Annotated in this window: 48 protein-coding genes and 1 tRNA gene (2 of these 49 running past the window's edge); 26 read left to right on the forward strand and 23 right to left on the reverse strand. The window is 68.2% G+C overall.

Annotation, left to right across the window (positions count from 1 at the left end; genetic code table 11):
* The 3 genes from HDC34_RS05395 to HDC34_RS05405 form a co-directional block, all read right to left on the reverse strand.
* Window positions 1-223, reverse strand: partial view of a hypothetical protein gene (locus tag HDC34_RS05395; RefSeq protein ID WP_179556163.1) — the 5' end (the start) only. Its footprint begins 1379 nt before the window's first position; the window shows 223 of its 1602 coding nt (coding positions 1-223); it begins with the start codon at window positions 221-223; the stop codon falls past the left edge of the window.
* A 301-nt stretch (window positions 224-524) separates the two neighbouring features.
* Complete coding sequence (locus tag HDC34_RS05400; RefSeq protein ID WP_179556164.1) at window positions 525-2300, reverse strand: BCCT family transporter; 1776 nt, start codon at window positions 2298-2300, stop codon at window positions 525-527.
* A 69-nt stretch (window positions 2301-2369) separates the two neighbouring features.
* Window positions 2370-3149: an HAD-IIA family hydrolase gene (locus tag HDC34_RS05405; RefSeq protein WP_179556165.1), complete on the reverse strand. Its 780-nt coding sequence runs from the start codon at window positions 3147-3149 to the stop codon at window positions 2370-2372.
* An 89-nt stretch (window positions 3150-3238) separates the two neighbouring features.
* On the opposite strand from HDC34_RS05405, the gene HDC34_RS05410 reads away from it, so the two are divergent.
* The 6 genes from HDC34_RS05410 (at window position 3239) to HDC34_RS05435 (ending at window position 12454) form a co-directional block, all read left to right on the forward strand.
* The gene (locus HDC34_RS05410) at window positions 3239-3418 is read left to right on the forward strand and encodes a hypothetical protein (protein ID WP_104251852.1); all 180 of its coding nucleotides are present in this window, start codon (window positions 3239-3241) and stop codon (window positions 3416-3418) included.
* Between the two features lie 72 nt (window positions 3419-3490).
* Complete coding sequence (locus tag HDC34_RS05415) at window positions 3491-4780, forward strand: MFS transporter (RefSeq protein WP_104311015.1); 1290 nt, start codon at window positions 3491-3493, stop codon at window positions 4778-4780.
* A 43-nt stretch (window positions 4781-4823) separates the two neighbouring features.
* Window positions 4824-6059, forward strand: coding sequence for a hypothetical protein (locus HDC34_RS05420; protein ID WP_179556166.1), 1236 nt, complete (start codon window positions 4824-4826; stop codon window positions 6057-6059).
* Window positions 6060-6241: 182 nt separating this feature from the next.
* The gene (locus HDC34_RS05425) at window positions 6242-8809 is read left to right on the forward strand and encodes a LuxR C-terminal-related transcriptional regulator (RefSeq protein ID WP_179556167.1); all 2568 of its coding nucleotides are present in this window, start codon (window positions 6242-6244) and stop codon (window positions 8807-8809) included.
* Between the two features lie 252 nt (window positions 8810-9061).
* A complete protein-coding gene (locus tag HDC34_RS05430; RefSeq protein WP_179556168.1) occupies window positions 9062-9721 on the forward strand; it encodes a hypothetical protein in 660 nt (219 codons plus the stop codon).
* Between the two features lie 201 nt (window positions 9722-9922).
* A complete protein-coding gene (locus HDC34_RS05435) occupies window positions 9923-12454 on the forward strand; it encodes an ATP-dependent Clp protease ATP-binding subunit (protein ID WP_104311019.1) in 2532 nt (843 codons plus the stop codon).
* A gap of 176 nt (window positions 12455-12630) precedes the next feature.
* Here the strand turns inward: HDC34_RS05435 and HDC34_RS05440 are convergent, their stop codons facing one another.
* The gene (locus HDC34_RS05440; RefSeq protein WP_179556169.1) at window positions 12631-13581 is read right to left on the reverse strand and encodes a permease prefix domain 1-containing protein; all 951 of its coding nucleotides are present in this window, start codon (window positions 13579-13581) and stop codon (window positions 12631-12633) included.
* A 1-nt stretch (window position 13582) separates the two neighbouring features.
* Window positions 13583-13918, reverse strand: coding sequence for a PadR family transcriptional regulator (locus HDC34_RS05445; protein ID WP_104311021.1), 336 nt, complete (start codon window positions 13916-13918; stop codon window positions 13583-13585).
* A gap of 124 nt (window positions 13919-14042) precedes the next feature.
* Between HDC34_RS05445 and HDC34_RS05450 the strand changes: the two genes are divergently transcribed.
* A complete protein-coding gene (locus HDC34_RS05450; protein ID WP_179556170.1) occupies window positions 14043-15332 on the forward strand; it encodes an MFS transporter in 1290 nt (429 codons plus the stop codon).
* 171 nt (window positions 15333-15503) lie between these two features.
* Here the strand turns inward: HDC34_RS05450 and HDC34_RS05455 are convergent, their stop codons facing one another.
* Window positions 15504-16430 (reverse strand): Ppx/GppA phosphatase family protein, encoded by a 927-nt coding sequence (locus HDC34_RS05455; protein WP_104311023.1) that lies wholly within the window; start codon window positions 16428-16430, stop codon window positions 15504-15506.
* A gap of 67 nt (window positions 16431-16497) precedes the next feature.
* On the opposite strand from HDC34_RS05455, the gene HDC34_RS05460 reads away from it, so the two are divergent.
* The 3 genes from HDC34_RS05460 (at window position 16498) to HDC34_RS05470 (ending at window position 20156) form a co-directional block, all read left to right on the forward strand.
* Window positions 16498-17001: an amino-acid N-acetyltransferase gene (locus HDC34_RS05460; RefSeq protein WP_104311024.1), complete on the forward strand. Its 504-nt coding sequence runs from the start codon at window positions 16498-16500 to the stop codon at window positions 16999-17001.
* Window positions 17002-17091: 90 nt separating this feature from the next.
* Window positions 17092-17739, forward strand: a complete 648-nt coding sequence (locus tag HDC34_RS05465; RefSeq protein WP_104311025.1) for a hypothetical protein — start codon at window positions 17092-17094, stop codon at window positions 17737-17739.
* A gap of 122 nt (window positions 17740-17861) precedes the next feature.
* The gene (locus HDC34_RS05470) at window positions 17862-20156 is read left to right on the forward strand and encodes a bifunctional UDP-sugar hydrolase/5'-nucleotidase (RefSeq protein WP_179556171.1); all 2295 of its coding nucleotides are present in this window, start codon (window positions 17862-17864) and stop codon (window positions 20154-20156) included.
* Between the two features lie 159 nt (window positions 20157-20315).
* On the opposite strand, the gene radA is transcribed toward HDC34_RS05470, so the two are convergent.
* Window positions 20316-21644: a DNA repair protein RadA gene (radA, locus tag HDC34_RS05475; protein ID WP_179556172.1), complete on the reverse strand. Its 1329-nt coding sequence runs from the start codon at window positions 21642-21644 to the stop codon at window positions 20316-20318.
* A gap of 140 nt (window positions 21645-21784) precedes the next feature.
* Here radA and HDC34_RS05480 point away from each other — a divergent pair, with 140 nt between their 5' ends.
* The 6 genes from HDC34_RS05480 to HDC34_RS05505 all read left to right on the forward strand — a co-directional run bounded on the left by HDC34_RS05480 (window position 21785) and on the right by HDC34_RS05505 (window position 26104).
* A complete protein-coding gene (locus HDC34_RS05480) occupies window positions 21785-22666 on the forward strand; it encodes an ABC transporter substrate-binding protein (RefSeq protein ID WP_179556173.1) in 882 nt (293 codons plus the stop codon).
* 84 nt (window positions 22667-22750) lie between these two features.
* The gene (locus HDC34_RS05485) at window positions 22751-23113 is read left to right on the forward strand and encodes a hypothetical protein (RefSeq protein WP_179556174.1); all 363 of its coding nucleotides are present in this window, start codon (window positions 22751-22753) and stop codon (window positions 23111-23113) included.
* The gene (locus HDC34_RS05490; RefSeq protein ID WP_308807273.1) at window positions 23110-24072 is read left to right on the forward strand and encodes a sugar ABC transporter permease; all 963 of its coding nucleotides are present in this window, start codon (window positions 23110-23112) and stop codon (window positions 24070-24072) included. Before HDC34_RS05485 ends, HDC34_RS05490 begins: the two co-directional genes overlap by 4 nt.
* Window positions 24069-24965, forward strand: coding sequence for a carbohydrate ABC transporter permease (locus tag HDC34_RS05495; protein ID WP_179556175.1), 897 nt, complete (start codon window positions 24069-24071; stop codon window positions 24963-24965). Before HDC34_RS05490 ends, HDC34_RS05495 begins: the two co-directional genes overlap by 4 nt.
* A 32-nt stretch (window positions 24966-24997) precedes the next feature.
* Window positions 24998-25954 (forward strand): diacylglycerol kinase family protein, encoded by a 957-nt coding sequence (locus HDC34_RS18170; RefSeq protein ID WP_179556176.1) that lies wholly within the window; start codon window positions 24998-25000, stop codon window positions 25952-25954.
* Between the two features lie 60 nt (window positions 25955-26014).
* Window positions 26015-26104: transfer RNA gene (locus tag HDC34_RS05505), tRNA-Ser, on the forward strand.
* 57 nt (window positions 26105-26161) lie between these two features.
* Here HDC34_RS05505 and HDC34_RS05510 read toward each other — a convergent pair.
* Entirely contained in the window at window positions 26162-27013 is an 852-nt protein-coding gene (locus HDC34_RS05510; protein WP_179556177.1) for a CPBP family intramembrane glutamic endopeptidase, read from the reverse strand.
* Between the two features lie 99 nt (window positions 27014-27112).
* The gene (locus HDC34_RS17710) at window positions 27113-27475 is read right to left on the reverse strand and encodes a hypothetical protein (protein ID WP_257023080.1); all 363 of its coding nucleotides are present in this window, start codon (window positions 27473-27475) and stop codon (window positions 27113-27115) included.
* Window positions 27476-27657: 182 nt separating this feature from the next.
* On the opposite strand from HDC34_RS17710, the gene HDC34_RS05520 reads away from it, so the two are divergent.
* Window positions 27658-28167, forward strand: a complete 510-nt coding sequence (locus HDC34_RS05520) for a hypothetical protein (RefSeq protein WP_179556178.1) — start codon at window positions 27658-27660, stop codon at window positions 28165-28167.
* A gap of 133 nt (window positions 28168-28300) precedes the next feature.
* Window positions 28301-29239 carry a DUF808 domain-containing protein gene (locus tag HDC34_RS05525; protein ID WP_179556179.1) on the forward strand — a complete coding sequence of 313 codons (939 nt, stop codon included), beginning with the start codon at window positions 28301-28303 and terminating at the stop codon, window positions 29237-29239.
* A 32-nt stretch (window positions 29240-29271) separates the two neighbouring features.
* On the opposite strand, the gene HDC34_RS05530 is transcribed toward HDC34_RS05525, so the two are convergent.
* The 5 genes from HDC34_RS05530 to HDC34_RS05550 all read right to left on the reverse strand — a co-directional run bounded on the left by HDC34_RS05530 (window position 29272) and on the right by HDC34_RS05550 (window position 36071).
* On the reverse strand, window positions 29272-30747 hold the full coding sequence (locus tag HDC34_RS05530) for a lipopolysaccharide biosynthesis protein (protein WP_179556180.1): 1476 nt from the start codon (window positions 30745-30747) through the stop codon (window positions 29272-29274).
* The gene (locus tag HDC34_RS05535; RefSeq protein ID WP_179556181.1) at window positions 30744-31730 is read right to left on the reverse strand and encodes a glycosyltransferase family 2 protein; all 987 of its coding nucleotides are present in this window, start codon (window positions 31728-31730) and stop codon (window positions 30744-30746) included. The genes HDC34_RS05530 and HDC34_RS05535 overlap by 4 nt, the downstream gene beginning before the upstream one ends.
* Before the next feature lie 56 nt (window positions 31731-31786).
* Window positions 31787-32545 carry a glycosyltransferase family 2 protein gene (locus HDC34_RS05540; protein WP_179556182.1) on the reverse strand — a complete coding sequence of 253 codons (759 nt, stop codon included), beginning with the start codon at window positions 32543-32545 and terminating at the stop codon, window positions 31787-31789.
* A gap of 101 nt (window positions 32546-32646) precedes the next feature.
* Window positions 32647-34827: a hypothetical protein gene (locus HDC34_RS05545; protein WP_179556183.1), complete on the reverse strand. Its 2181-nt coding sequence runs from the start codon at window positions 34825-34827 to the stop codon at window positions 32647-32649.
* Window positions 34824-36071, reverse strand: a complete 1248-nt coding sequence (locus HDC34_RS05550) for a glycosyltransferase family 2 protein (protein ID WP_179556184.1) — start codon at window positions 36069-36071, stop codon at window positions 34824-34826. Before HDC34_RS05550 ends, HDC34_RS05545 begins: the two co-directional genes overlap by 4 nt.
* An 86-nt stretch (window positions 36072-36157) precedes the next feature.
* On the opposite strand from HDC34_RS05550, the gene HDC34_RS05555 reads away from it, so the two are divergent.
* On the forward strand, window positions 36158-37312 hold the full coding sequence (locus tag HDC34_RS05555; protein WP_179556185.1) for a glycosyltransferase: 1155 nt from the start codon (window positions 36158-36160) through the stop codon (window positions 37310-37312).
* Window positions 37313-37321: 9 nt separating this feature from the next.
* Here HDC34_RS05555 and HDC34_RS05560 read toward each other — a convergent pair whose 3' ends face one another.
* Window positions 37322-38851, reverse strand: a complete 1530-nt coding sequence (locus HDC34_RS05560) for an aminoglycoside phosphotransferase family protein (protein ID WP_179556186.1) — start codon at window positions 38849-38851, stop codon at window positions 37322-37324.
* Complete coding sequence (locus tag HDC34_RS05565; protein WP_179556187.1) at window positions 38848-39363, reverse strand: hypothetical protein; 516 nt, start codon at window positions 39361-39363, stop codon at window positions 38848-38850. The genes HDC34_RS05560 and HDC34_RS05565 overlap by 4 nt, the downstream gene beginning before the upstream one ends.
* Window positions 39364-39581: 218 nt before the next feature.
* Between HDC34_RS05565 and putP the strand changes: the two genes are divergently transcribed.
* Window positions 39582-41099: a sodium/proline symporter PutP gene (putP, locus tag HDC34_RS05570; RefSeq protein ID WP_179556188.1), complete on the forward strand. Its 1518-nt coding sequence runs from the start codon at window positions 39582-39584 to the stop codon at window positions 41097-41099.
* A 30-nt stretch (window positions 41100-41129) separates the two neighbouring features.
* Here the strand turns inward: putP and HDC34_RS05575 are convergent, their stop codons facing one another.
* Together HDC34_RS05575 and HDC34_RS05580 are read right to left on the reverse strand one after the other, a co-directional pair.
* Window positions 41130-42845 (reverse strand): amidase, encoded by a 1716-nt coding sequence (locus HDC34_RS05575; RefSeq protein WP_179556189.1) that lies wholly within the window; start codon window positions 42843-42845, stop codon window positions 41130-41132.
* Window positions 42842-43900, reverse strand: a complete 1059-nt coding sequence (locus tag HDC34_RS05580; RefSeq protein ID WP_179556190.1) for an agmatine/peptidylarginine deiminase — start codon at window positions 43898-43900, stop codon at window positions 42842-42844. The genes HDC34_RS05575 and HDC34_RS05580 overlap by 4 nt, the downstream gene beginning before the upstream one ends.
* A gap of 83 nt (window positions 43901-43983) precedes the next feature.
* Here HDC34_RS05580 and HDC34_RS05585 point away from each other — a divergent pair, with 83 nt between their 5' ends.
* From HDC34_RS05585 to HDC34_RS05600, 4 genes are all read left to right on the forward strand, one after another.
* Window positions 43984-44619 carry a TetR/AcrR family transcriptional regulator gene (locus HDC34_RS05585; protein WP_179556191.1) on the forward strand — a complete coding sequence of 212 codons (636 nt, stop codon included), beginning with the start codon at window positions 43984-43986 and terminating at the stop codon, window positions 44617-44619.
* Entirely contained in the window at window positions 44609-46426 is a 1818-nt protein-coding gene (locus HDC34_RS05590; RefSeq protein ID WP_179556192.1) for a DEAD/DEAH box helicase, read from the forward strand. Before HDC34_RS05585 ends, HDC34_RS05590 begins: the two co-directional genes overlap by 11 nt.
* A gap of 148 nt (window positions 46427-46574) precedes the next feature.
* Window positions 46575-48011 (forward strand): GH1 family beta-glucosidase, encoded by a 1437-nt coding sequence (locus HDC34_RS05595; protein WP_179556193.1) that lies wholly within the window; start codon window positions 46575-46577, stop codon window positions 48009-48011.
* The gene (locus tag HDC34_RS05600; protein WP_179556194.1) at window positions 48008-48679 is read left to right on the forward strand and encodes an HAD family phosphatase; all 672 of its coding nucleotides are present in this window, start codon (window positions 48008-48010) and stop codon (window positions 48677-48679) included. The genes HDC34_RS05595 and HDC34_RS05600 overlap by 4 nt, the downstream gene beginning before the upstream one ends.
* 76 nt (window positions 48680-48755) lie before the next feature.
* Here the strand turns inward: HDC34_RS05600 and HDC34_RS05605 are convergent, their stop codons facing one another.
* Genes HDC34_RS05605 through HDC34_RS05615 form a run of 3 tightly spaced genes read right to left on the reverse strand, consistent with a single transcriptional unit; the run spans window position 48756 to window position 51939 of the window.
* Window positions 48756-49652, reverse strand: a complete 897-nt coding sequence (locus HDC34_RS05605; protein ID WP_179556195.1) for a glycine betaine ABC transporter substrate-binding protein — start codon at window positions 49650-49652, stop codon at window positions 48756-48758.
* A gap of 47 nt (window positions 49653-49699) precedes the next feature.
* Window positions 49700-50674, reverse strand: coding sequence for a proline/glycine betaine ABC transporter permease (locus tag HDC34_RS05610; RefSeq protein ID WP_179556196.1), 975 nt, complete (start codon window positions 50672-50674; stop codon window positions 49700-49702).
* A complete protein-coding gene (locus HDC34_RS05615; protein ID WP_179556197.1) occupies window positions 50671-51939 on the reverse strand; it encodes a glycine betaine/L-proline ABC transporter ATP-binding protein in 1269 nt (422 codons plus the stop codon). Before HDC34_RS05615 ends, HDC34_RS05610 begins: the two co-directional genes overlap by 4 nt.
* A gap of 461 nt (window positions 51940-52400) precedes the next feature.
* On the opposite strand from HDC34_RS05615, the gene HDC34_RS05620 reads away from it, so the two are divergent.
* Window positions 52401-53243 carry a CPBP family intramembrane glutamic endopeptidase gene (locus tag HDC34_RS05620; protein ID WP_257023081.1) on the forward strand — a complete coding sequence of 281 codons (843 nt, stop codon included), beginning with the start codon at window positions 52401-52403 and terminating at the stop codon, window positions 53241-53243.
* A 360-nt stretch (window positions 53244-53603) separates the two neighbouring features.
* Complete coding sequence (locus HDC34_RS05625) at window positions 53604-54542, forward strand: endonuclease domain-containing protein (protein ID WP_179556198.1); 939 nt, start codon at window positions 53604-53606, stop codon at window positions 54540-54542.
* Between the two features lie 217 nt (window positions 54543-54759).
* On the opposite strand, the gene HDC34_RS05630 is transcribed toward HDC34_RS05625, so the two are convergent.
* Both HDC34_RS05630 and HDC34_RS05635 read right to left on the reverse strand, forming a co-directional pair.
* Complete coding sequence (locus HDC34_RS05630) at window positions 54760-57261, reverse strand: glycoside hydrolase family 65 protein (protein ID WP_179556199.1); 2502 nt, start codon at window positions 57259-57261, stop codon at window positions 54760-54762.
* Window positions 57258-57671, reverse strand: partial view of a beta-phosphoglucomutase family hydrolase gene (locus HDC34_RS05635; protein WP_308807274.1) — the 3' portion only. It continues 381 nt past the right edge of the window; only the last 414 of its 795 coding nucleotides appear in the window; its start codon lies beyond the right edge, outside the window; the stop codon is at window positions 57258-57260. Before HDC34_RS05635 ends, HDC34_RS05630 begins: the two co-directional genes overlap by 4 nt.

Consider the following 57671-nt stretch of genomic DNA (forward strand, 5'->3'; position numbering starts at 1 on the left):
CCGGCTTGTCCCCAACGGTGGCCTCGAAGCGGACCTGCCCGGCGTCGACGGTGCCGCATCGGGTGGCGCCGAACCCGGTGAGTCCGACGATGAGCGGTTCGATGGAGGCTGCGGCGAGCGGTGCGCTGGCGACCGCGGCGAGCACGGGTGTGGTCCAGGCTGCGGTCGCGATGACCGTCCGGCGCGAGAGGCGGCTTCTAGGGTCGGATACTGCGTGGGTCACTGGGGCTCCTGGGCTGGATCGTGTCCAAGGTTGATGCGCGCGACGGCGGCGTCCGTGCGCCTTGATGCCCAGGCAGATGACTTCTGGAGGCGAGGACGGACGTGATGGCCGTGCGGATGTGGGTGCCGTGCGAGAGGGCACCTACCACTTGGTTGGGTACGGCTCCAGATTGCCAGAAGTGAACGACGTTCACAATTTCTTGGAGGACTAAATCAGTGGCCTATGCGGGAAGGGGGCCAACGACGAAGGCGGGGCGGATGCATCCGCATCCGCCCCGCCTTCGGTCCTGATTCGGCCGAGATCAGCGCTCGGTCTGCGTGCTCGCGTTCGTGTCTGCGTCCGACGTGGACGAGCCGACGACCGGCATCTGGTTCGTCTGCGGCCCGGCGACGGGCACGTTCATGACGTTCGTCTTCCGCAGCCACGGGAACATGCTCGCGGGCTTGCGCTCGACGGGCTCGTCGACCTCGAGACCATAGAAGTCGCCGATGTGATCGAGCAGCGCCGCCCGCTGCGCTCGCTCGTAGGCTCGCTTCTCCCTGCCGAAAGCGACCGCCGTCGCCCAGCACGTGAGCAGCAGGATGATCGAGAACGGCAGCGCGATGCTGATCGCCGCCGTCTGCAGCGCGTTGAGTCCGCCCGCGAGGAGCAGCGCGGTGGCCAGCACCGAGGTGATGACAGCGAAGAAGGCGCGCACCCAGTTCTTGGGTTCGGCCTGTCCACCGGTCGCCAGCATGCCCATGACAAGGGCGCCGGAGTCGGCGGACGTGATGAAGAAGATGGCGATGAGGATGATCGCGCCGATCGTGAGGATCGCGCCGCCAGGAAGCTCGGCGAGCATCTGGAAGAGGGCGCTCTCGACGTCCACGGAACCGTCAGACTGCACGAAGTCGGTGATGCCGTTCAGCTGCATGTACAGCGCCGTGCCGCCGAGCACCGAGAACCAGAGGAACGTCACGAGTGTGGGCACGAGCATGACGCCGGTCACGAACTGGCGAACCGTGCGGCCACGCGAGATGCGGGCGATGAAGACGCCGACGAAGGGCGCCCACGACATCCACCAGCCCCAGTAGAAGGTGGTCCACGCCGACTGCCAGTCGACGCCGTCCTCGCCGGAGAACGCGCTGGTCGAGAATGTGAGGCTGACGAAGTTCTGCAGGTAGTTCCCGAGCGACTGCACGAAGTCGCGCAGCAGGAACTGTGTCGGCCCGACGATGAGAATGAAGACGAGCAGTGCGCCCGCGAGGATGAGGTTCGTGTTCGAGAGCCACTTCATGCCCTTGCCGACGCCCGAGATCACCGAGAACAGCACGAATGCGGTGATGACGGCGATGATGGCGATGGATGAGGTGGTGGAGGACTCGAGGATCCCTGCCGCTTCGAGTCCCGAGCCGATCTGCAGGACACCGAGCCCGAGCGACGTCGCGACGCCGAAGATCGTGCCGACGAGCGCGATGACGTCGATGAGGTTGCCCCAACCGCCGCGGACGCGGCGGCCGAGGAGCGGCTCGAGGGCCCAGCGGACGCTCACCGGGCGGCCCCGGCGGTGGATCGCGTAGGCGAGCGCCAACCCGAGCACGATGTAGATCGACCACGCGTGCACGCCCCAGTGCAGGTAGGTCTGGGAGAGGGCCTGCTGCGCGAGCTGGCTGTCGGTGCCCGTGACCCCAGGCTTCGGATCGATGAAGTGGCTGAGCGGTTCGCTCACGCCGTAGAAGACGAGTCCGATGCCCATGCCGGCGGCGAACAGCAGGGAGAGCCAGCTGAGGTTCGAGAACTCAGGCTTGTCGTCGTCCTTGCCGAGCTTGATGTCGCCGTACTTGCCGAAGCCCATCCACAGGCTGAAGATCACGAAGAAGGCCGCGATGAGCACGTAGTACCAGTTGAAGTTGCGCACGATCGACGACTGCACCGCACCGAAGGCCGTGTCCGCGGCTGTCGGAGCGAGGATCGCGAACCCGGCGAAGCCCAGGACGATGATCGCTGCGGGCCAGAAGACCCATCGTTTGATCGTGGGCGGCGCCTTCTTCTCCGGCGTGTCGGGAGCGGCTGCTGAGCTGGGGGAGCTGGAAGTCACTGCGTCAATGGTACGCGAGCTGCGAGAAATCGCTAGTTGGCCTAGGTAACCCCGACGGCTGGGTGTGGCTCAGTCGCTGCGAACCAGCTCGTGAACGCCCGAGATGATCTCGTCCGGGCGGAACGGGTACCGCTCGATCTCGCGCTGATCGCTGATGCCCGTCAGCACGAGCACGGTGTGCAGGCCGGCCTCCATGCCCGCGACGATGTCGGTGTCCATCCGGTCGCCGATCATGGCCGTGTTGTGCGAGTGGGCACCGATCTTGTTGAGCGCCGAGCGGAACATCATCGGGTTCGGCTTGCCGACCACGTAGGGCTCGCGGCCCGTGGCCTTCGTGATGAGCGCCGCGATCGCACCCGTCGCTGGCAACGGGCCGTCCGCGCTCGGACCGGTCGCGTCCGGGTTCGTGACGATGAAGCGCGCGCCGTTGCCGATGAGGCGGATCGCCTTCGTGATGGCATCGAACGAGTAGTTGCGCGTCTCGCCGACGACCACGAAGTCCGGGTCGGTCTCGGTCATGATGTAGCCGGCCTCGTGCAGGGCGGTGAGGAGGCCTGCCTCGCCGATCACGAACGCCGAGCCACCGGGCAGCTGCTGCTTCAGGAAGTCCGCCGTCGCGAGCGCCGAGGTCCAGAGTCGATCCTCCGGCACGTTGATGCCACCAGCGCGCAGTCGGGCTGCGAGGTCTCGCGCCGTGAAGATGGAGTTGTTCGTGAGCACCAGGTACGGGGTGTCGTCGCGCTGCCACTGCGCGAGCAGCTCCACGGCGCCGGGCAGCGCCGCCTGCTCGTGCACGAGCACGCCATCCATGTCAGTGAGCCAGCATTCGACGTTCGAGCGATCGACCATGCCCTCAGCCTAGGTGGACCCACCGACAGAAGGGCGGTCGATCCCAGACTCGCCGGGGCGGAGAGGGGATCGCGTAGACTCTCTCCATCATGGACTTCTTCCTCAACGCACTCTGGTCGATCATCCCGACGGTGATCATCGGGGCCGCGTTCTTCTGGATCCTGACGTCGATCCTCTCCGGCGATCGCCGCGAGCGTGCCATGGCCGACAAGATCGAGCGCGAAGAACGCGCCCGCCTCGGCCTTCCGCAGCTCGACGCGAACAGCTAGCACCCCTTCTTCCTCTCCATCCTGACCTCCTCGCTGACGAGGGGGTCAGTTCTCGTCGTCTGGACCCGACCCATGTCATTCCTGCTCAACTGGGCGTCGCCCAAGCCGCTCGGCACGCCGTTCCGGTTCCTGCTGTCTTCCTCGCTGTTCTCGAACCTCGCCGACGGCATCCTCATCGCGGCGGGGCCGCTGCTTGTCGCGAGCCTCACCCGTGACCCGCTGCTCGTCTCGCTCGCGCTCGTCGTCCAGCAGCTCCCGTGGCTCGTGTTCGGTCTCTTCGCCGGTGTCGTCGCCGACCGTCTTCCTCGCGTCGCGATCATCGTCGCGGGGGCTCTGAGCAGAGTCCTGATGCTGGCGATCATCGGCGCGCTTGTGCTGACCGACACCATCAACCTGCCGGTCCTCTACGTCGCCCTGTTCCTCGTCGGCTCGGCCGAGGTGTTCACCGACAACGCGTGGACCTCGATCGTGCCGGACCTCGTGCCCTCGAAGGAGCTCGGCATCGGGAACTCGCGACTCATCGCGAGCCAGACCGTCATGAACCAGCTGGCCGGACCCGCGATCGGCGGGGCGCTGTTCGCCGCGGCGCACGCGATCCCGTACGGCGTGACGGTCGTGGCACTGCTCTTCGCCGTGGTCCTGGTCTCGCGCATCACGTCGCCACCGGTCTCGACGGCGACGACGGGGCCGATCGAGACGGTGCGCTCGGTCGCACGCGTGCGCCGCGACATCGCCAAGGGCTTCGCCTGGCTGTGGCAGAACCCGCCGGTGCGCACGCTCGCGATCATCCTCTTCGCCTTCAACATCACCTACGGAATGACGTACGGGGTGCTCGTGCTCTACGCGAAGCAGCGCCTGGGGCTCGACGACGCCGGATACGGCCTCCTGCTCGCCGTCTCGGCGCTAGGTGGGCTGGTGGGCACGGCGTTCTATGCCCGCCTCGAGCGTCGGTTCTCCTACACGAGCCTCATGCGCGCCTGCCTCGCGCTCGAGACCGTGCTCCATCTTGTGCTCGCGGCGACAGCAAACGTCATCGTCGCTGGCGCGACCATGTTCGTCTTCGGCATGTACACGGTCATCTGGGCAACGCTCGCGAGCACGATCCGGGGCCGTGCCGTGCCGAGCCGGATGCGCGGCCGGGTGTCGAGCGTCTACTTCCTCGGCATGATCGGCGGGATGGCGATCGGGACGTTCGTGGGCGGGCTCATCGGCCAGGGGTTCGGCATCGTCGCGACGATCTGGGTCGCGTTCGGGGTCAGCATCCTCATCCTGGCGCTCGTCTGGAGGTCACTGGTCAACGTGGGTCGAGCGGGTGCTCTGAGGGAGCACCCAGATAGCTCCGGGGAGCGCGGCGTAACCTGATCGGCATCGTGCTGGATCGAGGACGCGGAGGAGGGTGCTGACGATGCCGCGTTCTCTCCTGCCTGCCCTAATCGCGGCCGTCATGATGACGATGCTCGCCGGATGCGCGTCCGGGCCCTTCCCGGCCGTCCAGTCGGCCCTCGACTCCTTCAATCAGACCCTGCGATCACTTCCGGGCGTCGAGGCGTCGAGCCTTGACCGGCCGCCCGTCGACGGAGCGGTGAAGATCGACCTCGTCGTCACGCTGACCGACGACGTGACGGACGACGAGCTCGCCGATATCGGTGACTTCGCGTCGACGTTCCCGACCGTCCAGCTCGGGCAGGGTCAGTATCCGGGCGCGGTCGAGCTCCGCCTCGCGGGCTCGGCCTACTCGTACTTCGACCTGCCGACCCCGGAAGCGCTCCACGCGCAGCTCGCCTACTGGCGCCAGCTCGTCGCGGTGGGGTTCGAGTCGATCTCGACCCGCACCTACTCAGCGCCCGTGACGGCCGGGATGTTCGAGGCCACCGACAACACCGCGGGTGACCCTTCCGCAGACCGGGCCTCGCAGCAGGGTGAGTTCGCTCAGGACGAGGCGCCTCTCACGAACTCGCCGGTGGTCTCCGCGCCGGAAGCGACCCCGACGGCCTCGGGCGCGCCCGCGCTCACCTCGGCGGCTCGCGGTCGTCTTGTCGTCGTCGAGCTCTCGAGCGACGAGCGCGACGACGACGCGCGCACCGCGCAGCTGCTCGACGCCGCCCGCTCGCTCGACGATCCCGGTGCCGCGACGGGGGAGTGGGACCTCATGGGCCTCGCCCCGTTCACGACGGGCCAGTTCGTCCAGTCGGCGCTGCCCACCGCTGATCAGATCGCCTTCGTTCGGGAGACGAGAGCCGTGTTCGACGAGTCGGACCAGCTCGCGAGCGTGCACGTGAGAGTGGACGATTCCTCGGCGGGCAGCACCCAGGTGAACGTCACCGCTTTCGACGACACCATGGAGGGCGTCAAGTCCGCCGACGCGGCGAAGACGTTCCGCGAGACCGCCGAGTGGCCTGAGCTCATGCAGCTGGTTCCCGAGTTGCAGCAGACCAACCGCGACTTCAGTGTCAACTTCGTGGGCAACAACCTCACCGGGTTCGGCGTCTTCGAGCTCAAGTTCGGGGTGCGGGACTGCGGCTTCTGGTCGGGCTCGCAATGGCCTGACCTCTCACGCGACCTCGAGATGGCTTGGGCCGCCAGCCTTAAGGGCGCGAATGCTCCGACCGCCGCGGCGCAGGTCTGCGCGGCGCAGCGCTGACCAGCTTCACGCACCCGTCCCGGCATTAACCGGGCTGTACGAGTTGCGCATAGCTCCCGCAGGGGAAAATCCCGGCAAATGCTCAAATGTCCGGATCTCGTCAAACTCGCTTTCTCGGGCTAGAGTCATGACCATCCATTTGGTAGGTGAATACTCATGAAGTTTGGGCTGGGGTGAACGGGATGCACGCAACGAGGCGTGAGCTGCTGATCAGGGAGCGGCTCCTGTGCGCGCTTGACGACGACTCAGCTCGCATCACACTCCTGCAGGCGCCGAGCGGGTACGGCAAGACCACGCTCCTGCGCATGTGGGTCGATGCGGGCCGAGCTACCGGGCGTCTGCTCTGGGTCACCTTCGGCGCATCCACGACGACACGCAACAGCGTCTGGGAGCAGATCGCACGCGCCGCGCTCCGAGAGGGGTTCGTCACCAGCCTCCAGTTGGACGACCTCCTCACGCTCATCAACTCCGACGACTTCGAGAAGCGAGACCTCATCGCCGCGATGCGCGGCGAGGGGGCGTTCACGATCATCCTGGACGGCTACGAGCGCCTCGGGGACCTCGCACGCGTCATCGACGAGGACCTGCTGCGCGGCACCGAGCACGTACCTGGCATGCGCGCCATCGTCGCGGCCCGCGGGCGAACGGCACTGGACCAGCAGCGGCTGCAGCTGCAGGGTCGTGTCCAGGTCATCACCAACGTCGACCTCGAATTCACCGAGGCGGAGGTCGACGAGTTCTTCAAGCTCGTCGTCGGCGAGAGCCGCTATGCGGCTCCCCGCGACGTGTACGAGGCGACTGGCGGCTACGCGATCGCCGTTCGCGCAGCAGTCCTCGAGCTTTCGCGGTCGGGCCCCCGCGCCGCCCACTGGCGAGAGAATGCTCTCAACTCGACCAATCTCTCGGGGCAGCTGCCCAGCGAAGAGCTCGCGAACTTCGCCCGCATCACCAGCGTCGTCCCGTACTTCGACACGTCGCTGGCGCGCATGCTCGTCCCGCACACCGACCCTGACGCGGCCATCCGAGTGCTCGAAGCCGACGGGTTCGGGAGGCATATCGCGTTCACGCGCACGAGTCGTGCGTTCCAGTACGTGACCGCGCTGCGCGAGGCGCTCCACGAGGAGCTGCGCACCGAATCGCCGGCCGAATACAAGCGGGCGGCCTCCATCGCCTCCGCTTGGCTGGGAGGGAACGGTGACCCGGAAGGGGCGCTCGACCTCGCCCTCGAGGTGGGGGACTACGAGCTCGCCTCGCGTATCTGCGCGCGCCTCCTGCTCTCGGTCGTCGAGGCGTATACGACCGACCGCTACGAGTCGCGCCTGCGGCACCTCCCGCAGGAGGTCCTCGTCGCATACCCGATCCTCGCGTTCGTGCTCGGCCTCGCGCGTCTCGCCAACCCCGTCCTGCGCAGCGGGGCGAAGCCTTTGCTGCAGATCGCCGCCGGGATGCGCATCCCGAACGGCCTGTCTCCGGAACGGCGGTCCGAGTACCTCTGCTTCAAGGTCTTCGCGTCGCGGACGCTCGGCCGCTACCAGGAGTCAGCGGAGCTCGCGCGGCAAGTGCTCGACCTCGTTGCCGCGCAGGGGGCAGCAGGCTCGTCGACGACGCTCTCTCCGGTCTTCACGCGGGGTGCTGCGCTCTCTCTCTTCCTCGTCGGAGATGTCAAAGGGGCGCACGCGGCTGTCGCGAGCACGTTCGTCGTTCCGCAGTCGCAGAGCTCACGCAACCTGTCGTTCTCGGACGCGGCCGGCTACAAGGCCATCGACGGTGACATGCCCGCGGCGCGGGCGATGCTCGCGCAGATCGATGACGGGGCCTGGGCAGCCACCAGCGAGCGAGGGCATCTCGGCACGTTCGGGCACATCGCGCGCGCGTACGGACACCTCGAGGACCGGGAGTGGGCACTGGCTCGGGCCACTCTCGAAGACATCGAGCGCCACACCGTCACCTCCGACCTGTGGCCGCACCTGCAGGAGCCCATCATGCTCGCGCGGCTTGCGCAGGGCGAGGCACTCGCTGAAGCGAGACGCGTCGAGGAGATGCTCGACGGTCCACTCGCCACCCCGGGGAGCGCCGAGAGCCTCGGGATCTTCAGAGTGAAGGCGTTCCTGGTGGTGCTGTGGCTTGCAGCCGGGCGCCCCGCGAGGGCTCGCAAGCTGCTCGACGGGTACGCGGCGGACGACTTCCGCACCCTCCCCGCGAGGGCGCTGCTCGCCCTCGTCGATGGAGACGCCGACCAATCGATGCGGCTCGTGTCGCGGTCGCTCGACTTCGTGAAGACTCCGAGGATGCGCATGTCGGTGCACGCGCTCGGCGCCGCCGCGTCGCTTCGTGCGGGGGATCGGGAGGTCGCCCTCAGCATGGTCGGCCTCGCCTCCAGCCTCGGGCGCGAGTACGGACTGGTCTCGCCGTTGCTGTTGCTGCCGGACAGCGATCGAGAGGCGCTCGCAACGCTGAGCCGCGAGTCGGGTGGCGCGGACGATGTCGCGATGTTCGACGCACTCGACGTCGCGACCACCATTCAGGAAGTGAGTGCGATGCCGCAGTTCACGGAGCGTGAGCGAGTCGTGGTTCACGCGTTGGCCCGGCACGCGTCGCCGGCCCGGATCGCGGAGGAGCTGTTCGTCTCGCCCAACACCGTGAAGACGCAATTGCGCTCGGCCTACAAGAAGCTCGGCGTGCATTCCCGGCCGGAGGCCCTCCGTCGTGCGGAGTCGCTTGGGCTCCTCCGCGACCGAAGTGACGACTAGGCCGTCTCGATCTTCGCGCGCAAGCCACCTCGGGGTGAACCCCGGGGTGGTTTCTTCGTTGCTGACAAGGTCAATGGTCAGTCGTTTATTTGTATCTACAAATTAGGGTGAAGTCCGGGGTGACTTCGTACCTGAGGGTCCCGTGCTCGGGGTGCTATTGATCCGCCTGGCACGTCCGATGGGACCTGTCAGCGCAGGACGCGCCACTCCGGCGCGGATGCACTTACCCCGATGCGCCGAAGAGGTTCCCCTTTGTCTGAAACCCCCAGCTCCCAAGCCGTTCCCGCCGCATCCAACGCTGCTGGCACATCCACCCGCCGCTCCGTGCTGCGCGCCGCCGCGTGGACCACCCCCGTCATCGCGCTGACGACCGCCGCTCCCGCATTCGCCGCTTCGATGTCCAAGCGCGGACTCCAAGGTTGGGTCGAAGTGCAGTGGTCCGACGGGCGCATCACGCTCGACGGTCGCGGCTCACGACCTGATCGCGGACTCTGGATCACCGACACCAAGGTCGGCGACCAGATCACGAACGTCTCGATCATCTTCTACCTGCGAGACACAGACGCGGTCGCTTGGGCCGTGCGTCCAGGCGACAGCGGCGCGTGGACCCTCCCGGTCGACCAGGGCATCAGCACGCCATCGGACATCGGCGTGCCAGTGCGCGGCTTCAAGATCACCTACCAGCTGCCGATCACCGCCACGAACACAATCACCGAGCTCAACAACAACCTCGTCTTCCGGACCACGAGCAATGCCGTCTCGGGCTCCGCTGTCTGGGCACGGCGGTCTGTCAATGTCAACGGCACTGACATCACGTTCCTTCGTGGCCCCGTCTCGCCGAACGGCAGCTCACGATCGCGGTCAGCAGCGCCGGAGGACACCGACCTCGTCCAGGGTGCGTCCGCGCTCTGACGCGAACAAGCTGACAGAGACGAAGGCGCCGCCGCACGGTCCGACCGGACCCGCGGCGGCGCTTCCGTGTGCCGTGGGTATGCATCCGCACGCCCAGGGCGAACAGGGGAGGGTTTCGGGGGTGGTCGCCGTTACTCTCGGTGTACACGGCCCCCGACCCTGTAGCCAGGTGTCGAGGTCAGGGAGTCGAAGGAGAAACGGATGTTCGAGAGATTTACCGACCGCGCCCGGCGCGTGATCGTCCTCGCCCAAGAAGAGGCGAAGATGCTCAACCACAACTACATCGGGACCGAGCACATCCTCCTCGGCCTCATCCACGAGGGTGAAGGGGTCGCCGCCAAGGCGCTCGAATCCCTCGACATCTCGCTGCCTGCCGTTCGCGAGCAGGTCCAGGAGATCATCGGCCAGGGGCAGCAGCGTCCGACGGGGCACATCCCGTTCACGCCGCGCGCCAAGAAGGTGCTCGAGCTCTCGCTCCGCGAAGCCCTGCAGCTCGGCCACAACTACATCGGCACCGAGCACATCCTGCTCGGCCTGATCCGCGAGGGCGAGGGTGTCGCAGCCCAGGTGCTCGTGAAGCTCGGCGCCGACCTCAACCGCGTGCGCCAGCAGGTCATCCAGCTGCTGAGCGGCTTCCAGGGCAAAGAGCAGGTTGTTGCCGGCGCAGACCAGCCGCAGCAGGCAGCCCAGGGCTCCGCCGTGCTCGACCAGTTCGGCCGCAACCTCACGCAGGCCGCTCGCGAAGGCAAACTCGACCCCGTCATCGGGCGCGAGAAGCAGATCGAGCGCGTCATGCAGATCCTGTCGCGCCGCTCGAAGAACAACCCGGTCCTCATCGGCGAGCCCGGCGTCGGCAAGACCGCCGTCGTCGAAGGCCTCGCCCAGGCGATCGTCACCGGCCAGGTGCCCGAGACGCTCAAGGACAAGCAGCTCTACTCGCTCGACCTCGGCTCGCTCATCGCCGGCTCCCGCTACCGCGGTGACTTCGAAGAGCGCCTCAAGAAGGTCACCAAGGAGATCCGCACGCGCGGCGACATCATCGTCTTCATCGACGAGATCCACACCCTCGTGGGTGCGGGCGCCGCCGAGGGCGCGATCGACGCCGCGAGCATCCTGAAGCCGCTCCTCGCACGAGGTGAGCTCCAGACCATCGGTGCCACCACGATCGACGAGTACAAGAAGCACTTCGAGAAGGATGCGGCGCTCGAGCGACGCTTCCAGCCCATCCAGGTGGAAGAGCCGTCGATCGCGCACACGATCAACATCCTCAAGGGCCTCCGCGACAAGTACGAGGCGTTCCACAAGGTGTCCATCACCGACGACGCCATCGTCGCAGCGGCCACCCTCGCTGACCGCTACGTCTCCGACCGGTTCCTGCCGGACAAGGCGATCGACCTGCTCGACGAGGCCGGCGCACGCCTGCGCCTCTCGGTGCTGTCGTCGCCGCCTGAGCTGCGCGAACTCGACGAGAAGATCGCGATCGTCCGCGCCGACAAGGAGCAGGCGATCGAGCTGCAGGACTTCGAAGGCGCCGCGTCACTGCGCGACGACGAGAAGAACCTGCTCGGCGAGCGCCTCCGCCTCGAGAAGCAGTGGAAATCGGGCGACGTCAAGTCGACCGGCACCGTCGACGAGGGCCTGATCGCCGAGGTCCTCTCGCAGGCCACCGGCATCCCCGTCTTCAAGCTCACCGAGGAAGAGACCGCGCGCCTCGTCTTCATGGAAGATGCCCTGCACCAGCGCGTCATCGGCCAGAACGAAGCCATCGCCGCTCTGTCCAAGACCATCCGCCGCACGCGCGCCGGACTCAAGGACCCGAACCGCCCATCCGGCTCGTTCATCTTCGCCGGCCCCACGGGTGTCGGAAAGACAGAGCTCGCCAAGGCGCTCGCGGAGTTCCTCTTCGACGACGAGTCGGCGCTCATCTCGCTCGACATGTCGGAGTTCGGCGAGAAGCACACCGTCTCCCGGCTCTTCGGTGCCCCTCCAGGGTTCGTCGGCTTCGAAGAGGGTGGCCAGCTCACCGAGAAGGTGCGCCGCAAGCCGTTCTCCGTGGTCCTGTTCGACGAGATCGAGAAGGCTCACCCGGACATCTTCAACTCGCTCCTCCAGGTGCTTGAAGAGGGACGTCTCACCGACGGCCAGGGTCGCGTCGTGGACTTCAAGAACACGGTCATCATCATGACGACCAACCTCGGCACGAAGGGCATTTCCGGCGGTCCCGTCGGCTTCCAGCTCGAAGGCGACGCGTCGGTGTCGTACGAGAACATGAAGTCGAAGGTCAACGAAGAGCTCAAGAAGCACTTCAAGCCGGAGTTCCTGAACCGCGTCGACGACACGATCGTCTTCCCGCAGCTCTCCACCAACGAGCTGCTGCAGATCGTGGACCTCTTCATCGGTCGCCTCAGCGAGCGCATGCTCGACCGCGACATGACCGTCGAGATCACCGAGCTCGCCAAGCGCAAGCTCATCAAGGTCGGCTTCGACCCGACGCTCGGCGCCCGCCCGCTGCGTCGTGCCGTGCAGCACGAAGTGGAAGACCTCCTCTCCGAGAAGATCCTTCGCGGCGAGCTCAAGGCCGGCGACCACGTCGAGGTCGACTACCCGGACGGCGAGTTCGTGTTCAACGTCTCGAAGCGCCTCGTCCCCGAGACGGTCGCAGCCGGCGGAGTCACCTCCCAGGCTGAGGGCATCATCGCCGACGCAGGCGAGGGCGACGCGCCGACCGCGTAACCCGCACCCGTACGCGAGCCGAAGCCCCCGCATCCATTGGATGCGGGGGCTTCGTCGTGCCGGCGTTCCTCTGTTCCTGCCTGCTCGGCGAGCTGCCCCAAAGGGGTGTTGTCCGCGGCTCGGAGCGACCTTCCGTGGCAGCTCGCGGTGCCCCCATCGTGGCGCGTGACCGCTGGCTAGCGTGTGGCCTTCCGGAAGCCGTCCCAGATGTCCCAGACGCTGGTGGTGACGACCCCGAAGGCGACGAGGACCGAGACGATCGTCGTCACGGTCGCCGCGCTGTCTGCGCTCGGGATGACCGTGGCGAAGAAGTCCGGGTTCAAGAGCAGGCCGCGACCGAGCGCCGTGAGCAGCAGCGACATGAACAGGACAGCGAGCACCGCGTTCGCCCAGGCGAGAGGCAGCGTGACGCGTCCCGTCCGGTACAGGGCCACGCTGTAGACGGCCTCGAAGACGAACAACACGAGCAACCCCAGTGCCCACCACGGCCAGAGGTCCTGACCGAAGAACGACAGCCCCGGCTGCGTCGGCACGAATCCGACGAAGTGGTCCCACGCGATCGCACCAGTTCCGAGCACGAGGAACACCAGCGACGCCACGAGTTCGGACGCTCCGGCCCCCGTCTGGCGGATCTCTGGCAGGTCATCGACGCTCCACTTGCCGTCGCCCGTGGGGGTGTCAGTGCGATCGAGGATGAAGAACACGAGCGTCGTCCAGAAGGTGACGTGCATGATCACGCTGAGGATGATCACCACGACCTCCGCGATGATCTCCCCGATGCTGCTGCCGAGCAGCGTCTGCGCGATCGCGACCCCCAGCGCCGCGCACGCGGGGATGATCCACAGCAGGACCTTCAGCAGGCGCCACCACATGAGGTAGTAGCGCGGTCCGATCAGATACAGCTTCCGGTCGGTGTAGCTCGCTGCCAGCAGCTCCGGGTCACCGAGTTCCGTGAGGACGGCGATCTCGGCGGCGCTGGCGGTTTCACCGGCTTCGATGCGTCCATCCACAAGGTCCTGGATGGACGCTCGCAACTCGGCTTCGAGGTCGGCGCGCTGGTCGTCGGGGACGGTGCGCATCGAGGCGCTGACGTAGCGCTCGGTCAGGGTGTCGTTGATGGCGGTCATGTCAGGCCCCTTCTGGGAGATGCTCGATCGCCTCGGCGAGGGAGCGGAATTCTGCGGTCATCGCGGTCGCGAGCGCTGTACCTGCCGGGCTCGCGCGGTAGAACTTGCGAGGGCGGGCCTCGTCGGTGTTCCACTCGCTCGTGAGGTGTCCCTGCTTCTCGAGTCTGCGAAGAAGCGGGTAGAGGGTGTTCGCGTCGGTGTCGAAGCCACGGGATTGCAGCGCTTCGAGGAGGCCGTAGCCGTAGCCGGGCTCGGCGAGGAGGCGGAGGCAGGCGAGCACGACGGTGCCCCTGCGGAGCTCCTGCAGGTGGATGTCGTGGGTCTCGTCATCGCTCATGAATCACACCATAGTGTGTGACGCACACTGTCGTCAATGGCACGGTGTTGTGAGTTACGGGACCCGAAGTTCATGAGGGGCAGTGCGCCACGGCCGGTGGCACCGCGGGCTTACGCTGGAGGGCGTGCCTGCATCCCCCTCTTCCTCGCCGAACGGCAAGCCGAAGAAGGAGGCGACGCTCACGCAGGTGACCCTGCTGGCGCTCCTGCCGTCGTTCGTCTTCGCGATCGGCGAGGGCGCGATCATCCCCATCATCCCGACCGTCGCCGTCTCGCTCGGCACGGGGATCGAGTTCGCCGGCTTCATCGCGGGGTCGCTCATGATCGGTCAGATGATCGGCGACCTGCCTGCCGGTGCCGTCGTTCAGCGGCTGGGGGAGAAGCGCGCGATGCTCGCCGCGCTCGGAGTGAGCCTCATCGGCATCCTGCTGTGCGCGTTTGCCGTAGCGCCCTGGATGCTGCTTGTCGGGGTCGTGATCATCGGCATCTCGGCCGCCAACTTCAACCTCGCACGTCACGCGTTCCTCACGACCTACGTGCCGCTGCGCTACCGGGCGCGCGTGCTGTCGACGCTCGGCGGGGTCTTCCGGGCAGGGTTCTTCGTCGGCCCGTTCATCATCGCCGGCATCCTCGTGCTGTTCGATGCGCCCCAGTACGGGTTCTGGGTGTTCATCGTCTGCGGGGCCATCGCCGCCCTCATCCTGCTCTTCGCGCCCGACCCGGAGACGGTCGCACGGCCCTCGCACTCCGCGAAGGTGGTGCCGGACGCTGGCGCAGGAGCCGTCGGATCGCTGCCGCCGAAGCGCCTCGGTGTCTTCGCCACCATCCGGGCGAACGCGGGAGTGCTCGTGCGGCTCGGGACGGGGGCGGGCATCATGGCAGCGCTCCGTGCTGCTCGGAATGTGATGCTGCCGCTCTGGGCGCTCTCGATCGGCATGGATACCGCGGCCGCGGTGCTGGTCATCGGCGTGAGCGCGGGCGTCGACTTCGCGCTGTTCTTCGTGTCCGGCTGGGTGATGGATCGCTTTGGGCGGGTGTGGGGCGCGGTTCCGGCGCTGCTCGGCCTGGGCGCTGGCTTCCTCACCCTCGCGTTCACGCATGACCTCGCCGGTGACACCTCTCAGCTGTGGTTCACGGCGCTCGCGGTCTGGTTGGGCTTTGCGAACGGCATCGGCTCTGGCATCCTCATGACGCTTGGCGCCGATCTCGCGCCGAGGCAGGACCCAGCCCCGTTCCTCGGCGCGTGGCGGCTCATCACCGACTCGTCGGCTGCGTCGGTGCCGGTCATCGTCGCGGCGGCGACGGCCCTGGTATCCATCTCGTTCACGTCTGGGATGCTCGGCGTGCTCGGGTTCGTCGGAGCGGCGCTCATGGGCTGGCAGATCCCGAAGCACGTGCCGCGTCAGCGGCGCTAGTAGCTGGGCCCGCGTCAGCGGCGCTGACGGCTGAGCCCGCGTCAGCGGCGCCAAGCCCGCGTCGACACCCATGCCGAAGTCTCGGGATGGAAGAGTCGCTTCGTTTGGGGAACCTTCCTGCAACGAAGTGAGTTGTGCATCCCGAATGGGGAGGATGCGCGACGCGCTGACCTACCGCGGCAGGCGGTCGAGGTAGTCGAGGAGCACGCCTTCGCGCATGGCCCATGGGGACACGTCGAGCTGGCTGATGTCGAAGACGTGCATGACCTCGGACAGGACGACGCCGCCCGCGACGATCTGCAGCGCGCGGTCGGTCGTGATTCCGGGCAGTGCGGGCCTCGCCTCCGAGTGCAGTTTCGCGAGCCGCGGCACCCAGTCGTCGAGCTGCCACTTCTGCAGGGTCGTGCGCTGCCCGGCTCCGATGCCGTCGATAGACGACCCGGCGAGGCGGGCGAGGGAGCGGATGGTCTTCGACGAGCCGACGAACTGGTCTGGGCGGGCGCCTTCGAACGTCTCCGCTGCTTCTTTGATGAGCTTGCGCGCGTACTTGCGCAGCTCATCCACCTGGTCTTCGGTGGGCGGGTCGTTGTGGAGGAAGTTGACGGTGCTGCGTCCCGCGCCGAGCGGCACGGAGATGGCGTGTTCGGAGAGCTCGTCGTCGCCGACGGCCAGTTCAAGGGAGCCGCCGCCGATGTCGACGAGCATGATCCGACCGGCTGCCCAGCCGAACCAGCGGCGGACGGCGAGGAACGTCGTCCTGGCCTCCTCTTCGCCGGTCATGACCTGCAGGTCGATGCCGGTCTCCTTGTGGATGCGCTTCAGCAGTTCCGGGCCGTTCTTGGCTTCGCGGATGGCGCTGGTCGCGAGCGGCATGAAGTGGTCGAGCTTGCTCTTCTTGACGGCGTCGGCGGCCCGGTGCATGGCGTCCATGATCTTGGCGACGCCTTCGTCGGAGATCGAGCGGTCTGGTTGCAGGTACCGCATGAGGCGCAGGATGCTCTTCTGCGACGTCTCCGGCACGGGCTTCGCGCCGGGGTGGGCGTCGACCACGATGAGGTGGACGGTGTTGGATCCGACGTCGAGAACTCCAAGGCGCATGCCCTGGATGTTACCCGTGCTGTCGCGCCCGGCTTCCCGGCCAGGTGCTCGCGCGTAGGCTTGACGGATGCAGGAGATCACCATCAGGCGGGCCACCACGCACGACATCGTGGGTATCAGCGAGCTGATCCAGCCGCTCGTCGACCGCAATGTGCTGCTGCGGAAGGAGCTCGTCACGCTCTACGAGGCGGTGCAGGAGTTCCGGGTCGCTGTGGATGAGCGGGGCCGCTTGGTGGGGTGCGGGGCTCTGCACGTGCTGTGGCGCGACCTGGGAGAGGTGCGCACCATCGCGACCGCTGACTCCGTGCGCGGCACCGGCGTCGGGCACGTGATCCTGGATCGCCTGATGGCGGACGCGCGCCACCTCGGCCTCGAGCGCCTCTTCTGCCTGACCTTCGAGACGAGCTTCTTCGAACGGCACGGCTTCGTGGTGGTGGGTGAGCAGATCGTCGACGCGGAGACGTACGAGATGATGCGCCGGTCCCCTGATGAGGGTGTCGCCGAGTTCCTCGACCTCGCTCACGTCAAGCCGAACACGCTGGGCAATACGCGCATGCTGAAGGTGCTCTGAGCGCGTCACCGACCTCCGCAGTCGGCCGCTTCGCCACGGCGGCCGGTGCGCCTCACGGGCGTCGCAGGACCGGGTCCGTACCCTTGGCGAGTGAGTTCGACCCGCAGACCAAGCAAGGCCGTCTACCGCCGTCGGCGGCTGGCGCTCCTCATCCTCTGCGTGCTGGTGATCGGCCTGCTGATCTGGGGCGTCTCGAGTCTCGTCGGGGCCGGAGGAGACGAGCAGGGCGGCGCATCCGCATCCGTTTCCCCGTCCGCTGCCGCGAGCGAATCGGCGTCCGCCGAGACGGGTGAGTCACCCGCCGCCACACCGACCCCCACGCCCACACCGACGGGACCGGCCGAGTGCGCGGCGCCGGAGCTGGTCGTGTCTGCGGTGCTCGACGCCACCAGCTACGCGCCGGACGTCCAGCCGCAGCTCTCACTCTCGATCGCCAACACCGGCGCGGAGCCGTGCGTCATGAACGTCGGCACCGCCGTGCAGGTGTACACGATCTCGAGCGGCGCCGACGTCATCTGGGTCTCGTCGCACTGCCAGACCGACCCGGCTGACGAGATCGTCACGATCGGCGCGGGCCAGTCGATCACGGCCCCGCCCATCAGCTGGGTGCGCGAGCGCTCGTCGCTCGACACGTGCGGCACCGATCGGGCGGATGCGGTCGCCGGGGGCGCCTACTACCAGCTCGTCGTGAGCGTCAACGGCATCGCGTCGCAGCCCGCGACCTTCGTCCTGGACTGACCCGAGACCTGACGACGGGGTTTCGCGATAATCCCCTGAACGTTAACCTTGAAGACAGTGTGAGCTGAGACTATCGTCTCGTTCCGCACGATTCTGTCCCTCAGTCGATCGCCAGGAGACTCATGACGACGCCCACTCGCAAGCGTGCAACAGCTGCCGCCGCCGTTCTCGGCACGGCAGCTCTTGTTTCCGCATTCGCTGCCCCAGCGGGGGCCGCCGTGCTCTCCCCAAGCTTCATCGAGCCCACCGCGGGCGCGAAGCAGATCAACCTCGTCGGCTTCAACGACTTCCACGGTCGCTTCCTCGACGCCGACCTCTTCGCCGCCACCGTGCTGCAGGCGCAGCAGGGCTTCGGCGAGGAGAACAGCCTCGTCATCTCGAACGGCGACGCCGTCGGCGCGAGCCTCTTCGAGTCCTCCATCCAGCAGGACCAGCCCACGATCGACGTGCTCAACACGATGGGCGTGGATGCCTGGACGCAGGGCAACCACGAGTTCGACAAGGGCATCGACGACGCGACGGGTCGCCTCGCTTCGGCGACCGACGGCCCCGACCTGGCGGCGAACGTCACGCTCGCAGACGGCTCGCACCCGTTCGATACGCACGCCATCTTCGAGGTCAACGGCCTCAAGGTCGCCGTCATCGGCGCCGTCACCGAGGAGACCTCGGCCCTCGTCTCGCCAGCTGGGATCGCCGGCGTGACCTTCGGCGACCCCGTCGAAGCGGTCAACGAGGTCGCTGCCGAGCTGACCGCGAGCAACGCCGCCGACATCATCGTCGCCTCGTACCACGAGGGTGCTCCGCTCGACGACGCGCCGATCGCTGACAACGAGCAGTCGGACACCTTCCGTCACATCGTCGAGGACACGGCTCCTGAGGTCGACGCGATCTTCAACGCGCACACGCACCGCGAGTACGCCTACGACGCGCCGAACGGCGCATCCACCCGTCCCGTCATCCAGGCCGGCCAGTACGCGGAGAACATCGCGCAGGTCGTGCTCACGGTCGACGCGTCCGGCAACGTGACGAAGTCTGACAGCTCGGTCGTCCCGAGCTTCGACACGTTCGACGCAGAGGAAGAGGGCGCCACCAACCCGGCGCCCGCGAGCATCGCCTCCGACCCGCGCCTCGCGGAGATCCGCACGATCCGCGACGCCGCAGTCGCCGAGGCTGACGTGCTCGGTGCCGAGGTCATCGGCACGCAGACCGGCGACCTGTCGCGCGGCAAGGACTACGAGCCCGGCTCGCTGACGGTCGCTGAAGATGGCACCACCTCTGGCGGCGTCGTCACGACCGCTGACAACCGCGCCGAGGAGTCGTCGCTCGGCGGCATCATCTCGCAGTCGATGCTCGAGACGGTGGCAGCCACTGGACGCGACGTCGACGCGGCCATCATGAACCCGGGTGGCCTGCGCGCTGACCTGCTCGACAACGACGGCCAGATCACCTACAAGGAGGCCGCGACGGTCATCCCGTTCGCGAACAACCTCTCGGTCGTCTCCCTCAAGGGCGTCGACGTGAAGAACGTGCTCGAGGAGCAGTGGCAGCTGACCGCGAGCGGCGAAGTGCCCTCGCGCCCCTACCTGCAGCTCGGCCTGAGCGAGAACTTCACGTACATCTTCGACAGCTCGCGTCCCCGCATGGACCGCATCGTGGGCCTCTCCATCAACGACGAGCCCGTCCAGCCGGACGAGACCTACAACCTCGTCATGCCAACGTTCCTCGCGGCAGGCGGCGACAACTTCCACTCGCTGGCGAACAACGTCGGCGTGCAGGACACGGGCCTCATCGACCTCGACGCGTTCGTGACCTGGATCCGCGGCGAGACCTCGGCTTCCCCGGAGGGCGTCACGCCGGACACGAAGCGCAACGGCTTCGAGATCGTCGGCCTGCCCGAGAACAACACGTTCGTCGCCGGGGAGACCTACACGCTCTCCGTCGGCAAGTTCAACCTGACCTCGCTGGGGTTCACGCAGAACCTGTCGATCGTCGGCTGGATCGGTCAGATGGAGCTCGGCGCGCAGACGGTTGACCTCGCGACGCCGAACCAGGTCGAGTTCACCTTCACGGTTCCGGAGAACGGCATCGCGGAGACCTCGGAGTCGCGTCTCGCGTTCCTCGCCAGCCAGTCGGGTGCCAGCGTGTCCCTGCCGGTCATCGTCCCGCCGCTGGTCGAGCCGACCGCGACGCCGGAACCCACGGCCACGGCCGAGCCCACCGCCACGGCCGAGCCGACCGCGACTGCAACCGCAGCGCCGGTTCCGACCGCGACGACGCCTGCGGCAGACGGTGGCGATCTCGCCACGACCGGCTCAGACGAGACCGCGATGTTCGCCGCGATCGCCGGCGCGCTTGCGCTCCTCGTCGCCGGTGGAGCCGCGATGCTGCTTCGTCGCCGCGCAGGCAGCGACGCGTAGTCCTCGGACACAGCACTGAGTCGGCCTCCGGCTGACTCGCGAAAGGCCCGGAGCAACTGCTCCGGGCCTTTCGCGTGCATGCTCCAGGAGGGCCCAGCCGTTCCCACGCGCGCTCGCAGCCGCGCAGGATCGCGAGTGGGCGCCGCGGGTCGGCCTCGGTCAGTTGCCGAGCGCCGCGGTGAGGGCGCGGTCGATGCTCCCGATCGAAGGGTCGACGACGTGTGCGAGGCCCATGCGCTTGGCCTCAGCCGCGCGCAGGTTCGCTGATGCGACGCGGCGGATCTCGCCGGCGAGGCTGACCTCGCCGAAGACGACGGTGCCGTCGCGGACCGGACGGTTGCGGATGGAGGAGGCGATGGCGATCGCGATGGCGAGGTCGGCCGCCGGTTCCTGGAGCTTCACCCCGCCGACGGTGGAGACGTAGACGTCGTACTCGGAGAGCTTGTGCTTGGTGCGCCGCTCGAGCACGGCGAGCAGCATCGCGACGCGGCTCGTGTCGACGCCATTCGTGACCCGGCGTGGGTTGGGGGCGTTGGTCTTCTGCACGAGCGCCTGGATCTCGACCGGGAGCGCGCGCCGGCCCTCGAGCGCGACGGTCACGCACGTGCCGCTGACCGGCTCCGGGCGCTCGCTGAGGAACAGGCCGGACGGGTCTGGCACCTCGGTCATGCCCTCGCCGGTCATCTCGAAGCAGCCGACCTCATCGGTCGGGCCGAAGCGGTTCTTGATCGTGCGCACGAACCGCAGCGCCGTGTGGCGGTCGCCTTCGATGTGGGCGACGACGTCGACGAGGTGCTCGAGGAGGCGCGGGCCGGCGATGGTGCCGTCTTTCGTGACGTGGCCGACGATGATGACGGGCACGCCCCTGGTCTTGGCGACGCGGATGAGGGCGGATGCGACTTCGCGGACCTGGCTCGGCTGCCCCGCGAGCGAGTCGACGGTGTCGCTCGCGACGGTCTGCACGGAGTCGACGATGATGAGGCCGGGGTCGAGGCGCTCGATCTGTCCGAGCACGGTCGACAGGTCGGTCTCGCTCGCGAGGTACAGGGTGTCGTGCAGGGCGTTGGTGCGCTGGGCGCGCATCCGCACCTGGTTCACCGACTCCTCGGCGGACGCATACAGCACGGTGGTGCCCTTCGCAGCGACCCGGGAGGCGAGCTCGAGGAGGATCGTCGACTTGCCGACGCCGGGCTCGCCACTCAGCAGGATGGCGGCGCCGGGGACGAGGCCACCACCCAGGACTCGGTCGAACTCGCCGATTCCCGTCGGGAGGTGCGCGACGTTGTCGACGGGGGCCTCGGTGATGGGGCGTGCGGCACGCGACTCGCTGATCGTGGCGGCCTGGATGCGCCCGGCCGTCTGCGATTCGAAGCGGTCGACGAGCGTGCCCCAGGCCTGGCATTCCGGGCACTGCCCGAACCACTTCAGCGACGCGGCACCGCATTCGGTGCACTTGAACGCTGGCTGCTGCTTGGTCTTGGGAGGCATGCGTCAAGGCTAGGCGCGACCACCGACAACCGAGCCCAGCACGCGCTCACGGCGAAGAGTCCTTATCCTGGGGAGGCTCACCGCCGTACGCGCCCCTTGCGTGCACCCCCACGACGCGGGGAGCCACGTCTGGAGGATCGATGACGATGCGAACGCGCGCCCGCACGATGACCGCCCTGCTCGCGCTGGCGGCGATGACGGGACTCGCAGGATGCGCCCCCGGCCCGATCATCGAGGATGGGCCTGGCGAGGCGGGCACCCTGGAGGTGCAGAAGGTCAACCCGGCCGACTTCGCCGGCCAGAGCCTGAGCTACGTCTACTTCACCGACGGCCCGGACGAGGCCGCGACGCGCGAGCTCATCGCCTCCTTCGAGGAGGAGTACGACGTGACCGTGAACCTCGAGGTGCTGCCGTACTCCGACCTCGTCACGAGTGTCCAGGCCAGGCTCTCGGGCGGCAACGCACCGGACGTCGTGCGGCTCACGGGCCTCACCGACTTCCGGGCCGACCTACTCGACCTGCGCACCTACCTCGGCGAGGACTACGCCGAGGAGTTCGTCGACGGCCCCGTGAAGGGCGTGCTCGGGGAGTACGGGGAGATGCTCGCCGTGCCGTCGGATCTGACGCTCAACGGGCCGTTCATCAACGTCGACCTCTTCAACGAGGCCGGTGTGCCGCTGCCCGACTCCGAGGACCCCTGGACGTGGGACGAGATGATCGACGCGGCCACGAAGGTGCAGGAGGCGACCGACACGGAGTACGCCTTCGCGATCGACAAGTCCGGGCACCGCGTCAGCACGGTCCTCAGCCAGTACGGCACCGCGCTCGTCGGCGACGACGGCGCTGTCCTCGATGAGGCGAAGGCGGTGGAGGCGCTCCAGCCGCTCGTCGACATGATGGCGGATGGGCGCATGCCGCGCGACTTCTGGCTCGGCTCCGGCAGCCGCTACGAGGGCGCGAACGACATCTTCCTGGCGCAGCAGACGCCCGTGTACCTGTCCGGGAACTGGCAGGTGGGGTAGTTCGCCGACAACGCCGACTTCACGTGGGCGGCGGCGCCGAACCCGTGCGCCGACGAGTGCGGCGGCTTCCCCGGCGGGAAGTACATGGGCGCGCTCGCGGAGGGCCCGAACCCCGCGCTCGGCGCGTTCTTCGTGCAGTACATGAACACGACCAAGGCGCAGCAGAAGTTCATCGTCGCCGGAGGCTTCCTGCCCACGCGCGTCGACCTCACCGAGCGCGGCGTGCAGTACCCGGTGCGCCAGGAAGACATGGACGTGTTCTTCGCCGACCTCGCCCGCACCCCGGACCTCGGGTACGAGGCGAACAGCCAGCCGTCGTACACGGGTGCCTCGCTCGAGCTGGTCGACGAGCTCGCGCTTGTCGTCGCAGGGGAGAAGGACACGACCACGGCGGTCTCCGACTTGAAGGCGAAGTCCGAGCAGCTCGTCGAGGAGCTGCAGCCGTGACCGCCGACCTCCGCACCACGACCGACGCACAGCGCGTCGTGCAGCCACCCGGTCCGGATGGGCCCGGGAAGCGGAAGCCCGGGTCGAAGAAGCCGTGGCAGCTGCGCCTCGCGCCGTATCTCTTCCTCCTCCCCAACATGGCGATCTTCGGCGTCTTCACGATCTGGCCGGCGATCAACGGGTTCAACAACTCCCTGTACTCCTCGTCGAACGGACGCACGTTCCGGCGGGAGGGGCTCGGCAACTACACGCGCATCCTCACCGACCCGGAATTCTGGGGCGTGGTGGCGCAGACCGCGGTCTACGCGGTCGCGTACGTCGCCCTCTCCGTGGTCCTGGGCATCCTGCTCGCCGTGCTCGTCGAACAGCAGCTCCGCGGGCGCGCGTTCTTCCGGGCCGTGTTCTTCATCCCGGTGCTCGTGTCTCCGGTCGTGGCAGGCCTCGTCTGGAACTGGATGCTCGAACGCGAAGGCGGGCTCGTGAACTCGGGGCTCGGGATGCTCGGCATTCCAGCCGTGCCGTGGCTCGTCGAGGGGCCGTGGGCGATGGTCGCCATCGTCGGTGTCGGCGTCTGGCTGCAGGCCGGCTTCTACATGCTCATCCTCATGGCCGGGCTGCAGAGCATCGACCCCACCCTGAACGAGGCGGCCTCCATCGACGGGGCATCGCGGTGGCAGCAGTTCTGGGGCATCACCCTGCCCCTGCTGCAGCCGAGCGTGCTCGTCGTGGTGGTGCTCGCCACCATCCACGGCTTCCAGGCGTTCGACTACATCTTCACGCTCACGGGCGGCGGCCCGATCGGGGCGACCACCTTGATCGTGCAGTACATCTACGAGAACGCCTTCGTGTCGCCCATCCGCTACGGGCTCGCCGCTGCCGGCAGCGTGCTGCTGTTCCTCGTCGTGTTCTCGATCACGCTCGTCAACTACTTCATCGGCCGAAAGCGAGACGCGGTATGACCACGGACACGGCCCTCCTGAACTCGGTCGGCACCCAGAAGCCGGGCAAGCCGACGTGGACGACGACGAGCTCCAAGCGCGTCACCTCCACGGACGCGCTGCGCGTCGTGATCCTCATCACGTTCGCGCTGCTCGCCCTCATCCCCATCGTCTGGCTGCTGCTAGGGTCCTTCAAGACGCAGCCGGAACTGGCCGCAGGAGCGGGCACGCTCTTCCCGTCGTCCTGGTCGTTCACGAACTACACGGAGGCGCTCACCCGCTTCAGCTTCGGCAGCTACCTGCTGAACAGCGTCGTCGTCACGATCGCCGCGACGGTGCTGACGCTCGCCGTGAACTCCATGGCCGCGTACGGCCTCGCGAAGTACAACTTCCGCGGCAAGACGTTCCTGTTCATCGTGACCCTCGCGACGATCATGATCCCGCTGCAGGTCATCCTTATCCCCGTCTACCAGGTCGTCGCGTCCCTTGGCCTCGTGAACTCGCTGTGGGGCCTCATCATCCCGGCGGCCGCGACCCCGACGGGCGTGTTCATCCTGCGCCAGTACATGCTGTCCATTCCGGACGAGCTCATCGAGGCCGCCCGCATCGACGGCGCGGGCGAGTTCCGCATCTTCGCGTCCATCGTGCTCCCCATCTGCCGGCCGGCGCTCGCGGTGGTCGCGATCTTGTCCGTCATGTGGCGGTGGAACGACTTCCTGTGGCCGCTGATCGTCGCGCAGAGCGAGTCGGTGTACACGCTGCCCGTGGCGCTCGCCCGGTTCAACGCGGAGGAGACGGTGCCGTTCAACCTGATCCTCGCGATGAGCGTCGTCAGCATCCTGCCCATCGTGGTGCTGTTCCTCTTCTTCCAGCGACAGGTGACGACGGGCATCGCCAACACGGGTCTGAAGTAGCGCGCGAGGCGCGGTTCGGGCAGGATCAAGGCGTGTCAGCGCGTCGCGTGGTGTACGCCGTGAACCCGTCGGCGGGGCGAGGCGTGCCCGCCGAGCTCGGCCGCAGGCTGGCCGGGGGAGTGGGCGGTGGCCAGCTGCCCGACCTCGAGGTGGTGCTGGTGACCGCAGGCTCCATGCCGGAGCTCCGGAGTCGCGTCGCCGCCGAGCTCGCGCATCCGGGCGGCGTGGATGCGCTGGTCGTGATGGGCGGCGACGGCATGGTCTCCCTGGGGGCGGGTCTCGTCGCGGGCACCGGAGTTCCGCTCGGGATTGTGCCAGCAGGTACCGGCAACGACTTCGCGCGCAGTGCCGGGATCAGGCGGGATGCGCCCGCCGTCGGGATCGAGCGGATGCTGACAGCCCTGCGCACCGGTGACGCTGGCGTTCGCGAGGTCGACGTGGTGCGCCTTGCTCTCGACGGTGTCGAGCACGTTGCCCTCAACTCGGTGAACATCGGCTTCGACGCGGTGGTGAACCGTCGCGCGAACGAGCTCCGACGGCTGCCGGGGACGGCTCGCTACATCGCTGCCCTGCTGGATTCGGTGCGGAGCTTCTCGCCCCTCGAATTCGGCGTGACGGTCGATGGTGGTCCCACGCGCGCCGTCGCTGCCGAGCTGCTCGCGATCTTGAACGGGTCCTCGATCGGCGGCGGCATCAGGGTCGCGCCCCGCGCGGTCATCGACGACGGCGCCCTCGACCTCTTCGTCGTCGGACGGCTCTCGAAGCTCGGGCTGCTCACCCTGTTTCCCCTCGCCATGGTGGGCCTGCACACGCGGCTGCCCGCCGTCTCCTTCGAGCGGATGCGGTGCATCCGCGTGCAGGTGCCGGCTGGCGTGCTCGTGTACGCCGACGGGGAGGAGCTGCGCGGGCCGGGCCGGGACGCGTGCACGCTCGACGTGCGGGTGGACCCGGGCGCGCTGCGCCTCGTCCAGCCCCAGGCGTCCGCCTGACGCGCCGTCGCCCGCGCTCGATTTGCATTCGACCCCATGGGTCGTACTAAGATTCCCCACGGTGACGTGTCCGAGCGGCCGAAGGTGCAACACTCGAAATGTTGTGTAGGGGCGACTCTACCGTGGGTTCAAATCCCACCGTCACCGCCACTCGAAAGGCCCCGACTTCCCTGCAATCGCAAGGGAGTCGGGGCCTTTCTGCTGCCGTCATCGCGACCGCTCTGCCTCGCGCTCATTGGAAGCCGGCGATGCCGGAGCGACCCGCCCGCGGATGAAGATGATCGCCACCAGGCCGAAGAGGATCACCGCGATGTTGCCGAACCCGGCGAACGCCGTCAGCGGCCCGGTGCCAGGGTGCGCGGTGAGCAGGAAGATGCTCGGGTCGGTGGTCGCGTGCAGGAGGATCGGCCAGATCAGGTTGCCCGTTACGCGGAGCGCGAGGTACATGCAGATGCCGAACGCGAACGTGTAGAGCACCTGGATCGCTGTCGTGAGGAGGTTCTGTCCATTGAGCAGATTGCCCGAGTGCATCGCCGCGAAGAGTGCTGCCGAGACGGTCGCCGTCGCGATCTCCGAGTGGCCGGCCTTCCGCATGAGGTTCACGACGTAGCCGCGGGTCAGCACCTCCTCGGCGAAGCCGATGCACAGCCCCGCGACCAGCCAGGCAGCGACCAGGTCGAGCCCGGCCGAGTCGTAGTCGAGCGCCGCGAACCGGAGCACGTTGAAGAGCAGCACCACCGCGACGGCGATCCACATCCACCCCCTGCCCCGGATGGGCTGCGGCGCGAACAGCTCGCGCAGCCAGCCGAGCGAGAGCGCGAAGGCCACGAGGAGGACGCCACCCAGTCCGATCGGCAGGATGTAGTCGAAGAGCAGCGCTGCGGAGGAACCGGGCTCGGGGTCGCCTCGGAGCGGCAGGAACAGCAACCCGCCCAGCTGGTAGAGCACGTAGTAGGCGACGACGAGCACGACGGCCTTCCACCACCCGCCCCGCTCCCAGAAAGCTCTCCAGCGGGACACTGCGGTTGTGTGTGCGAGGTCGTCGGTTCGGCCGCTCATCGGCGCACTCCAAGGGGTTCGGGGGAGGGCCGCCTCGGGGGATCGCTCGGCCTGAGCACAGAGCCTACTGAGCACGGAAGGTACGCAGGAGAGCGAACCTCACCAGCCGTGCGTGTTCATCCACTCGCGACGCTGGTCGGCTTCGTCTCTGCTGGCGTCTCCGCGCCAGGAGTCGTGCTCGGCGAGCTCGCCACCCTCAAGAGTCACGAACGCGAAGCAGACCGGGCAGATCGCCCTGCCGTGCGGGAAGCCGTTGGCCAGTGCTTGCGCGGCGGTCGCGGTCGCTCCGCTGCCAGCGCACCGGGGCGGGTCGGCGTTCACGTCGCTCCACAGGATGCTCGAGCCGGTTCGGTTGTGCAGGCCCGCGTGCCCGGCCCGTCTCGTGCAGATCTCGCCGTCGCGGCGGCTGAGGCACAGCATCCGACCAGCACCGGGCAGCTGCGCGATCGGACGGTTGCTCATCGCTCTCCGGTCGAAGGCTCGTGAACGGGGGCGTGAATGGCACGGTCGCGCATGCGCTCAGACTAAGCACTGCGTCCCTCGAAGGCAGGCGGAAACATGCAGTTCATCCGAGACTCGCTATCCTTCAGATGCGAGCGCTCCCAGCTCGACGTATTTCGTCCTCTGGCCAGCTTGGAGCCTCTGTGTCCGACAAGAACAACGCCCCCACCCGTCGCAGCATCATTCGAGCCGGTGCATGGAGTGTGCCTGTGCTCGCCGGAGTCGCGGCCGCGCCAGCGTTCGCGGCGAGCAACAGTCCGCAGGCGTGCGGCGCGGACGACGTGATGTCGAGCATCGGCAACGCAGCGCGTGCTACCAACGCGAACGCGACGCCGCTGACCTACTCGTTCACTCAGGTCGCCGATGCTGACCCGGAGACCCTCATCGTGCGTGACTCAACCGGGGACTCGCTCCTCTTCAACCCGGACGTCTCATATACCTGGCCCTACGTCTTCGCGAACGGCGCGCAAGTGACCTACACGCCGATAAGCGCGCTGAGCGGCACGTACTCGTTCACGCTACCCGCGGGCGCGTACCTCGACTTCCAGGCGGATGGGCGCGAGCCGACCGGCTGCACGACATCGGCCGTGCTCACCGTCACCACCGTCGACTGTGTGCTCACGTACAACTATCGGCAGTGCATTCCGTTCTGATCCGGATGCCGCAATCGATGAACGCGCATTCGCCCTGAAGGAGGCGCACCAGCTGATCTGCGCGCTCTCGCACACCCCCGGTATGCTCTGTCTGCTGCGTTCCGCGCGGCGACAGAACACCTAGGAGAACACCGTGCCCGTTGGCCTGCTCGCCGTCGTCGACGACATCCTCACCGCCGCGCTCAAGGCCTCAGCCAAATCGGCGGGCGTCGTCATCGACGACGCAGCCGTCACCCCGCAGTACGTGCAGGGCATCACGCCCGCCCGCGAGCTGCCGGTCGTGTGGAACATCGCCAAGGGCAGTCTCTTCAACAAGTTCGTGATCATCATCCCGATCGCGCTCCTGCTGACGGCGTTCGCGCCGTGGGTGCTGCCGTTCCTGCTCATCATCGGCGGCGTGTACCTGTGCTTCGAGGGCGCGGAAAAGGTCACCGAGTGGTTCGGGCACCACCATGCGCTCGACGAGGACCATCCGCGCGACGAGAAGAAGCTCATCTCGGGCGCGGTGCGCACCGACCTCATCCTGTCCACCGAGATCATGCTCATCTCGCTGTCGAACCTCGACCCCGACCTCGGGTTCTGGATGCGTCTCGCCGCGCTCGTCGTCATCGCCCTCGCCATGACCGCCCTCGTGTACGGCGCCGTCGCGCTCCTCGTCAAGATCGACGACATCGGACTGCACATGGCGACGCGCAGCGACCGCCGCACGCGCCACCTCGGCGTCCGCATCGTCCGCTCCATGCCCGCCGTGTTCCGCTTCATCAGCATCGTCGGCACCGTCGCCATGCTGTGGGTCGGCGGTCACCTCGTCATCATCAACGTCGGCGAGGTCGGCTTCCACGCGCCGGCGGACCTGCTGCACGAGATCGAGCACGCGCTCATGAACACCGGCCCCGTCGTCGTGTGGCTCGTCGACACGCTCATCTCCGCGATCGTCGGACTCATCGTCGGCCTCGTGGTCGTCGGCGTCGTGCTCCTCGTCGGGCGCATCCTGCCGAAGAAGCCCAAGGCCGTGACCGCAGCCGGCACCCCGACGAACGCTGGCGACGCGCGCAACCCAAGCGCCCACTAGCCTCCTCGAGCCAGCAGCGGTCGCGTTCGGCGCTAGCGCTCGCGCCGCAAGAGGCCGATGAGCTCGTTGTACGTGACCGTGAACCCGAAGCGCAGGATGCACCAGACAAGCGCGACTGAGACGGCGATCGTGATGACGGCGCGCAACGTCGCATCCATCGGCACCAACCACAGGCCGAAGCCGATGACCGCGACAGTCGACCCGCACACCATCGCGGGCGCGTAGGAGCGGAGCACGTCCAGGGTGCGAAGACCCATGACGCGGATCGCGACGGCCTGCTTCACGACGACGAAGACCGCCACCACGATGAGCTGCCCGACGGCGACACCCATGATGCCGCCGTAGTGCGCGCCGGCGATGAGCACTGCCACGAACACGAGGAGCTGCGCCGCGGAGAGCCGCATCGCGAGACCGGGCCGCCCGATGGCCTTGTACACCTCGTTGATGCCGGAACCCAGCGAGCGGACCGCCGCGTACAGCGACAGCACGATGAGCGGCTCGATGACCGTGAGCCACCCGTCGCCGAAGAGCAGCGGCACGAGCGCCGGGGCCACGGTCGCGAGTCCGATACCGGCCGTGACGCCGAAGATCGTCTGCACGCGCAGCCCGAGCAGGTAGCTGCGCTGCAGCAGTGCCGGGTCGCGCTGCGCCCTCGCGTACAGCGGGTACAGGACCGCCGTCAGGATGTAGAGCGTGTTCACGATGCCGAACTCGGGCAGCCGGAAGGCCAGCTGGTACGTGCCGAGCGCGGCAGTCCCGAGGAACGCCGCCACGATCAAGTAGTCGACCTCGAAGTTGAAGCGCGAGATGATCTGGCTGCCGGCTGCGGGAAGTCCGAAGTCGGTCACCTCACGAAGATCGGCCTTCCCCCACCGCCAGAAGCGCCACGGCGTCGAATCTCGCAACGCGACCCAGCACGAGATCGCATACGCGAAGGACGCGGCGATCGAGCCGAGGATGAGCGACCAGACCCCGGCGCCGCCGAGCGCCAACCCCATCGTCACCGCCCCCGTCACGACGGCACGCACGACCGACGCGGTCGTGATCGCGCTGAAGCGCATGTCCCTGCGAAGCAGCGACTCGGGTACCGCGCAGAGCGACGCCCCGACGATGACGAGGCTGGACACCTGGAGGAGCGGCGTGAGGTCTGGTTGCCTGAACCACAGGGCGAAGAGCGGCGCGAGAGCAACCAGGAGCATGGCCAGTAGCGCGCCGCAAGCGAGCGTGATGGCGAGTGACGCCCGCACGATCGAGGGGCGCCTCGTCAGGACGACGAGCGCCTGAGCGATGCCCCCATCCGCGACGGTCTCGGCGTACGCCATGATGACCAGCGCGAGCGTCACGAGCCCGTACTGGTCCGGGGTCAGCGACCTGGCCAGGATGGCGGTCGTCGCGAGCAGCACCAGACGGCTGACCGCGACCGCCCCCGACTGCATCGCAGCACCGCGGGCCGCGCTGCGAGCCAGCTGGCGCGGATTGAGCTCAGACTCGGCCGAGTTCTGGCTCATGCCTGCGCGGCGGCGGGCTCGAACACCCGATGGGCGTTCGAGCTCGTACTCCTCGCCAGGCGACCGCGAACGTAGCCGACGCCCGTGATCCCGAGCCCAGCGACGATCGCGGCTGCCCCCTGGAAGCGGCCAGCGCGAAGTTCGCGCAGCACCCCGCGTCCGAGCACGCGCACCACGTAGTCCTTCTCCGTCGAGAGGGCGGCCGTTGCTCCCTGCAGGCGCGCGATCGACGCCTTGGAGAGTCCCTCCGCGTAGCACCGTCGCAGGAAGTACCCCCAGGTGCCGCGTGCCGCCGCCACTTCGTGGCTGACGGCCGAGCTCGGCTCGAAGATCACCGTGGCCTGCGGGTTCGCAGCGGTGATCCGGATGCACAGCTCCGTTTCCTCGCCGCCGAGCGGGATGCGCCCCACCCGGCCGAGCTCCTCGCCGAAGCCGCCAGCCGTGACGATCGCCGCGCGACGCAGCGACATGTTGCAGCCCATGAGATTGCGCACCTCGCTGGCGCTCGTGGGCTGGCCCAGGTACGTGCATCCGACGACCCAGTCGAACTCGCCGGGACCCGCGGTCGGATCGAGGGCGGATCCGGGCGTGGGGTACATCGGCGGCCGCGACGCGGGCCATGCGGGTCGCGCGGAACCCCCGACGGCAACGATGCTGTCGTCGACATACTGCGCGATCAGCAGCTCGAGCCAATCCGCATCGGCGACCGCGTCGTCGTCGAGGAATGCGACGATCTCACCCCGAGCCACGTCGACTCCCGTGTTGCGAGCTCCGGAGAGCCCCCGTCGCCTGCTGTTCTCGACGACGGTCGCGACGTCACCGAAGTGCCGCTTCGCCCGTTCGAAGAGCGCTCGGTTGTGATCGATGACCAGGATCAGCTCGTCTGGGGCGAGCGAGCCCCCGACTGCTGACGCCGCCCCACGCACGATCGTGGACCAGCGGTCCTCCGTGTACGCGCAGATGACCACGGAAACTGACGGCATTGGCTCCCCCCGGAGTTCTCCCCATGAACAGGCGTGCAGCGTGAACAGGGCTGAGCTTAGACGGGTGTCAGCTCGAGCGCGCGACGCTTCACCACACGAGCGCGGGTGCGCTCGGTCGCGAGAGTCCGCAGCACGCGTGTGCCATCCGCCCACGTGCGCAGGTGGCTCTCCCCGTGGATGCGACGCTTCTCGACACTCGGCACCTCGCGGATGCGCGCGTCCGCCGCCGCCATCCGACAGTTGATGATCGTCTCGATCTCGAAGCCGTCACCCCAGAGCATGAGGCCCGGCTGCGAGGTACCGGGTTCCGGGAGCTCCAACACCGGCAGCATGTCGCGCCAGAACGCGTTGTAGCCGTAGCAGAGGTCGGAGAACTTCGTGCCGAAGGCGAGGTTCGCCGTCAGGTTCAGCCCGGCGTTCCCCGCACGGCGCAGCGGGGTGATGTCCTCGCTGCCACCTCCTGGCAGGAAACGCGTCCCCTTCGCGAAGTCGGCACCGCCGACGAGCGCGTCGACGAACGACGGAATCTCGATCGGGTCGGCCGAGCCATCCGCGTCGAACATGACGATGATGTCGCCCGTCGCCGCACTGAAGCCGCAGGAGAGCGCGTTGCCCTTGCCCCTGCGGGTCTGAGCGATGAGCGTCGCGTCCGGGCGAAGGCGGCGGACCACGTCCGCGGTCCCGTCGCTCGAGTTCGCGTCAACGACGATGACCTCGTGGCCGCCAGGAAGCTGCGGCAGCATCACCTCGAGATTCGAAGCCTCGTTTTTCGCCGGGATGACGATCGTCACCGTGGGCGCAGACGTACGTTCCATCAAGTTCCCCCAAACTTGTAGATGGTGACGCTCAGTTCCCCCCGAGCGTCGCCGTGACTGACCCTAACAGGCGCATTGGCCCGGGCCAAAGAATGTTGCTGTCAGACGGCGCTGCTGGCGCTCCAGGCCTGATATGCGGCGACATCTAGCTGAAAGACGACAGTTCCCGACTTCTCGAAGACCGGTTTCCAGTACCCGGCTCGGCTGAATGCATCTCGCAGTTCTGCGAACTGCGATTCCGTCTGCAGTGCGTAGGCTTCGCCGAAGCCGCTCTGTGCTGGAGACCAGAGCGCGTAGACCGGCACGTCGGCCTCGAAGGGGCCGACGTAGCCATCGAGGGACCGCGTGAGGTCGGCCACGTGGGCGTCCACCGACGCACCGGCAGGAAGCTGCTGCACGGGGAGACCCAGTTCGAGGCGCTCGATGAAGTCGACGTTCTCGTCCTTCGTGCGAGGTGACGTGGGGAGGTCGCCGTCGCCGAGCAGCAGCGTGATCGGTCCGTCGGCGCCTCCGTTGGAGTCTCGGGTCACGAGATTGATGGCCTCGATGTCACTCGGGTGCACGTAGTGGATGCGGTCCAGCGCCGAATACGAGGGCAGCCAGCACAGCGACAGCGCGAGGGTGAACGCGACCAGCGTCGAACGTCTCGGCCAACCGGAGCTGGTGGCGAACGCGGCGACGGCCAGCCCCGCCAGCCATGGGATGCCGAAGAGCGCCGCCCGGAAGATCCCCTCCTGTCCGTACGGCGTCAGGACGAGGATGATGAGCCCCGTGGCAGTCGTCGCCGTCGCAGCCAGGCCGAGCGAGAGCGGTGGGCGGTCCTCGCGTTGCCGGCCGCGCCTCAGGACCGCGTCGAGCATCCGCTCGAGAATGACCCAGCCGGCCGCCGCGACCAGCAGCAGGATGCCGCCGACCAAGCCGTAGACCGACCACGAGACTTCGGGGATGCGCACGAGCGGAATCGACTCGACGGTGCGGGGCGGCAGGAAGTTGCCGGCGCGGCCGAACTCGCTGAAGTTCAGGAACGCGCTGACCGCACCCGAGTGCAGCAGGGTCCAGGCGATCGCTGGAACCAGCACCAGCGCGGGCAACCACCAGGGCTTCACGACCCGGAACGCCACGAGCACGGCGACCATGAGGCCCACGATGTACGGGCTCAGCTGATGCGTCATGGCGAGCGCACACGAGACGGGCAGGATCATCGCGACCTTCGCGCGGGCCGAGGCTGATGACATGACGGCAGCGACGATCGCGAACGCGAAGCAGTAGCCGAGTGACTGCGGCGAGAAGTAGTCGGCGCCGATGGTGTCGACGAGCACGCAGAACCCGACGGCGATCCAGGCTGCGCGTGGGTCCCGCACGATGCGCCCGAGGAACTCGCGCATCACGACGACGCGGATGAGGCCGATGATGAGCGGCCAGAACCGGGCGAAGGCGACGACGTCCTCCAGGCCACTCGCCTCGGCGACCCAGGCGATCGAGCTGAAGAAGCCGGGCCACCCGTTGTACACGCTGACGGAGGAGTCCGTCGTGTGCGAGGTGAGGATCTGGTTGACGAGGTCCACATGCTTCACGGTCGACGGTGAGCGCGGGCCCTCGTAGAGGAGCGCGGTCGTCAGCATGACGACGACCAGCAGCGAGATCGCCGAGACCGCGGAGCTCAGCTCGGTGGCCCGGCGGGAGCAGACGAGGCTGAGGAGCACGGCGAGGAAGCCAACCGCCCACGGGAGCCCGAGGATGAGGAGGAAGCCACCGAACTGCGGCTCCACCGGGCCGATGGCGACAACCGTGCCGATGCAGAGGGCCATGCCGAGGATCGCGGTGACCATCAGCACGATCGGGACGGCGCCGGGCGCGTCGGCGGCAGGCTGACCAGCGGCGCGACGAGCGCTCCACGACGTGTGCCGGGCCAGGTCGCGCCGCGCTCGGAACCACGCGAGAGCTCCACTCACGGCTGCCGCGACGGCGAGTGCCGCCGCCGCGGGGGTGGGCACCCAGAGCGTGGTGCTCATCATGAGCATCGACCCGAGCACGAGCACCGTCGGGCCCGTCACGATCGTCAACGTCACGCGGGATTGCGCCGAGAAGCGGGCACCGTGGGCCCAGACCCCAGCCCCGAGCCCGATGAAGAGGAACGCCAGGCCCGCCCCGACACGCACCTGGTCGAGGCCGAGCAGGAGACCCGCCAGGTAGACAAGCGCGGTGCCGACGGCGATGCAGGCGAGCACTGACCGCATTGGGGCCGAGCGCTTGGCTCGGCGGAGCAGCAGCGCACTCGTCACGATCGGCGGAGCCCCGCCTGCCGTGTCCGGCTGGCCCACCTCGCTCTGGCGTAGAGCGCGGGGCCAGCCAGGTACCCGCGCATCTCCTCCCGCCACGCTCCGGCCGGCGCCTCGACGCGGTCGAGCATCCGCTGCTCGGTTGCGGTGCGGATACTCGCCATTCGCGCGACCCCGGCGAAGAGGCGGCTCACGATGTCGAGCGTCGTGGCCGGGTTCGCCAGGTACTTCGTCAGGAATGCGGTGAGCCCCGTGCCGTAGCCGTGCAGCTGGCTTCGGAGCGCGTCGTCGTCGGCACGATGCTGGTGCCAGACGAGCGCGGCGGGTTCGTAGGCGATCGCGAAGCCGGCGCGCAGGACGCGCACGAAGATGTCGAGGTCCTCCCCGCCCTTCGTCGTCGTGCCTGCGCCGAGCGCCTCGTCGAACTCGCCGACGCGATCGACGGCCTCGCGTGCGAGCGCGAGGTTGGCGCCGGTGCCGAAGATGCCGGCCGAATACGGGTAGAGGGGTGACCCGTCGTCGCGCCCCCTGAGGTCGTAGCGCTCGGAGGTCATGCGCCCTGACCACGACGGCGAGCGCGCATCGAAGTAGCCTTCGGCGTTCGTCTCGATGGCAGCGGTCGCGACCAGACCGGTCACGCAGCCGATGCCCGGCTCGCTCCGGAACGTGCGGGCGATCTCGGTCAGCCAACCGGAGTCGACGAGGACGTCGTCGTCGGTGTACGCCAAGATCTCGCCGCGCGCCGCCGCAAGGCCGGCATTGCGCGCCGCAGAGAGCCCCGGTCGCTCCTGGCGAAGGTACCGGAACCGGGAATCCAGGGCGCAGATCGCGGTCAAGAGCTCGCGAGTCTCCTCGGTCGAGGGTGCGTTGTCGACGACCAGCACCTCGAAGTCCGGGTAGTCCAGCGCCTGGATGCGGTCGAGGCAGCTGGTCAGCAGCTCCGTGTGGTCTCGCGTGCAGACGATGACGCTCGCGAACGGCGCATCGACGAGCGGTTCCGGCGCATCCGCGTTCACCGTCTCGCCGAAGGAGTCCACTGAGCGAACCCGGATCTCACGGGAAGAGACGGTGTCTGGGGCGGCATCGAAATGCAGGTAGCCGAGCGGCCTGCCGTGCGCTCGCACAAGCACTCGTGTGCGGTGATGCCGCGAGCTCGCATGCCTCGGGCCCCGCAGCCCCTCGTTGTTGAACAGATCGAATTCACCGCACCAGATACCTGGCGCGGCGGAACGCGTCGCGTGTGTCATCCCGCCCCGACTCTCGTGAAACACGGCCCCCCGCCGCGAGCCACAGTCTAGTGGGGCGGTTCACTTCTCGCGCTATCATCACCCGGATGAGGATGCTCTACGTCGTCGAGTCGACGCCCACGATCGATGCCAGGACCGGTGACGGCAGCAGCCTCATTCCCTACCACGTTGCCCTCGCCATGCCCGCGCACGTGAGCCTGGAGATCGTCAGCTTCGCGGGTTCGAATGCGGTCGACGAGACATTGCGCGCGAGGGCGGTTCGCGTTCACGAGCTCCCGCAGCGGGGCCTTCGAGACGCGCAGATGCTCTCACTCGTCGCTCGAGAATCCGTCGGGGCCGCCAGGCGAATGACGGCGAACGCACGACGTGTCGTGCGAGAGCTCTCCCGCACCGCTGATGCGACCCTCGTGCACGGGCCGCACCTCCTGTCGCTGCTGGATGCGGTCGTGGGGCCCTGCGCCTACCAGAGCGTCGACCCGTGGTCGTTCCGGCTGGAGATGGAGGCCGTCGCCGCCTCGGGGCCCCGCGCGCTCTACCGGCGGTCGCTGGCCAGAGCGCGCCTCGCCCGCGAGCGGGACCTGCCGCGCTACATCGAGCTGGCAACCGTCGGCCGGGCTGACGCCGAACGCTGGCGAACCGAGCTCGAACGTGACGTCACGGCGATCCCCAACGGTGTCGCGGGTGTCCCAGGTTCCGGGCGGGGGCGAGTCGGGCGCCCGGATCGCCCGACGCTGAGCTTCACGGGCAGCCTCGACTACGCCCCGAACATCGAATCGGCGACCAGGCTCGTGCGCGAGATCGCCCCAGTCGTGTGGGCTGAGGAGCCCTCGGCGCGCATCCTCATCGCGGGCCGCAATCCGGTGGACGAGGTCCTCGCGCTCGCCTCCGACCGAGTCGAGGTGCTGGCCAACGTGCCGTCCATGTCCGAGGTCTACGCGGCGAGCGACATCGCGGTCTTCGCGGACGTCTCCGGACTGGGGATCCGCAACTCGGTCTCCGAGGCGCTCGCGGCGGGCACACCGGTCGTCGCGACGCCGACCGCAGCCCGAGAGCAGCCGAAGCACGAGCTCCTCACGGTGGTGCCGGAGGCGGAGCCCATCGGCGAACGCACCATCGACCTGCTGAGGGCCGTCAGGGCGGCGCCGTGGTTTCAGCAGCGGATCGGGGCGAGCGCGCCCATGCGGTCCTGGGAGGACGCGGCGGGGGAGTACCTGGCCCTCCTCGGCACCGCGAGTCGTTGATGCCCGAACTCAGGGCAAGCGCTCGTGGCCGGCGAGCCAGTCGAGCGAATGCTCCCACAGCATCACGTCTCGGTCGGCGGAGATGATCCGGTCGGCAGCGCCTCCCACCTCACCGTGCGCCTCGAGGCGATCCGCGAGCGTGGCGGCCGTGCGCGCCCAGGCGAGCAGCACGAACGCCTCGTCGAAGTGCAGTCCGTGCCGCTCGAGATGCTGCCTCAGCAGACGCCTGCCGTGGCCCCCGGGCTCCCACAGCTGATCGAACGCCGACCGCTGCGCATCCCGGGCGAACGCGCTCCGCGCGGACTCCGCGCAGTACTGCAGGTAGAAGACGAGGTCGTGCCCTGGCAGGCCGTGCTGGCGCGCCCGCTCCCAGTCGAGGACGCGCAGCCCGCCAGCTTCGGAGACGAGCACGTTGGGGTGACCGAGGTCGCCGTGCTCGAAGACGGCGGGCATGGGGCGCACGCGCACGCCGGCGAGTGCATCGTGGGTGCGCTCGACGAGGCGGGTGAGAGACGCGCGGCCGCTGAGCGCGGCGAGTCGGCCGAGCGGGGTCTCGACGAGCTCGTCGTACCAGCCGGGGTTCTCGGCTGCCGCTCGCGTGCGCGGCATCGCCTCGATGAACCGCATCCCGACCGTCACGGCCAGATCGTGATCGCGTTCGACCGCCCCCGGGTCGAGGGCGGTCCCGTCGAGCGCCTCGCGAAGCAGGTAGCTGGTCGAGCCGATCGTCGCGAAGCGCTCAACACGCGCAATGGAGCTCGCGAGCTCGGGCGCGGCACTCCGGAGCGCCATCAGCATGCGGCCCTCACGCTGGATGCCTGAATCGTCCCCAGGCTGACGGGGGATCTTCGCGACCCACGAGCCGGCACCCACGGCGCCCTCGTGCAGCGCTACCACATGCCTCGAGGTGTCGAAGCGAGGCGTGATGATGACGGGATGCGCGTCGCCGAAGATCGGATGCGGCGCGCGCGACCGGCGCACCACGACGTAGCCCTGACGCGCGAACAGCCAGTGCGCGTGCATCCTGGCGCCGAGGCGCGCGCCGAGCGACAGCAGGCGCCGCTTCGGTGATCCGTCGTGCCGTGCCAGCGTCGCGTCGAGCGCCGGGGCGTCGTGCATCGGCACGAAACGGGCCGTGCGGCTGAGGTCTGGGGCGCTCCAATGGGCGACGGCGAACGCTCCGGGAATGCGTCTGGCCCGTCGCAGCGCGCGACGGAGCGGAGCCGTCGCGGGGCTCTGGAGCGGAGTCCCGCCGACTTCGATGCACAGGACGCCCCCGTCCGAGAGCGCGGCGACGCCCCTCGCGATGTCCATCGGAGACGAGGAGACGCTGAAGACGAGGTCGAAGGCGCCATCGTCGGCGTTCCCCATCCCGCCGACCGCGCGGACATCCGGCTGCAGCAGACGAAGCGCGGCGAGCGCCTCGGGGGAGAGATCACCGACGTAGCCGAGGTGGGCGGGCTCGAGCACGCCGGTCAGGAACCGCCAGTCGTTGCGGCGCCACGCGTGGAGGAGCGGCTCATGCGGGTCGACCGTCACGTGGTGCGAACCAGCTCTCGCACGTCGGTCGCCACGGCGTGCGGTGAGCGCGTGGCGTCCAGCACCGTCGCACGTTCGCAGCGCCTCGCGAAGGCGAGGTACCGCTGGCGCTGACGCTCGAGCTGGTCCGGCCCGAACTCACCGGCACGGCTCCAGAGCACACCGCTCGGCGCGTCCAGGATGAGCACTCGGTCGAGGGTCGGCATGAGGCGCGAGCTCGCGCCCCGGAGCAGTCGGCCGCCGAGCGACGGGTCGTCGGAACCCAGGATGACGTGCTCGTTCGCAACACGGTCGAGCACAACCGTGCGACCGCGGTACCGGTGCCATCTGGCGGCGGCGGTGCCACGGATGAGTCGGCCGAGGCGGAGCGCGAGGCCGCCCCCTGGGACGCGCTCGAGCACGTTCCATCTCGTGCGGGTCCACAGGCCCAGGTGCGCGCTGCGCACGCCAGGCTCGAGCGCGACGAGGCCAGAGATGACCGTCGACTTCCCTGATCCGTCTGGTCCGAGCACAGCAATGATCCGCCCTCGCGGCATGGCGATTCCCCCAAATCGGGCGCCGCTGCGGCGCCTCCCCCGCAGCCAGACTAGTCGCCGGACCGCTGCCCTCGACTTCGTCGACAGGTCGATTTCGCGTATCTTCGCTAGTCGTTCACGTTCTCGACAGCAACCCTGAGAAGGTCGTGCATCCACACCGGGAGGCACGTCGCTTCCAGAAGGAGTCACCGCCGATGTCCGACCTGACCTTCCAGCTCATCGCGCTCGCGATCTACTTCGCGGCCATGGTGGGCATTGGGCTCTACGCCTTCCGCCAGACCAAGGACCACGAGGACTACATGCTGGGCGGGCGCAACCTCAGCCCCGGCACCGCGGCACTCAGCGCGGGCGCCTCCGACATGTCCGGCTGGCTCATGATGGGGCTTCCAGGTGCCATCTTCATCTCGGGACTCATCGAGGCGTGGATCGCGATCGGCCTCACCATCGGCGCCTACCTCAACTGGCGCTTCATCGCGCCGCGCCTTCGCGCCTACACGGAGGTCGCGCGCAACTCCATCACCATCCCGAGCTTCTTCGAGAACCGCCTTCGAGACCGCTCGCGCCTCCTGCGCATCGTCAGCGGCGTCGTGATCCTCATCTTCTTTACGTTCTACATCTCCTCGGGCATGGTCGCGGGCGGCGTCTTCTTCGAGGGCTCGTTCGGCGGTGACTACCTCGTCGGGATGCTCCTCGTCACGGGCGTCACGCTGCTCTACACGCTCTTCGGCGGCTTCCTCGGGGCATCGTTCACCGACGTCGTGCAGGGCCTCATGATGATGCTCGCGCTCGTCCTGATCCCCGTCGTCGCCATCTTCACGCTCGGCGGCTTCGGCGGCGTCTCCGAGGCGATCGTCGCCTCGGGCGTCGAGCACACGGGCCTCATCCCCGCCGACGGTCTCGACTGGGTGACGACGCTCGCCATCGTCTCGGCGCTCGCCTGGGGCCTCGGCTACTTCGGCCAGCCGCACATCATCGTGCGCTTCATGGCGATGCGCGACCCGGGGTCCGCCACGGCTGCGCGCCGCATCGGCATGTCCTGGATGACGCTCTCCATGGTCGGCGCCGTCACCGCGGGCGTCGTGGGCGTCGCCTACGTCCAGCGCAACGGCATCGAGCTGAGCGACCCCGAGGCGATCATGCTCGTCATGGCGCAGGTCATGTTCCACCCCATCGTGAGCGGCTTCATCCTCGCCGCGGTGCTCGCCGCCATCATGAGCACCATGTCGAGCCAGCTCATCGTGTGCTCGTCGGCACTCGTCGAGGACCTCTACATGGTCATCGCGAAGCGGCAGCCGTCTGCTCGCAAGCTCGTGATCCTCGGCCGCGCGTGCGTCTTCGCCGTGGCAGTCGTCGCCGGTGTGCTCGCCTTCGACCGCACCGGCACCATCCTCAGCCTCGTCGGCTTCGCATGGGCCGGCTTCGGCGCCGCCTTCGGGCCTGCCGTGATCCTCAGCCTCTACTGGCGCAAGCTCACCAACTGGGGAGCGCTCGCGGGCATGGTCGCCGGCACGGTCACCGTGTTCGCCTGGTCAGCGCTCGGGACCGATCTCTACGAGATCGTGCCTGGCGTGATCGTGAGCCTCATCGCATCCATCGTCGTCAGCCTCCTCACCTACAAGCTCGATCCCGAGATCGACGCGGAGTTCGACCAGGCGAAGACGCTCGTCGTGAAGAAGGCCGAGGCCGACGAGGGCGAGAAGGTCGAAGCGTAGCGGCCGTCAGCCGCATCCCGCCGCGAGACGTCAGAGGCGGGGCGTGCGCGGAGGCTCCGTGCGGCGCTCGCCCGTCGCCTCGAAGGCCGCGGCGAGCCGGAGCAGCGCGGTGTCGTCGTAGGCGCGGCCAGCGAAGGTGAGGCCGACCGGCATCCCGATGTCGGCCATCGTGCCCATGGGCACGGTCACGGTCGGGATGCCGAGGTGGCGGATCGCGAGGTTGCCGTTCGCGACCCACACGCCGTTGCGCCAGCCGAGGTCCGCTGAGGCCTCGTCGGCGTCCATGTCGGCTGGCCCCACATCGGCCACCGCCGGGAAGGCGACGACATCGAGGCGCTGCGTGAGCAGCCACTCCTCGAGGTCGATGCGCCGGGTCTCCTCCAGACCGCGAACGCCGGCGGCAAGCTCCGGGATGTCGGTGAACGAGGCGACCGGATGCTCGCGCACGTGCTCGGGGTACGTCGCGATGTCGTCGTCGAAGCCCGTGTAACGGTCGGGAAGGGCGCCGTCGGGGTGCGGGAAGATGCGCTCGCCGTCGACCTGGGTGAGCGAGCTCAGCTTCGGGTCGCCGTTGGCGGCGAGGAAGTCGTCCCAACCCCATGCCGAGAGGTCAACGATCTCGCGCTTCAGGTACTCGGGGGAGACGAGGCCGCGCGTGGAGATCTTCGGGGCCCCGGGTCGGTCGCCCTCGTAGTTGGACACGATGGGGAAGTCGACCTCCACGACGGTCGCCCCCGCGGCTTCGAGGTCGGCGCGCGCGGCCTCCCAGAGTTCGACGATGGATCGACGCGTATCGATCTTCTGCCCTGTCGGTCCTCCGATGCCCGGCTCGTCGGCCGTGCCAGCGTCTGGATCCGCGTTGATGTACATGCGGGGAACCCCGATGCGGGTGCCGGCGAGCGTCGCGCGAGCATCCGCCTGGTTGGAGGGCAGCAGGGCCGCGTACGAGGCCGGTCGCACCTCGGAGGTGCGGGGGATGCGCACCCAGGGCTGTGCTCGCCAGAAGTCTCCGCGGGTCTCGTGGTCGTCGGCGACGACGACGTCGAGTACCTCGAGCAGGTCGGCCATCGACCTCGAGTGGGGCACGACGACGTCCATGGTCGGGACCAGCGGCCAGTTGCCGCGCACCGAGATGATGCCGCGCGATGGCGTGTAGGCGCACAGGGCGTTGTTGGACGCGGGCGCACGCCCGCTCGACCAGGTCTCCTCGCCGAGACCGAAGGCCGCGAAGCTGGCCGCCGTCGCCGTGCCGGATCCGTTCGACGAGCCCGACCCGAAGGCGCTCGTCAGGAACCGGGCGTTGTATGGGCTCTCGGCCCGGCCGTACTCGCCGCGCTGCATGCCGCCGTTGGCCATCGGCGGCATGTTCGTGAGGCCGAGGCAGATCGCGCCTCCGGCCCGCAGGCGCTCGATCGTGAACGCGTCCCGCTGCGCGACGAGGTCCGCGAACGCGGGGCTGCCGGATGCCGCGGTCAGGCCCTCGACGAGGTAGCTGTCCTTCGCCGTGTACGGGATGCCGTCGAGCGGGCCGAGCAGCCCGCCGGCCGCGCGACGTGCATCCGAGGCTCGAGCCTCGTCCAGCGCCGCGGGGTTGCTGACGACCACGGAGTTGAGCGTGGGACCCGCCGCGTCGTAGGCCGCGATGCGTGCGAGGTACGCTCCCACGAGCTCCTCGCTCGTGACCTCGCCGCGTTCCAGCGCACCGCGCAGCTGCGCGATGCCCGCCTCGACGACGTCGAAGCTCATCGCGAGCCGCCGTCGGCACTCGGGACGCTGAGGCTCGGCTGCTGCTGCGTGATGCAGTGGATGCCGCCGCCGCGCGCGAACAGCTCGCGTGCGTCGACCGAGACGACCGTGCGCCCCGGGTAGACGGACTCGAGCACCTCGCGCGCCCGCGCATCCGCCGCCTCGTCGTCGAAGCCGCACGCGACGACGCCGTCGTTCGTGACGAGGTGGTTCACGTAGCTCCAGTCGACGAAGCCCTCCTCGTCGCGCAGCGTGCTCGGAGCGGGGATGCCGACGATCTCGAGCTCGCGGCCGCCAGCGTCGCGCTGGCCGGCGAGATGCTCGCGCAACTCGGCGACCACGGCGTGGTCGGGATGCTCGGGGTCCTGCTGCTCGTGCAGCAGCAGGGTGCCGGGAGCGGTGAGCGTCGCGACGATGTCGACGTGGCCGTTCGTGCCGAACTCGTCGTAGTCGCGGGTGAGGCCCCGCGGCAGCCAGATCGTGTGCGTCGCGCCGAGCGTCCGGGCGAACTCCGCCTCGACGCGGGCCTTGTCTGCGAGCGGATTTCGGCGTGGATCGAGCTGCACCGTTTCAGTCGCGAGCACAGTCCCCTCGCCGTCGACGTGGATGCCGCCGCCCTCGTTCACGAGGAGCGAGCTGACGAGCTCGGCGCCGCTGGCCTCCGCGACGAAGCGGCCGATGCCCGCCGACTTCTGCCATTCGGCCCAGGCAGGCGCACCCCAGCCGTTGAAGATCCAGTCGACGGCGCCGAGCACGCCAGGCCGTTCGTCGTCGGTGACGAACGTGGGGCCGATGTCGCGCATCCAGAACTCGTCGAGTGGTGCCTCGAGGATCTCGATCTCCTCGCCGAGCATGCGGCGCGCGCGAGAGAGCTCGCTCGGGTCGACGACCATCGTCACGGGTTCGAAGCGCGCGACGGCGTGGGCGACCGCGGTCCAGGCCGCGTATCCGGCCTCGCGCTGCGCGGCGGTGTCGCCGAGCGTGATCCCCTCGCGGGGGAAGGCCATCCAGGTGCGATCGTGCGGCGCAGTCTCAGCGGGCATCTTCCAGGCCATGTCCGGGTCCTCCAGGTTTCGGTGCGACCTTTGTTGATCAAGTGATCAACAAGTGCTCGAAGAGTACGTAGACTCGGGACATCGTGTCAAGAGCCACCAGGAAGCCAGCCGCCGAGCGCCGCGCCGACATCACCGCGGCCGCGGCCGCCCTCGCGCTCGAAGAGGGGCTCGCCGGCGTCACCATGCGGGCCGTCGCCAGCCGCATCGGCGTCGCGCCTGCGCTCGTCGCGCACTACGAGCCCAACATGGACGAGCTCGTCACCTCGACGTTCCGGGCCATCGTCGGCGGGGAGCTCGACGAGCTCGAGATCGAGCTCGCGCCCGTGGGCTCTGCGTCCGCCAGGCTCGACCTGCTGGTGGCGACGCTCCTCGACGGCAGCCGCGACGCCGTCACCCACGTCTGGGTCGACGGATGGTCGCTCGGGCGGCGTAACGAGACGCTCGCCGAGGGAGTGCGCGCAGAGATGGACAGGTGGCACGACGCCATCACTCGCATCCTGGTCGCAGGCAGCGCGACGGGAGAGTTCCGCGTCCGCGAGCCGGACGCAGTCGCGTGGCAGATCCTGGGCATGATCGACGGCCTCAACGCCCACGCGCTCGTCCGCTGGGGGAGGGACGCGGATCGCCCCGACCTGCTTCGTTCAGTGCTTGATGCGATACTCAGAGCTGAAACCGCCCAAAATCCTACAGAAACGACTAGTCTAAAGCGTGACTTCTAGCAATTCTTCCGTTCAGACCGAGGCCGAGGCTCCCTCCGAAGAGGCCCAGGCCGCGCCTACATTCGCCGATCTCGGTCTTGACGGGCCCGTCCTCAAGGTCCTCAGCGACGTCGGTTACGAGACCCCGTCCGCCATCCAGGCCGCGACGATCCCCACCCTCCTCGAAGGCCGCGACGTCGTCGGCCTCGCCCAGACAGGAACCGGCAAGACCGCCGCGTTCGCCCTCCCCATCCTCGCCCAGCTCGATGTCGACCAGAAGACGCCCCAGGCGCTTGTGCTCGCCCCGACCCGCGAGCTCGCCCTCCAGGTGTGCGAGGCGTTCGAGAAGTACGCGGCGCGCATGCGCGGCGTGCACGTCCTCCCCATCTACGGCGGCCAGGGCTACGGCGTCCAGCTCTCCGCGCTCCGCCGCGGCGTGCACATCGTCGTCGGAACACCCGGCCGCATCATGGACCACCTGTCGAAGGGCACGCTCGACCTGAGCGAGCTCAAGTTCCTCGTGCTCGACGAGGCCGACGAGATGCTCAAGATGGGCTTCGCCGAGGACGTCGAGACGATCCTCGCCGACACCCCGGACACCAAGCAGGTCGCGCTCTTCTCCGCGACCATGCCGTCGCAGATCCGCCGCATCTCGAAGAAGTACCTCAACGAGCCCGCCGAGATCACGGTCAAGACGAAGACCACGACCTCGTCGACGATCACGCAGCGCTACCTCATCGTGTCGTACGCGCAGAAGGTCGACGCGCTCACCCGCATCCTCGAGGTCGAGAACTTCGAGGGCATGATCATCTTCGTCCGCACGAAGAACGAGACCGAGGGTCTCGCCGAGAAGCTCCGCGCACGCGGGTACTCGGCGGCCGCCATCAACGGCGACGTCGCTCAGGTGCAGCGCGAGCGCACGGTCAACCAGCTGAAGTCGGGCAAGCTCGACATCCTCGTCGCCACCGACGTCGCGGCCCGTGGCCTCGACGTGGAGCGCATCAGCCACGTCGTGAACTTCGACATCCCGACCGACACCGAGTCGTACGTGCACCGCATCGGCCGCACGGGCCGCGCCGGCCGCACGGGCGACGCGATCAGCTTCATCACGCCTCGCGAGCGCTACCTGCTCGGCCAGATCGAGAAGGCCACCAAGCAGGAGCTCACGCAGATGCAGCTCCCGAGCGTCGACGACGTCAACACGACGCGCCTCACGCGCTTCGACGACGCCATCAGCGAGGCGCTCACGCAGACCGACCGTGTCGAGAAGTTCCGCGACATCATCGACCACTACGTGCGCAACCACAACGTGCCGGAGTCCGACGTCGCAGCAGCTCTCGCGATCGTCGCCCAGGGCGAGACGCCGCTGCTGCTCGACGCCGAGGCCGAGCGCAAGGAGCGCTTCGAGCGCAACCAGCGCGAGCAGGCTGAGCGCAAGGAGCGTCGCGAGCGCGAAGGCGGCGGCGACAGCCGTGGCGGATCACGTGGCGACAGCCGTGGTGGCGGAGAGCGCGCACCGCGCCGCTCGCGCTCCAACGGCAAGCCCATGGCCATGTACCGCCTCGCGGTCGGCAAGCGCCACAAGGTGGAGCCCCGCCAGATCGTGGGCGCGCTCGCCAACGAGGGCGGCCTCAGCCGCGACGACTTCGGCGCCATCGACATCCGGCCTGGCTTCTCGCTCGTCGAGCTGCCGGTCGACCTGTCGAACGACGTGCTCGACAAGCTCACCGGCACGCGCATCTCGGGCAAGCTCATCGAGCTGACGCCAGACCGCGGCCCGTCGCGCGACTCGGGTGACCGCCCGTACAAGAAGCGCTACGACAGCTAGCTCACCGCCGCAGGCACACGGGAAATGCACCTTCGTCTTCAGACGAGGGTGCATTTTTCGTGTGCCTGTGGATGCGCGGGGCGCGCTGACGAGGCTCGCTAGAGTGGGCGTGCGCGACGACGCGCCATCCACTCAGCCAAGGAGCATCGTGCCAGAACCAACCACGGCCTCTTCCCCTCGAACCTTCTCCGACGACTTCGTCTGGGGGTCGGCGACCGCCTCCTACCAGATCGAGGGCGGCGCGGCGGAGGGCGGGAGGACCCCGTCCATCTGGGACACGTTCGCGCACACGCCGGGCAAGGTCGAGGGCGGCGACACCGGCGACGTCGCCATCGACCACTACCACCGGTGGAGGGACGACGTCGAGACCATCACGGAGATGGGACTGGACGCCTACCGCTTCTCGATCTCCTGGTCGCGTGTGCAGCCGGGCGGCTCCGGCGAGTTCAACGAGGAGGGCATCCGCTTCTACTCGGACCTGCTTGACGCACTCGTCGCGGCCGGCGTGAAGCCCGTCGCCACGCTCTACCACTGGGACCTTCCGCAGGAGCTCGAGGACGAGGGCGGCTGGGCGAACCGCAACACGTCGTACGCGTTCGCGGAGTACGCGGCCCGCATGGCGGCAGAGTTCGGCGACCGCGTGCACACGTGGTCGACCCTCAACGAGCCGTTCTGCACGGCCTACCTCGGCTACGCCTCCGGCGTGCACGCCCCCGGCCGCACCGAGCCCGCTGCAGCGCTCGCCGCGTGCCACCATCTGAACCTCGCCCACGGTCTCGCGACGAGCGCCATCCGCGCCGCCGTCGGAGAAGAAGCGGTCGTCTCCGTCACGCTCAACTTCCACGTCATCCGCCCAGACAACCCTGAGTCTGCTGACGACCTCGACGCGGTCCGCCAGATCGACGCGCTGTCCAACCGCGTCTTCCTCGGCCCCATGCTCTCCGGCCACTACGACGAGGACCTCATCCACGACACGCGTCACGTGACCGACTGGTCGTTTGTGCTCCCGGGCGACACGCAGCTCATCCACCAGCGCATCGACGTGCTCGGCGTCAACTACTACACGACGTTCCGCGTGAAGAAGTACCTGGGCGTGGGGGAGCGCTCGCGCAACGACGGCCACGGCGAGTCGGCCGCGAGCCCCTGGGTGGGGGTCACCGACATCGACTTCGTCGACCAGGGCGCGCCCTACACCTCCATGGGCTGGAGCATCTTCCCGGACGGGCTCACCGAGCTGCTCGTCTCGCTCACCGAGCGCTACCCAGGCCAGGCGCTCATGGTCACCGAGAACGGCGCGGCGTTTCCCGACGTCGTCGGTGAGGACGGGCTCGTGCACGACCCGGAGCGCGTCGCCTACTACCGCGACCACATCGCTGCGATCGCCGACGCCATCGACGCCGGCGCCGACGTGCGCGGCTACTTCGCCTGGTCGCTCTTCGACAACTTCGAGTGGGCGTTCGGCTACAACATGCGCTTCGGCATCCTGCGCGTCGACTACGACACGCTCGAGCGCACCTGGAAGGATTCCGGTCGCTGGTACCAGCAGCTCATCGCGACGCGCACTCTCCCTGCGGTCGGTGCATGAGCGCGGTCGAACTCGTCATCTTCGACTGCGACGGGGTGCTCGTCGACAGTGAGGTGCTCGCGGTCCGTATCGAACGCGAGATGCTCGCGGAACTCGGGTGGGAGCTCACGCAGGACGAGCACGTCTCCAGGTTCCTCGGCACCTCGCAGGCGACCTTCGAGAGGAAGCTGCAGGAGGGGCTCGGGCGGCCCGTTCCCGAGGGGTGGTTCGACCTTCAGCGTGCGACGCTCTTCCGGGCGTTCGACACCGAGCTGACGGCGGTCGAGGGCCTCCCGGAGGCGCTCGAGGTGATTCAGGATGAGCTCGGCCTCGCGAGCTGCGTTGCGTCGAGCGGTGACCACGCGAAGCTCAGCAAGACGCTTGGCCACACGGGGCTCCACCCGCGCTTCGAGGGGCGCATCTTCAGCGCGACCGAGGTCGAGCATGGCAAGCCGGCGCCCGACCTGTTCCTGCACGCCGCCGAGCGCATGGGGGTCGACCCGGCGAAGTGCGTCGTCGTCGAGGACAGCAGGTACGGGGTCCAGGCGGCGGTGGCGGCTGGGATGCACGCGTACGGCTTCGCGGGCGGTCTCACGCCCCGCGAGTGGCTGGAAGACGCCGGCGCTGGGACCTTCGACACGATGGCGGAGCTGCCTGAGCGCATCCGGAGCCGCCAGGGCAGCGCGTGACGGCTGACGCCATCTGAACGAACGCAAGAAGCGGGCTGCTCGATGAGCAGCCCGCTTCCCGTGTGCAGCGTGGAACCTACGCGGTGAGCGAGTCCACGTACTCCTGGTTCTCGGAGATCCACTGCTCGACGATCGGCGCGTAGTCGTCCGTGTCGTTCTCGTTGAACATCAGGTTCTCGAGCGAGTACAGCTGCTCGGAGTCCATCTTGAAGTTCTGCAGCCAGCCGGCGACCGTGGGGTGCGTCTCCTGGAAGTCAGCCTTGCTGTACGAGTGGATGCCCTCCGAGTCGCCCAGCAGGCCCTGCGGGTCCTCGAGGTCGCGCACGGGGAATGCGTCGTAAGCCCAGTGCGGACGCCACAGCGTGACGACGATGTTCTCGCCGTTGTTCGTCGCCGTCTGCAGCTCGGTGAGCATCGCAGCGGTGGACGAGGTCTGGTAGTTCATACCCTCGAGGCCGTAGCCGGGGATGACGTCGTCCTGCGTGACGCGCGTGAGGCCAGCACCCGGCTCGATGCCGATGATGGTGTTGCCGAACTGGTCGGCGGCACCGGCGAGCTCGTCGAGCGAGGTGATGGGGGAGTCCTCGTTGACCGCGATGGTCAGCGACGCCTCGTCGTTCCATGCGCCGAGGTCGACGATGTCGTCGCCGTACTCCTCGACGTAGTCGGAGTGCGTGATGGGGAGCCACGTGTCGAGCGTCACGTCGTAGTCGCCCGTGGAGAGGCCGGAGAACACGGGCGCTGGGTCCGCGTACTCGAGCTCCACGTCGTAGCCCTTCTCCGTGAGGATCGCCTTCCACAGCTCGGAAGCGGCGATGCCCTCGTCCCAGCCGTTGAACACGGCGATCGTGACGTCTGCCTGGTCGCCGTTCTCGAGCGTCTCGGCGGCGGTGTCGCCTGCGCATCCGGTGAGGGCGAGTGCCGCAGCGGATGCCGCTGCGATCCCGGTGATGATTCGTTTCTTGGTACGCATGTGCGTCCTTTCGTTTCTGGTTTGGGGAATGGAAGTCGTGGGGCGGGTCAGGCGGAGGTGGTGATCGCGGCCCTGGTCGGCATGGAGTGCGTCGCAACGGCTTCGCCGTCGCCCGTCGCGTCATGCTGCTGGGTGCGCTTCGAGCGGAGGAACGACGGCACGCGCCGCTTCTGCCCGGCGAAGGCGGCCGTCACTCGGTCGAGGAACATGGCGAGGATCACGACCGCGATTCCCGCCTCGAATCCGAGCGCGACGTCGATGCGGTTGAGGCTCTGCACGACCTGCGCACCGAGCCCGCCCGCGCCGACCATGCCGGCGATGACGACCATCGAGAGCGCGAGCATGATGATCTGGTTGACGCCGGCCATGATGGAGGGCATCGCGAGGGGCAGCTGGATCTGACGCAGGATGCGGCCTGGGGTCGCGCCGAACGCGCGCCCTGCTTCGACCACTTCCTTGTCGACCCCGCGGATGCCGAGCTCCGTCATGCGCACACCCGGTGCCATGGCGAAGATGATCGTCGCGACGATGCCGGGCACGACGCCGACGCGGAACAGGATGAGCGCGGGGATCAGGTACACGAACGCCGGCATGGTCTGCATGAAGTCGAGGACGGGCTTGATGGCGTTCGAGGCTGCGTCGGACTTCGCGGCCCAGATGCCGAGCGGGATGCTGAAGAGGATCGCCAGCAGGCTCGCGACGAGCACGAGCGCGAGCGTCGTCATCGCGTTCTCCCACTGGTCGACGCCCACGATGATGAGGAAGCCGATGAGGCTCCCGACTGCGAGCTTCCAGCCCTTGGCGAAGAACGCGATCGCTGCGACGACGATGAGGATCGCCCAGAACGGCGGGGTCTCCAGCACCCAGTAGACGCCCTCGTACATGCCCTGGAAGATGGTGCGGATCACGGCGAAGAAACCGTCGAGGGCAGTCGTCAGCCAGTCGACGACCGCCTCTGCGCCCTCACCGAGGGGCAGTCGGAACGTGGCGGGCAGGGTCGTGAGCGCGGTGGCGGCGATCATGCGTGGCTCCCTTCGAGCGTCTCTGCGATATCCGCCGGGCTGACGCTCGAGACGGGGTCGATGATCGGGAGCAGGCCCGTCGTGCTTGGAACGTTCGCGAGCGAGGCGAGGATCGTGACGCGAGGCACGACGCCCAGGAGTCGCTGGTTCTCGTCGACGACCGCGATCGGCAGCGTCGAGTCGACCGACAGCTCGAACAGGTCCGAGAGCGGCGTCTCGGGGGAGACCATGGCGATGTCGCGCTTGATGGCGCTCACGAGGTCGGGCTGGCCGTCCTTCACGAGGCGCATGACGTGGCGGTCGATGACGGCGCCCTCGAGCTTGCGGCCGGTGGACGTGATGAACGCCCCGCCGGTCTGCGTGTCGCGCATGACGCGGAGCGCACCACGGGGGCCGGCGCTCTGCGGGACGACGGCGCGGGCAGGCTCCATGACGCTGCCAGCGGTGAGCACACGCGCCCGGTCCACATCCTGCACGAACTGCGCGACGTAGTCGTTTGCCGGGTCCGTGAGGATGTCTTCCGGCGTCCCGATCTGCACGATCGCGCCATCGCGCATCACGGCGATCCGGTCGCCGAGGAACATCGCCTCGTTGAGGTCGTGCGTGATGAAGATGATGGTCTTGCCGAGTTCGGCCTGCAGCTCGACGAGCTCTTCTTGCATCTCGCGACGGATGAGCGGGTCGAGTGCGCTGAACGCCTCGTCCATGAGCAGGATGTCAGTCTCGGCCGTGAGCGCGCGGGCGATGCCGACGCGCTGCTGCATGCCCCCGGACAGCTCGGACGGCAGCGAGTCGGCCCACTGGCCGAGGCTCACGCGGTCGAGGACCTTGCGGGCGCGTTCGAGGCGCTCTGCGCGCGGCACGCCCTGCACCTCGAGGCCGAAGGCGGCGTTCTCGAGCACGGTGCGGTGCGGGAAGAGCGCGAAGTGCTGGAACACCATGGAGACGTGGTTCTGGCGCACGCTGCGCACCTCGGCGGCGTCGGCCGTCGCGAGGTCGGTGCCGTGGATGACGATGCTGCCGGCGGTTGGCTCAAGCAGGCCGTTGAGCGTGCGGATGAGGGTGGACTTGCCCGAGCCGGAGAGGCCCATGACGACGAAGATCTCGCCCTGCTTGACGTCGAAGGTGGCGTCGATGACTGCCGCGGTGACCCCGGCGCCGAGTTCTGATCTCGGCGTTCCGGAGCTCAGTCGCTTCGCGGCTTCCTTGGGCTTGCGCCCGAAGACCTTCGTGAGGCCCTTCACAGACACAGCTGTGTCGTTCACGCGTTCTCCCTGCGGTAGATGGATCGGACGCGAAAGATCGCAGCGCTTCGCGACGCGGCCTCGAATGACGAGGCGGTCGCGGGGGCGGCGGGTACCGGGCAAGGACTGCGCCAGAGTGTCGATTGGGCGCGGTCATCGCCCCGGGCGCGCGCTGCCGATCGAGATTGCCTCACAGAGGCAGCGGATAAAGCGCACCGGGTTGGTCTTTCGCGGGGAATCGCGGCGCCGAACCGGTGTGGCGGCGATTACTCCGAGAGTCAACGCTAGCAAGGTGCCTTCCCCGGGTAACGCCTGAGAGGGTTGATTTTCCGCCAAACTCGGCCCGTTTGCCAGGTCTCGACCCAGCGTCTCGCCCATGCCTGCGCGGATCGGAGCACCAGGCATGATAGTTACCGGAGCGTTACATCAGGGGCGGCGAAAGCGCTAAACATCCGCCCAACTCGGCCTGACAAGATGAGCGGATGAGCGAACGAGCGCAGAACCCGCCCGTCACCGGCACCCCGAAACGTGCATCCGAGGGGCTCAAGCTCCTGCACCTGTTCGCCGCACTTCTGGTCGTGTGCAGCGCGACCGTCCTCTTCGCGTTCGAGAACAACCTCGGCTACCTGCCGCTCGCCGCCGGAATCGCCCTCGGGTTCGTCGCAGATCGTGGCCTCGGCCGCGACCTGCTGCTCATCGGAATCGGCATGGGCATCATCAGCCTCCACTCGATGAAAGCCGACATCTCGTGGGGCAACATCTTCGTGATGGGCACAGTCCTTTCGCTCGCCGTGGCCGTGCCATACGCCATCTCGAGGTGGGTCTACAAGGATCACGCCGTCCGGTTCCCGCTGCGCCGCGGCACCCCCTGGTCAAGGCTCGAGAAGCTCTGGCTCGGCCTCGTCCTGGTCCTCGGCTGGCTCATCCTGCCGTTCTACTTCATCACCTCAGGCGTCTACCAGAACTGGCCAGCCGTCACGACCGCGTCCGAGATCGGGCGCCTCTTCGTCGGCGTCGGCTTCGTCGGCATCTGGGACGAGCTGTTCTTCATCTGCACGGTGTTCACGCTGCTCCTGCGCCACTTCCCGTTCTGGGTCGCCAACGTGCTGCAGTCGATCGTCTTCGTCTCCTTCCTCTGGGAGCTCGGCTACCAGTCGTGGGGGCCGCTGCTCACCCTGCCATTCGCGCTCATCCAGGGCTGGATCTTCACGAAGACCAAGTCGCTCACGTACGTCATCTGCGTGCACCTGCTCTTCGACCTCGTCGTGTTCCTCGTCATCGTCCACGCCCACCATCCCGCCTGGCTGCCGATCTTCCTCTACTAGCGCGCCCCCGCGTCCCCGCGTCCCCGCGTCCCCGCCGCGTCCCGCGTCCCCGCCGCATCCCCACCCCCACCTCCATCGCTACCACCCCGCCGCGCGCGCCACATCCCTACCCCCCCCACCCACCTCCATCGCTGCCAGCGAAGTGGCCCTTATCGGGGCGGCAGAAGGGCCATTTGACTGGCAGCGGTCGGGGAGCGGAGGCACGAAAGGGCACTTTGGCTGGCAGCGATCGGTCGGCCCGGGGCCTGCAGGGCGAGGGCTGAGCGCCACTCGGTGGTCGGAAACCCTGTGGATACGGTCTCCTCCACAGATGACGATCGCACTTCGAGATGCAGGCAGCCGCGAAACTAGCGTCTCGGCATGCGCAGACCTCGACCTCTGCCGGAGAACCTCACGACGAGCGAGGGCTTCTCGACCGCACAAGCCGTCGACAACGGCGTCTCCCGGAAGCGGATGAGGGCGAGCGATCTCGTCGCATCACATCACGGCATCCGAGTATCCGCTCGGGATCTGAGCCCGTATGACCTCGACGAGAGCTTTGCACGGGCGGGGCTTGGGGAAGGGCAGGCGCTCGCAGACGTATCGGGAGCGCGGTGGTGGGGTCTCCCGCTACCAAGAGCCCTAGAGGATGAGATGGTGACACACGTCGCGGTCGCTCAGCCGGCGCATCCGCCAACTGGCAAGCGGATACGCGGGTATCGTCTCGACACGCGGCGCTTCGAGACGTCCGAGCACAGAGGAGTGCTGACCCTGTCGCCAGCGACTCTCCTCGCGCAGCTCGCAGGGCGCCTCGATCTGACGCGAACGGTGATGTTCGCGGATGCGCTGCGCACGTCGTTCGAGCACTATCCACGTCGAAGTCCACGTGTAGCGATGCACTCGCTCGAGGAGCTCCGCACGGTGGCGAAACGCTGGAAGGGACGGCCAGGGGCCGCGAATCTCCGAGCAGCGCTTGAGCTCTCGCGGGAGGGATCGGAGTCTCCCAAGGAGACCGTGCTGCGGTTGCTCATCCTCGGGGCCGGGTTTCCCGAGCCGACGATGCAGCACAGGCTCTCCGTGCCCGGCTACGGCAAAGCGCGTATCGACCTCGCCTACGTCCGACACAAGATCGCCATCGAATACGAGGGGGAGGGGCACTTCCTCGACGCCGCCGCCGCGCGCCGAGACCTGGAGAGAACCGAAGCGCTGCAGCGAGCCGGATGGCGGGTGATTCGAGTGACAGACACGGATCTCCGGTGGTCCCGAAACCTTTTCGAGAGCATCCGCCTGGCGCTCGCGGAGCGCGGGGCCCTGCAGTGAACGCTGCCAGCCAAATGGCCCTTGAGACGCGGCCAGAAGGGCCACTTGACTGGCAGCGCTTCGGCGACGCAGGCGCTGAAGGGCCAATTGGCTGGCAGCGATTGCGGGGTGAACGTCTCGAGCTCGCGCGGAACTGGCGATGCAGCGAGCCTGCACGGAAACGGCGACGCCGCCTGCGGATGCAGACGGCGTCGCCGGGCTTGGAGGTGAGGATCCGCTAGTCGAGGCCGGCGTCGAGGACCGCGTGGTCGACCGAGATCGTCGGGATGGACGCCGTGATGACGGAGCCGTCTTCACGGATCGAGCCTTCGATGTCGCTCAGTGTCGGATACCCCTCGAGCTCCTGCACGGCGCAGAGCTTGACGGTGGTCGGCTCGCCCGGGGCGATCGCGACCCGGCGGCCGCGCACGAACACCTCAGCGCCCGAACCCGTCTCGGCCGTGAACGTCATCGAGTCCTGCTCCAGGGCGACACGGATGCGCGACCCGCGCAGCGTGAGGCGGAACTCGAGGCGCGGCCAGTCCGCGGGGAGGCGGGGGTCGAAGGTGATCTTCCCACCGTGGTCGCGCATCCCGCCGAAGCCGTAGACGAGCGCGCTCCAGATGCCGCCCGTCGAGGCGATGTGGATGCCGTCGCTCGTGTTGTGGTGCAGGTTCGCGATGTCGACGAACAGGGCCGTGGAGAAGTAGTGCTCCGCGAGATCCGCGTAGCCCACCTCCGCCGCGATGATCGACTGCACGACCGCGGAGAGCGACGAGTCGCCCGTCGTGAGCGCGTCGTAGTACTCGAAGTCCTTGCGCTTCTGCTCCGGCGTGAACTCGTTGCCCTGCAGGAGCAGCGCGAGCACGACGTCGGCCTGCTTGAGCACCTGGAACCGGTAGATGACGAGCGGGTGGAAGTGCAGCAGCAGCGGGCGCTGCGACGGCGGCGTGTTCTCGAGGTCCCACAGCTCCTTCTCGAGGAACTGGGCGTCCTGCGGGTGGATGCCGAGCTTCTCGTCGAACGGCAGGTACATGGCCTCGGCGGCGGCTGCCCACTCGACGAGCTCCTCCTCGGCGAGGTGGAGGCGCATGGTGAGGCGTTCGAAGGAGGCCGGGTCGGTCTCGCGGAGCCGCTCACAGGCGGTGTAGGCCGCGCGCAGGTTCGCCTTGGCCATGACGTTCGTGTACAGGTTGTCGTTGACGACAGTCGTGTACTCGTCGGGGCCGGTGACGCCGTGGATGTGGAAGTGGTCGTCTCCGCCGGTGCGCCAGAAGCCCAGGTCAGCCCAGAGGCGGGCGGTCTCGACGAGGATGTCGATGGCGCCCTGCGCGAGGAGCTCATCGTCGCCCGTGGCTGAGACGTACTGCATGAGGGCATGCGAGATGTCGGCGTCGATGTGGTACTGGGCGGTGCCGGCTGCGTAGTAGGCGGACGACTCGAGGCCGTTGATGGTGCGCCACGGGAAGAGGGCGCCCTTCTGGTTCATCTCGTGCGCGCGCTGGCGTGCCGCGTCGAGCATCTGGTGGCGGAAGCGGAGCGCGTTGCGGGCCACATTCGGGGCCGTGTAGCTGAGGAACGGGAGGACGTACACCTCGGTGTCCCAGAAGTAGTGGCCGCCGTATCCGGAGCCGGAGACGCCCTTGGCCGCGATGCCGCCGCCGTCGGTGCGGGCCGTGGCCTGGGCGAGCTGGAAGAGGTTCCAACGGGTCGCCTGCTGGTACACGGGGTGGCCGTGGATGATGATGTCGCTGCGGTCCCAGAAGTCGTCGAGCCACTCGCGCTGCCACGTGTAGACATCCTCGACCGGGATCTCACGCATGCGGTCGAGGGTGCGGTCGGCACGGTCGGCGAGCTCGCGCGTGGGCACGCTCTTCGACGTGTGGTACGCGACGTGCTTGATGATGCGCACTGGCATGCCCGGTTCCGCGCGAACGCGGAAGGCGGTCTCGGCGAAGTCCGCGTCGACGCGGGTCGTCGCATCCCACTCGTTGTCGGTGACGATGTCGTGGTCTGCCGCGACCGCGATGGTCATGCCGGAGTGCGTGGTGCGGTAGGCGAGCATCGAGCGGAGGCCCTCCTCGCGTGCGATGCGGGACTGGAGGACCCGGTCGGTGAACGATTCCGCCTTGCGCGGGTCGAACGCGACCTCGGTCTCCTTCTTGCCGCGCTGGAACTCGTCGCCGCCGTCCTGGCGGTTGATGATCTGGCTCGAGAGCAGGATGGACGCGCCGCGGTCGACCATCTCGACCTCGTAGTCGAGGAGCATGTAGTGGCGGTCGGTGAACGACACGAGTCGGTGCGAGCGGATGCGCACGTGCTTGCCCGACGGCGTGCGCCAGTCGAGCTCGCGGGTCAGGACGCCGTCTTTGAATGACAGCACGCGTGAGTAGGAGAGCAGGTCCGCTTCGCTGATGACGAGCGGCTCGTCGTCGACGAAGAGGCGGATGATCTTCGCGTCTGGCACGTTGACGATCGTCTGCCCGACCTGGGCGAAGCCGAACGCGTCCTCTGCGTGACGGATGGGCCACGTCTCGTGGAACCCGTTGATGAAGGTCCCGTACATGTAGCCGTCGCGGCTCTCTTCGAGGTTGCCGCGGAGGCCGAGGTAGCCGTTGCCGGTGGCGAAGAGCGTCTCGACGAGACCCTGCGAGTTGGCGTCGAATTCGTGCTCGACGAGTGCCCACTCGTCGAGCGGGAACCGGTGCCGGTCCAGCGGGTCTTCCGTGGAGAGGTTCATGCGTTGCCTTCCTTGCTGTCAGAGATGACAGCCTTGCTGTCAGAGATGACAGCCTTGCTGTCTGAGTTCGTGAACACCGGCACGAGCTCTGCGAGGTCGTCGACCACGGTGTCGGCCCCTGAGGACATGAGCTCTTCGTGGCTCGCCTCGCGGGACACCCCGATGACCAGGCCGAAGTCGCCGTCGCGTCCTGCCTGCACGCCGGAGTGCGCGTCCTCGACGACGACGCATTGCGCCGCGGTGAGGCCGAGCAGCTGGGCCGCGTAGAGGTAGGTGTCTGGGGCCGGCTTGCCGGCGATGCCGTGCTGTGCGGCGACGAGGCCGTCGACGACGGTCTCGAAGCGGTCGAGGAGGCCGGCTGCTGTGAGCACGGGCACGGCGTTGCGGGAGCTGGAGACGACGGCGACGCG

It is taken from the genome of Pseudoclavibacter sp. JAI123, from assembly GCF_013409665.1.
In the GTDB taxonomy this organism is placed as follows: domain Bacteria; phylum Actinomycetota; class Actinomycetes; order Actinomycetales; family Microbacteriaceae; genus Pseudoclavibacter.

Excerpts from the sequence above, each read along its gene's own strand:
- HDC34_RS05405 (WP_179556165.1), bottom strand. The coding sequence starts at position 3,149 with ATGGTCGATCGCTCGAACGTCGAATGCTGGCTCACTGACATGGATGGC.
- HDC34_RS05410 (WP_104251852.1), top strand. The coding sequence starts at position 3,239 with ATGGACTTCTTCCTCAACGCACTCTGGTCGATCATCCCGACGGTGATC.
- HDC34_RS05415 (WP_104311015.1), top strand. The coding sequence starts at position 3,491 with ATGTCATTCCTGCTCAACTGGGCGTCGCCCAAGCCGCTCGGCACGCCG.
- HDC34_RS05420 (WP_179556166.1), top strand. The coding sequence starts at position 4,824 with ATGCCGCGTTCTCTCCTGCCTGCCCTAATCGCGGCCGTCATGATGACG.
- HDC34_RS05425 (WP_179556167.1), top strand. The coding sequence starts at position 6,242 with ATGCACGCAACGAGGCGTGAGCTGCTGATCAGGGAGCGGCTCCTGTGC.
- HDC34_RS05435 (WP_104311019.1), top strand. The coding sequence starts at position 9,923 with ATGTTCGAGAGATTTACCGACCGCGCCCGGCGCGTGATCGTCCTCGCC.
- HDC34_RS05440 (WP_179556169.1), bottom strand. The coding sequence starts at position 13,581 with ATGACCGCCATCAACGACACCCTGACCGAGCGCTACGTCAGCGCCTCG.
- HDC34_RS05445 (WP_104311021.1), bottom strand. The coding sequence starts at position 13,918 with ATGAGCGATGACGAGACCCACGACATCCACCTGCAGGAGCTCCGCAGG.
- HDC34_RS05455 (WP_104311023.1), bottom strand. The coding sequence starts at position 16,430 with ATGCGCCTTGGAGTTCTCGACGTCGGATCCAACACCGTCCACCTCATC.
- HDC34_RS05460 (WP_104311024.1), top strand. The coding sequence starts at position 16,498 with ATGCAGGAGATCACCATCAGGCGGGCCACCACGCACGACATCGTGGGT.
- HDC34_RS05470 (WP_179556171.1), top strand. The coding sequence starts at position 17,862 with ATGACGACGCCCACTCGCAAGCGTGCAACAGCTGCCGCCGCCGTTCTC.
- radA (WP_179556172.1), bottom strand. The coding sequence starts at position 21,644 with ATGCCTCCCAAGACCAAGCAGCAGCCAGCGTTCAAGTGCACCGAATGC.
- HDC34_RS05480 (WP_179556173.1), top strand. The coding sequence starts at position 21,785 with ATGACGATGCGAACGCGCGCCCGCACGATGACCGCCCTGCTCGCGCTG.
- HDC34_RS05485 (WP_179556174.1), top strand. The coding sequence starts at position 22,751 with ATGGGCGCGCTCGCGGAGGGCCCGAACCCCGCGCTCGGCGCGTTCTTC.
- HDC34_RS05495 (WP_179556175.1), top strand. The coding sequence starts at position 24,069 with ATGACCACGGACACGGCCCTCCTGAACTCGGTCGGCACCCAGAAGCCG.
- HDC34_RS05510 (WP_179556177.1), bottom strand. The coding sequence starts at position 27,013 with ATGAGCGGCCGAACCGACGACCTCGCACACACAACCGCAGTGTCCCGC.
- HDC34_RS17710 (WP_257023080.1), bottom strand. The coding sequence starts at position 27,475 with ATGAGCAACCGTCCGATCGCGCAGCTGCCCGGTGCTGGTCGGATGCTG.
- HDC34_RS05530 (WP_179556180.1), bottom strand. The coding sequence starts at position 30,747 with ATGAGCCAGAACTCGGCCGAGTCTGAGCTCAATCCGCGCCAGCTGGCT.
- HDC34_RS05535 (WP_179556181.1), bottom strand. The coding sequence starts at position 31,730 with ATGCCGTCAGTTTCCGTGGTCATCTGCGCGTACACGGAGGACCGCTGG.
- HDC34_RS05540 (WP_179556182.1), bottom strand. The coding sequence starts at position 32,545 with ATGGAACGTACGTCTGCGCCCACGGTGACGATCGTCATCCCGGCGAAA.
- HDC34_RS05550 (WP_179556184.1), bottom strand. The coding sequence starts at position 36,071 with ATGACACACGCGACGCGTTCCGCCGCGCCAGGTATCTGGTGCGGTGAA.
- HDC34_RS05555 (WP_179556185.1), top strand. The coding sequence starts at position 36,158 with ATGAGGATGCTCTACGTCGTCGAGTCGACGCCCACGATCGATGCCAGG.
- putP (WP_179556188.1), top strand. The coding sequence starts at position 39,582 with ATGTCCGACCTGACCTTCCAGCTCATCGCGCTCGCGATCTACTTCGCG.
- HDC34_RS05575 (WP_179556189.1), bottom strand. The coding sequence starts at position 42,845 with ATGAGCTTCGACGTCGTCGAGGCGGGCATCGCGCAGCTGCGCGGTGCG.
- HDC34_RS05580 (WP_179556190.1), bottom strand. The coding sequence starts at position 43,900 with ATGGCCTGGAAGATGCCCGCTGAGACTGCGCCGCACGATCGCACCTGG.
- HDC34_RS05600 (WP_179556194.1), top strand. The coding sequence starts at position 48,008 with ATGAGCGCGGTCGAACTCGTCATCTTCGACTGCGACGGGGTGCTCGTC.
- HDC34_RS05605 (WP_179556195.1), bottom strand. The coding sequence starts at position 49,652 with ATGCGTACCAAGAAACGAATCATCACCGGGATCGCAGCGGCATCCGCT.
- HDC34_RS05610 (WP_179556196.1), bottom strand. The coding sequence starts at position 50,674 with ATGATCGCCGCCACCGCGCTCACGACCCTGCCCGCCACGTTCCGACTG.
- HDC34_RS05620 (WP_257023081.1), top strand. The coding sequence starts at position 52,401 with ATGAGCGAACGAGCGCAGAACCCGCCCGTCACCGGCACCCCGAAACGT.
- HDC34_RS05625 (WP_179556198.1), top strand. The coding sequence starts at position 53,604 with ATGCGCAGACCTCGACCTCTGCCGGAGAACCTCACGACGAGCGAGGGC.
- HDC34_RS05630 (WP_179556199.1), bottom strand. The coding sequence starts at position 57,261 with ATGAACCTCTCCACGGAAGACCCGCTGGACCGGCACCGGTTCCCGCTC.